At 50.2% G+C, this 45,979-nt stretch carries 46 protein-coding genes, 1 tRNA gene and 3 pseudogenes; 17 read left to right on the forward strand and 33 right to left on the reverse strand.

The genetic code is table 11. From position 1 onward, the window contains the following. Nucleotides 1–75: 75 nt before the first annotated feature. From JMF85_RS22655 to JMF85_RS22670, 4 genes are all read right to left on the reverse strand, one after another. Nucleotides 76–702: a hypothetical protein gene (locus tag JMF85_RS22655; RefSeq protein WP_127610639.1), complete on the reverse strand. Its 627-nt coding sequence runs from the start codon at nt 700–702 to the stop codon at nt 76–78. A gap of 93 nt (nt 703–795) precedes the next feature. Continuing rightward, nucleotides 796–1,539: a glucose 1-dehydrogenase gene (locus JMF85_RS22660; RefSeq protein ID WP_127610637.1), complete on the reverse strand. Its 744-nt coding sequence runs from the start codon at nt 1,537–1,539 to the stop codon at nt 796–798. 35 nt (nt 1,540–1,574) lie between these two features. Further along, complete coding sequence (locus JMF85_RS22665; protein ID WP_201318955.1) at nt 1,575–2,642, reverse strand: 2,3-butanediol dehydrogenase; 1,068 nt, start codon at nt 2,640–2,642, stop codon at nt 1,575–1,577. Between the two features lie 49 nt (nt 2,643–2,691). Then, entirely contained in the window at nt 2,692–3,963 is a 1,272-nt protein-coding gene (locus tag JMF85_RS22670; protein ID WP_201318956.1) for an MFS transporter, read from the reverse strand. Between the two features lie 378 nt (nt 3,964–4,341). Here JMF85_RS22670 and JMF85_RS22675 point away from each other — a divergent pair, with 378 nt between their 5' ends. Then, nucleotides 4,342–5,187 carry a XylR N-terminal domain-containing protein gene (locus JMF85_RS22675; RefSeq protein WP_201318957.1) on the forward strand — a complete coding sequence of 282 codons (846 nt, stop codon included), beginning with the start codon at nt 4,342–4,344 and terminating at the stop codon, nt 5,185–5,187. On the opposite strand, the gene JMF85_RS22680 is transcribed toward JMF85_RS22675, so the two are convergent. Continuing rightward, nucleotides 5,170–6,528 carry an IS4 family transposase gene (locus JMF85_RS22680; RefSeq protein ID WP_201318958.1) on the reverse strand — a complete coding sequence of 453 codons (1,359 nt, stop codon included), beginning with the start codon at nt 6,526–6,528 and terminating at the stop codon, nt 5,170–5,172. The two genes, JMF85_RS22675 and JMF85_RS22680, sit on opposite strands and share 18 nt — an antisense overlap. Nucleotides 6,529–6,884: 356 nt before the next feature. On the opposite strand from JMF85_RS22680, the gene JMF85_RS22685 reads away from it, so the two are divergent. From JMF85_RS22685 to JMF85_RS22695, 3 genes and pseudogenes are all read left to right on the forward strand, one after another. Beyond that, nucleotides 6,885–7,559 carry a PucR family transcriptional regulator gene (locus JMF85_RS22685; RefSeq protein ID WP_201318959.1) on the forward strand — a complete coding sequence of 225 codons (675 nt, stop codon included), beginning with the start codon at nt 6,885–6,887 and terminating at the stop codon, nt 7,557–7,559. A gap of 5 nt (nt 7,560–7,564) precedes the next feature. Continuing rightward, complete coding sequence (locus JMF85_RS28700) at nt 7,565–7,762, forward strand: helix-turn-helix domain-containing protein (protein WP_397376005.1); 198 nt, start codon at nt 7,565–7,567, stop codon at nt 7,760–7,762. Between the two features lie 97 nt (nt 7,763–7,859). Next, nucleotides 7,860–8,612 (forward strand): annotated as a pseudogene (locus tag JMF85_RS22695) (IS3 family transposase); the annotation flags it as partial. A 118-nt stretch (nt 8,613–8,730) separates the two neighbouring features. Here the strand turns inward: JMF85_RS22695 and JMF85_RS22700 are convergent. Beyond that, the gene (locus tag JMF85_RS22700; protein WP_201318961.1) at nt 8,731–9,885 is read right to left on the reverse strand and encodes a sulfite reductase subunit alpha; all 1,155 of its coding nucleotides are present in this window, start codon (nt 9,883–9,885) and stop codon (nt 8,731–8,733) included. Between the two features lie 437 nt (nt 9,886–10,322). Between JMF85_RS22700 and JMF85_RS22705 the strand changes: the two genes are divergently transcribed. After that, nucleotides 10,323–12,068, forward strand: coding sequence for a copper amine oxidase N-terminal domain-containing protein (locus tag JMF85_RS22705; RefSeq protein ID WP_201318962.1), 1,746 nt, complete (start codon nt 10,323–10,325; stop codon nt 12,066–12,068). A 379-nt stretch (nt 12,069–12,447) separates the two neighbouring features. On the opposite strand, the gene JMF85_RS22710 is transcribed toward JMF85_RS22705, so the two are convergent. From JMF85_RS22710 to JMF85_RS22770, 12 genes and pseudogenes are all read right to left on the reverse strand, one after another. Then, nucleotides 12,448–12,819 carry a rhodanese-like domain-containing protein gene (locus JMF85_RS22710; RefSeq protein ID WP_127609564.1) on the reverse strand — a complete coding sequence of 124 codons (372 nt, stop codon included), beginning with the start codon at nt 12,817–12,819 and terminating at the stop codon, nt 12,448–12,450. A gap of 10 nt (nt 12,820–12,829) precedes the next feature. Further along, nucleotides 12,830–13,090 (reverse strand): metal-sensitive transcriptional regulator, encoded by a 261-nt coding sequence (locus JMF85_RS22715; RefSeq protein WP_201318963.1) that lies wholly within the window; start codon nt 13,088–13,090, stop codon nt 12,830–12,832. Between the two features lie 55 nt (nt 13,091–13,145). After that, nucleotides 13,146–13,625, reverse strand: coding sequence for a DsrE/DsrF/DrsH-like family protein (locus JMF85_RS22720; RefSeq protein ID WP_054798143.1), 480 nt, complete (start codon nt 13,623–13,625; stop codon nt 13,146–13,148). 18 nt (nt 13,626–13,643) lie between these two features. Then, nucleotides 13,644–14,033, reverse strand: coding sequence for a rhodanese-like domain-containing protein (locus JMF85_RS22725; protein ID WP_201318964.1), 390 nt, complete (start codon nt 14,031–14,033; stop codon nt 13,644–13,646). 72 nt (nt 14,034–14,105) lie between these two features. Continuing rightward, the gene (locus JMF85_RS22730; RefSeq protein ID WP_127609612.1) at nt 14,106–14,330 is read right to left on the reverse strand and encodes a sulfurtransferase TusA family protein; all 225 of its coding nucleotides are present in this window, start codon (nt 14,328–14,330) and stop codon (nt 14,106–14,108) included. 32 nt (nt 14,331–14,362) lie between these two features. Then, nucleotides 14,363–14,761 carry a DsrE/DsrF/DrsH-like family protein gene (locus JMF85_RS22735; RefSeq protein ID WP_127609570.1) on the reverse strand — a complete coding sequence of 133 codons (399 nt, stop codon included), beginning with the start codon at nt 14,759–14,761 and terminating at the stop codon, nt 14,363–14,365. A gap of 37 nt (nt 14,762–14,798) precedes the next feature. Beyond that, nucleotides 14,799–15,373: pseudogene (locus tag JMF85_RS22740) on the reverse strand (sulfurtransferase TusA family protein). Nucleotides 15,374–15,394: 21 nt separating this feature from the next. Continuing rightward, nucleotides 15,395–15,715 (reverse strand): rhodanese-like domain-containing protein, encoded by a 321-nt coding sequence (locus tag JMF85_RS22745; protein ID WP_127609574.1) that lies wholly within the window; start codon nt 15,713–15,715, stop codon nt 15,395–15,397. Nucleotides 15,716–15,731: 16 nt separating this feature from the next. Then, a complete protein-coding gene (locus tag JMF85_RS22750) occupies nt 15,732–16,517 on the reverse strand; it encodes a sulfite exporter TauE/SafE family protein (RefSeq protein ID WP_201318966.1) in 786 nt (261 codons plus the stop codon). A gap of 236 nt (nt 16,518–16,753) precedes the next feature. Then, nucleotides 16,754–17,899, reverse strand: coding sequence for an MBL fold metallo-hydrolase (locus JMF85_RS22755; RefSeq protein WP_201318967.1), 1,146 nt, complete (start codon nt 17,897–17,899; stop codon nt 16,754–16,756). Nucleotides 17,900–18,344: 445 nt separating this feature from the next. Next, a pseudogene (locus tag JMF85_RS28205) lies at nt 18,345–19,258 on the reverse strand (transposase); the annotation flags it as partial. Between the two features lie 132 nt (nt 19,259–19,390). Next, nucleotides 19,391–21,973, reverse strand: a complete 2,583-nt coding sequence (locus tag JMF85_RS22770; RefSeq protein ID WP_201318970.1) for an adenosylcobalamin-dependent ribonucleoside-diphosphate reductase — start codon at nt 21,971–21,973, stop codon at nt 19,391–19,393. Between the two features lie 455 nt (nt 21,974–22,428). Here JMF85_RS22770 and dat point away from each other — a divergent pair, with 455 nt between their 5' ends. After that, nucleotides 22,429–23,268, forward strand: coding sequence for a D-amino-acid transaminase (gene dat / locus JMF85_RS22775; RefSeq protein WP_054798159.1), 840 nt, complete (start codon nt 22,429–22,431; stop codon nt 23,266–23,268). A 107-nt stretch (nt 23,269–23,375) separates the two neighbouring features. Here the strand turns inward: dat and JMF85_RS22780 are convergent, their stop codons facing one another. Then, nucleotides 23,376–24,221, reverse strand: a complete 846-nt coding sequence (locus JMF85_RS22780; RefSeq protein WP_054798160.1) for a lipoate--protein ligase family protein — start codon at nt 24,219–24,221, stop codon at nt 23,376–23,378. A gap of 212 nt (nt 24,222–24,433) precedes the next feature. Between JMF85_RS22780 and JMF85_RS22785 the strand changes: the two genes are divergently transcribed. From JMF85_RS22785 to JMF85_RS22795, 3 genes are all read left to right on the forward strand, one after another. Beyond that, nucleotides 24,434–26,245 (forward strand): DEAD/DEAH box helicase, encoded by a 1,812-nt coding sequence (locus JMF85_RS22785; RefSeq protein WP_201318971.1) that lies wholly within the window; start codon nt 24,434–24,436, stop codon nt 26,243–26,245. Next, on the forward strand, nt 26,242–27,300 hold the full coding sequence (locus tag JMF85_RS22790; protein ID WP_307720694.1) for a YqhG family protein: 1,059 nt from the start codon (nt 26,242–26,244) through the stop codon (nt 27,298–27,300). The genes JMF85_RS22785 and JMF85_RS22790 overlap by 4 nt, the downstream gene beginning before the upstream one ends. A gap of 160 nt (nt 27,301–27,460) precedes the next feature. Further along, nucleotides 27,461–28,399 (forward strand): hypothetical protein, encoded by a 939-nt coding sequence (locus tag JMF85_RS22795; protein WP_127609588.1) that lies wholly within the window; start codon nt 27,461–27,463, stop codon nt 28,397–28,399. Nucleotides 28,400–28,535: 136 nt separating this feature from the next. Here the strand turns inward: JMF85_RS22795 and JMF85_RS22800 are convergent, their stop codons facing one another. After that, nucleotides 28,536–28,739 carry a YqzE family protein gene (locus JMF85_RS22800; RefSeq protein ID WP_054800490.1) on the reverse strand — a complete coding sequence of 68 codons (204 nt, stop codon included), beginning with the start codon at nt 28,737–28,739 and terminating at the stop codon, nt 28,536–28,538. Between the two features lie 221 nt (nt 28,740–28,960). On the opposite strand from JMF85_RS22800, the gene JMF85_RS22805 reads away from it, so the two are divergent. Continuing rightward, nucleotides 28,961–29,377, forward strand: coding sequence for a YjdF family protein (locus tag JMF85_RS22805; RefSeq protein ID WP_201318972.1), 417 nt, complete (start codon nt 28,961–28,963; stop codon nt 29,375–29,377). Between the two features lie 205 nt (nt 29,378–29,582). On the opposite strand, the gene argS is transcribed toward JMF85_RS22805, so the two are convergent. Then, entirely contained in the window at nt 29,583–31,286 is a 1,704-nt protein-coding gene (gene argS / locus JMF85_RS22810) for an arginine--tRNA ligase (RefSeq protein WP_054800492.1), read from the reverse strand. Nucleotides 31,287–31,497: 211 nt separating this feature from the next. Next, nucleotides 31,498–31,983 (reverse strand): GNAT family N-acetyltransferase, encoded by a 486-nt coding sequence (locus JMF85_RS22815; RefSeq protein WP_201318973.1) that lies wholly within the window; start codon nt 31,981–31,983, stop codon nt 31,498–31,500. Nucleotides 31,984–32,316: 333 nt separating this feature from the next. Between JMF85_RS22815 and JMF85_RS28210 the strand changes: the two genes are divergently transcribed. Together JMF85_RS28210 and JMF85_RS22825 are read left to right on the forward strand one after the other, a co-directional pair. Continuing rightward, a complete protein-coding gene (locus JMF85_RS28210) occupies nt 32,317–32,466 on the forward strand; it encodes a hypothetical protein (protein ID WP_230876321.1) in 150 nt (49 codons plus the stop codon). An 80-nt stretch (nt 32,467–32,546) separates the two neighbouring features. Further along, nucleotides 32,547–33,542 (forward strand): transposase, encoded by a 996-nt coding sequence (locus JMF85_RS22825; RefSeq protein WP_236595958.1) that lies wholly within the window; start codon nt 32,547–32,549, stop codon nt 33,540–33,542. A gap of 645 nt (nt 33,543–34,187) precedes the next feature. Here the strand turns inward: JMF85_RS22825 and JMF85_RS22830 are convergent. From JMF85_RS22830 to JMF85_RS22840, 3 genes are all read right to left on the reverse strand, one after another. Beyond that, nucleotides 34,188–36,311: a heavy metal translocating P-type ATPase gene (locus JMF85_RS22830; protein ID WP_201318974.1), complete on the reverse strand. Its 2,124-nt coding sequence runs from the start codon at nt 36,309–36,311 to the stop codon at nt 34,188–34,190. After that, the gene (locus JMF85_RS22835) at nt 36,301–36,672 is read right to left on the reverse strand and encodes an ArsR/SmtB family transcription factor (protein ID WP_201318975.1); all 372 of its coding nucleotides are present in this window, start codon (nt 36,670–36,672) and stop codon (nt 36,301–36,303) included. The genes JMF85_RS22830 and JMF85_RS22835 overlap by 11 nt, the downstream gene beginning before the upstream one ends. 211 nt (nt 36,673–36,883) lie before the next feature. Then, a tRNA-Leu gene (locus JMF85_RS22840) sits at nt 36,884–36,967 on the reverse strand. A gap of 351 nt (nt 36,968–37,318) precedes the next feature. On the opposite strand from JMF85_RS22840, the gene JMF85_RS22845 reads away from it, so the two are divergent. Further along, entirely contained in the window at nt 37,319–37,543 is a 225-nt protein-coding gene (locus JMF85_RS22845) for a hypothetical protein (protein WP_054798497.1), read from the forward strand. An 18-nt stretch (nt 37,544–37,561) separates the two neighbouring features. On the opposite strand, the gene JMF85_RS22850 is transcribed toward JMF85_RS22845, so the two are convergent. The 4 genes from JMF85_RS22850 to JMF85_RS22865 all read right to left on the reverse strand — a co-directional run bounded on the left by JMF85_RS22850 (nt 37,562) and on the right by JMF85_RS22865 (nt 39,393). After that, the gene (locus JMF85_RS22850; RefSeq protein WP_127609596.1) at nt 37,562–37,771 is read right to left on the reverse strand and encodes a hypothetical protein; all 210 of its coding nucleotides are present in this window, start codon (nt 37,769–37,771) and stop codon (nt 37,562–37,564) included. Nucleotides 37,772–37,951: 180 nt separating this feature from the next. After that, nucleotides 37,952–38,188, reverse strand: a complete 237-nt coding sequence (locus JMF85_RS22855) for a hypothetical protein (RefSeq protein ID WP_054798495.1) — start codon at nt 38,186–38,188, stop codon at nt 37,952–37,954. A 177-nt stretch (nt 38,189–38,365) separates the two neighbouring features. Further along, entirely contained in the window at nt 38,366–38,689 is a 324-nt protein-coding gene (locus JMF85_RS22860; protein ID WP_127609598.1) for a hypothetical protein, read from the reverse strand. A 134-nt stretch (nt 38,690–38,823) separates the two neighbouring features. After that, nucleotides 38,824–39,393, reverse strand: a complete 570-nt coding sequence (locus tag JMF85_RS22865; protein WP_201318976.1) for a xanthine phosphoribosyltransferase — start codon at nt 39,391–39,393, stop codon at nt 38,824–38,826. A 310-nt stretch (nt 39,394–39,703) separates the two neighbouring features. Here JMF85_RS22865 and JMF85_RS22870 point away from each other — a divergent pair, with 310 nt between their 5' ends. Further along, on the forward strand, nt 39,704–40,417 hold the full coding sequence (locus JMF85_RS22870; protein ID WP_054798499.1) for a hypothetical protein: 714 nt from the start codon (nt 39,704–39,706) through the stop codon (nt 40,415–40,417). 58 nt (nt 40,418–40,475) lie between these two features. On the opposite strand, the gene JMF85_RS22875 is transcribed toward JMF85_RS22870, so the two are convergent. After that, entirely contained in the window at nt 40,476–41,096 is a 621-nt protein-coding gene (locus tag JMF85_RS22875; protein ID WP_201318977.1) for a DedA family protein, read from the reverse strand. 174 nt (nt 41,097–41,270) lie between these two features. Here JMF85_RS22875 and JMF85_RS22880 point away from each other — a divergent pair, with 174 nt between their 5' ends. Further along, a complete protein-coding gene (locus JMF85_RS22880) occupies nt 41,271–42,320 on the forward strand; it encodes a YkvI family membrane protein (protein ID WP_127609604.1) in 1,050 nt (349 codons plus the stop codon). Here the strand turns inward: JMF85_RS22880 and JMF85_RS22885 are convergent. Then, on the reverse strand, nt 42,243–42,749 hold the full coding sequence (locus JMF85_RS22885) for a hypothetical protein (protein ID WP_127609606.1): 507 nt from the start codon (nt 42,747–42,749) through the stop codon (nt 42,243–42,245). The genes JMF85_RS22880 and JMF85_RS22885 overlap by 78 nt on opposite strands. A 25-nt stretch (nt 42,750–42,774) precedes the next feature. Beyond that, on the reverse strand, nt 42,775–43,041 hold the full coding sequence (locus JMF85_RS22890) for a hypothetical protein (RefSeq protein ID WP_054798490.1): 267 nt from the start codon (nt 43,039–43,041) through the stop codon (nt 42,775–42,777). A gap of 92 nt (nt 43,042–43,133) precedes the next feature. Here JMF85_RS22890 and JMF85_RS22895 point away from each other — a divergent pair, with 92 nt between their 5' ends. Next, the gene (locus tag JMF85_RS22895) at nt 43,134–43,898 is read left to right on the forward strand and encodes an SDR family NAD(P)-dependent oxidoreductase (RefSeq protein WP_141336278.1); all 765 of its coding nucleotides are present in this window, start codon (nt 43,134–43,136) and stop codon (nt 43,896–43,898) included. A 49-nt stretch (nt 43,899–43,947) separates the two neighbouring features. Beyond that, nucleotides 43,948–44,940 carry an EamA family transporter gene (locus tag JMF85_RS22900; RefSeq protein ID WP_201318978.1) on the forward strand — a complete coding sequence of 331 codons (993 nt, stop codon included), beginning with the start codon at nt 43,948–43,950 and terminating at the stop codon, nt 44,938–44,940. 173 nt (nt 44,941–45,113) lie between these two features. On the opposite strand, the gene JMF85_RS22905 is transcribed toward JMF85_RS22900, so the two are convergent. Further along, the coding region (locus JMF85_RS22905; RefSeq protein WP_397376004.1) for an ATP-binding protein at nt 45,114–45,979 on the reverse strand (866 nt) is incomplete at its 5' end.

A 45,979-nucleotide genomic window follows, 5' to 3' on the forward strand; every position in this document is an offset into this window, starting at 1 on the left:
GGTTTTCGTTATAATCCTATTGTGAATCAGCAGCACCATGATGTAATCCAGGCACCTCTGAAAAAATAGGCTTCTTCATTTGACAACTGTCCCTTCATGATATACCCAGTAATTTTCGCCCTTTTCTTTCTCTAATTGGTCAAGGATCTCTAAATGAATTTCTTTTACTTGTTGTGGAGTAATTAATTCCTCTGGATCCACTTTTTCTATTTGTACGCTGGTTTTGTCTTCATATAGATGCTCACCCTTCAGCCTTCCTTGCTCATCATAGGGCCATAAGAACACTTGTCGGCTGCTTAAATGGTAATAAGCTTCCAAATCATCGACCTGAAAGCCCATATTGGCCAGGTCTTTTCCCTTGGTTATCTGATGAAAGGTTAGCTCATCTGCAATCCCCCAGTCAGCAACAGCAATTCGATCGTCTGAATTCCAGAGTACGGCTTCTTTTACGCTGTTGTAAAAGTCAATCACCCCTTCCTTCTCTTCGATAACAACAGGATTATCACCCCATGTCACTCGATAAACAGGATGGTCTGCCATCATATCGTCCGCGACAATCTTTTCAAATTGACCGGATGCCTCAAGATGTACGTGTCTTCGGTAATTATTAAGAATGGCTCTGTGCAGTGGATTTTCCGTCTTTGTCAACAGCTCCTCCACCGCATCCATACAGTGACGTATTTGATATTCAAATCTGTTCATTCAAGATTCCTCCCATTATTTTTGTTTTACAGCCGTATGTTCTGGTTGAAATGTATGATGAATATCGTACAAGCTGCCGAATCCAATAAATTTCTATTGGGCGCAATACCCGCCATCAATCACTAATTGACTGCCTGTTGTAAACTTGGATTCATCCGATGCCAAGTATAGAATTCCATTTGCGACATCGATTGGCTCACCAAAATGACCCATTGGAAGTAACGACTTGACGTAGTCCACATCTTCAATATTGGACATCATCGGTGTTTGAATATATGCCGGATGAACCGTATTAACTCTGATTCCTGTGCCTGACTTCGCGCAATACAGAGCTGCAGATTTAGATAATAGATCTACGCCTCCCTTGCTTGCGCTGTAAGCCACTAGTCCAGGATCACCAACGATTGAAACGATGGATGAAACGTTAATGATGGATCCTCCGCCCGTCCGTTTCATCGCTTCTATACCATATTTGGTACCTAAAAAAGGGCCGTCGAGATTGACGCTCAGAATTTGATGCCATAGTTCAAATGTTGTATCTTCGATCGCAGCAAATTTTCCAATCCCGGCGGAGTTTACGACGACATCAAGCCGTTCATAGGTTTGCAGGACCGTTTGGATGACAGACTTCCACTCATCCTCCATGGAAACATCATGCTTTATAAAAGTAGCGTGACCGCCGGCTGAATGGATCCATTCAACCGCTTTTAAGCCATTCTCTTGATGAATATCCGTTAATACAACCTTTGCCCCTTCTTTAGCAAATAATAGGGCTGTCTCCTTCCCGATACCCGATGCTGCACCTGTAATCAAGGCAACCTTTTCCAGCAATCTCATTCTTTATTCCTCATTTCAGTGTAAGTTCCATTTAATTAAAGATTTATCTTTTTAGGCGTAACCAGAATCTTTGAATGAGATTTATCGGTCAAAAGGGTCGTAAAACCTTCTTCTACGATTTGATCTAATGAAATTTTTTTGGAAATCAATCCCTTTGCATTTATTTTTCCGTTAGCTATTAACGAAATCACCTCCGGGAAAACATGCCGATAAGCACAGGAAGATCGGATCCTCCGTTCGTTTAACACAAGTAGATTAGGATTAAATGTTACCGCCTTTTCCCATAAACTTACGATCACCATTTCCCCATCCGGCTTAACGCTGTCAAGCGCTTCCAAAAAAGAGGTTTCTACGCCTGCAGCTTCATAACTAACGTCCACACCCTTGGTGCTGGTGATTTTATGAATAGCCTCCACCGTTTTCTCTTTTAGAGGGTTAATGAAATCGGTGGCACCCAATTCTTGAGCTTTAGCCAAACGGCTCTCGGATACTTCCACGGCAATAATTTTACTGGCACCCGCGGCTTTGGCAGCTTGGATCAGAAGCAGCCCAATGGGGCCGGCTCCAAATACGGCACATGCATCCCCCACCTTTAATCCGCTTGAACGAACGGCATAAACAGCCACCGCTGCCGGTTCAATGACCGCACCTTCTTCAAATGAGATGGTATCGGGCAGTTTATGTACCAAGTGAGCCTGAACCGTTGTATATTCCGAAAATCCTCCCCCATTTGACGTAAGTCCATGAAATCCGCGTTTGGGACACAGGTTATAACGACCGCTTTGGCAATGAATACAAGTACCACAAGTTAAAATCGGTTCCACCGTTACACGGTCACCCATCGTTACATTTGTCACGCGATCTCCTATTTCAACCACTCTGCCGGCAAACTCATGACCCAGAATCACCGGAGCTACCTGCCCTGTCAATGGATGAGGCTCCGAAACGGGGATTGTCATAGGTCCCGATACGTATTCATGAAGATCGCTGCCACAAATACCGCACCACTCGACCTCTATTTTAACCATTCCTTCCCCGGTGACGGGTTCTTCCACCTCAACGACCCGGACATCTTCTAATCCGTACCAGATTGCAGCTTTCAACCTTATCCTCTCCTCCGCAGGCAGAACATCAATGTATAGATGAGCCGGGTCAAATGTTTGATACCGTAGAAGATCGCAGCTCTGCTTCTCTTTTCGCCTTAACCTTAATCGGTGACGTTTCGATTAAAAACAACGAGACCAAAGCACTGATAAGGGCAAATGCCGCTGACATCAACAGTGGAACCATGATCCCGTAATGGTCGGCAGCGACACCGCTTAATGTTACGATTCCAACGCCGCCTATCAATTCACCGACGCCCATTGTCAAGCCTACGGCGGCTCCAATATATTTGCGGGGAATGGTTTCAGCCGGAATGATCGACATGAAGAGAGCCATGGGTCCCGGCCCTGCGCATCCGATAATAACAAGTATCATCAACATCCAGAATGGTCCGTTGAAAAACAGGATCGATAAGGGACCTAACATGGAAATGAAGGAGAATGTAATCATTGCCGGCTTTCTTCCCCAGCGATCAGACAGCGCCGGTACAACAAATCCCCATACGGCCGCGCTTATACCGACTGCTGACATGACATAACTCATGATATCGGGCGAAACTCCTTTAGCTTGAACCAGATAAAGAGGAGCAAAAGTAAAAACCAGCGTATACCAAGGGATGAAGAAAATACCGATAATGATGCATAATACGATATTTCTGTATTTAAACAGATCCCGCACACGGACGTTTTCGTCTTTTTTATTACCATCAGCTGAAATCGATTCGGATTCATTAGAAGTTTTCGGTTCCCGGACATATCTCCATATCAAGAAGGCTACAATCAGACCAGGAATTAATGTGAGTAAGAACGTGTTTCTCCAACCGATGGCTATGGCAACCGCTACAAGAACGATCGGTCCTAAAACTCCACCCAGGAAATTAGATGAAAAGTTTTGTAGAAATCCCAGATTGAAGCCGCGCCGTGATTCTGATGATTCCACAGCTAGAATGGATGCACCTGTAGGAAAGAACGGCCCTTCAACCAATCCCATGAGCATGCGTATAAAGAGCAAGAAGAGGAAACCTGTTACCACGCCTGTCATAAACGAACAAAGAGAAAAAAACAAAACCGAAATGGCTAAAAAAACTTTTCTCTTTCCTAAACGATCCGCGAAATAGCCTCCAAAATAGCCTCCGAGTGCCCAAGTTAAAGAAAATCCTGCAACGATCAAACTGATTTGGGTATTGCTCATTGGAACATCCTTAATAATAAACGGCATCAAAAAATTAACTGCCAGTCGATCGAAAAATAAAAATCCCCAGCCCAATGATAGAATAAGTAATAGCTTATTTTCATAAACCCAAAACTTCCTGTTTGCCATGCGCTTCACCCTCTCAAATAGGTAATAGCAAATCGGATGGAAAAGCTCTCATGATAGCGGGGCTGTCCTCACCTCCTTATTTTAGTCTAAGCATCAACTTGGTTTTTTTGTTCCCTTGATTAGCGTTTGGCTTTGGTTTGTCTTGTTCGTAAATGTAAACGGATACAAAATTATACAACATGTACACTTCGTTCAATTCCAATTCCAATTATTACCTAATCGTTGTAATTGATTTTATCAGGAACCTAAAAAAACTCAATATTCATAAAATTCAAAATCAACTGATGAATTTATCAATTTTGTTTAACATTTTTGTATAAAATGATGCTATATTATTTGTACAATTAGTTTATTGTTGCTTAGGAGTGGTGATCATTCATGTTCAATAAATCTGACTTACATTCGTATATTACGTTCGATGCGGCTACCGGAAAAATTCACCTTAAAGATCAGCGGATGATTTTGGTTGGAACGGATGCAATCGGCCTACTGCGTCGGGATCTGATCAGGTCGGTAGGCATGGATCAAGCCAAAAAGATTTTGTTGCGGTACGGCAGAAATTACGGTGTAGAGTTCGCCAAAAATTTGAAAGCGCTTTTTTCGCTTGAATCACCGTTTGAATGGTTCCATGCAGGCCCGCAAATGTCTAAAATTACGGGAGCTTTTTTTTCTCAAAATGCTAAGATTATATACAATCACACTACGGGGGAATATTTTGCCGAGGGGTACTGGCATTACTCTTACGAGGCCGAACAGCATTTGAAGCATTTTGGCGTACATAATGAACCTGTTTGTCATACATTAACCGGGTTTATTGGGGGGTATGCGTCTGAACATTATGGCAGGGATATTATCGTTAAAGAGATAAAATGCGTTGGGAAGGGCGACGAACATTGCCTTATGATCGCCAAGCCTGCAAAGGAATGGGATGAGAAGGATTTGCTTGATCAACTGGATCAGGATAGTCAGGAAATGATAGAAATAAACAGCCCCTTTCTTAAAATAGAAAAACAACGGGATGTTTATAAAAAATTGCTGAAATTTAATGAAAAATTATCCGAAATTTTAATTCAAGGGCAGGAGCTGTCCTCCATCATAAAATTTTTAGGCGAAACCCTTAATCTTGGCGTCACCCTGGAAGACAAAGATTTCAGACTCATAGAATCATTTGGCTTGTTTAAATACAGCATGCTGGATATTATTAACTCAACTTTCGCAGCTTGAAATCGGCAGATACGCCTTGATGTAATTGGGCAAACCCGCGATCCATTGCTGGAGTTGACGTTGAATAAGCAGTGAAACTTTCTTTCCTGCTTTCACGGCAATTTCATTGATCAATTCGACCAATTGTTGCAGGGCGACAGCCCAGTCGATCGTCCCCACTTCATCACAAAGCAAATAGAACAGTCCGCCTATGGAGCGCTGATCCGTGCTTTGCCGATGCTGCCAGGCTAACAGAATATATCGGGAAAAGACGATTGTCGTATGACTTACAAGCATGTCATAGGAACGTCCCTGAAACTCCTTTTGCAAGCGCAGCAAGGACTTTGCGCATTTGAAGAAAACTTCGATCTCCCAGCGCATCCTGTAGATACGAATAATATCTGGAGCGGTCAAGGTCATGTCCGTCGAGAGAATGGCGAGCCATTCGTTCTTCTTGGAACGATGACGGACAAACACGATGGTCACTGGGATGTCGGGGGCAAGCTTCGTCCGAATCAGGCGTAGAATGTTGCGGTTCTTGCCTGCTACACGCGGTGCAATGGCGTACAATTCTTTGAGGTCAAGCCTATCGCCGCCCACGATGTAGCGTTTATTATCATTCTTGACCATGCCAATCACGTGCAATCCACGATTAAGCACCTCGCGAATAAGTGGTGCATGCGTGAACCAACTGTCCATCAGTGCATAAGAAGCCGAAACGCCGGCTCCAATGGCACGGTCGAGCATGCCCGCGATGACGTGAGGCGCGGAGAGAAAGGCTTCCTGGCGGCGTTTGTAACCGTGAGTTCGCTTGTCGATACCATCCATCATCCCGGTGATCCCGGACTTGACGGAACTAAGAAGAGCAAAGTCCATTGGAATAAACGAGTGTCCATCCGACCAGCCCATGGTCAGCATGCGAAAGCCTTTGTAAAACGAACCCGTTGCGTGATCCTTGAACCTTGCCAGCATCTCGACAGCTTTACTGCGGTTACGCTCAAACATGGAATCGTCGAAAATAAGGGCGGTCTCTCTCTCCGCAGAAGTCAGCTTCTCTACACGTTTAATCGTCTCACCGCTAAGCGACAGCAGAAACCGCCGCCAGGCGTATCCACCATGATTCAGGAATCGATAAACGGCATCCTTGCCCGGAAACGATTCGCCCCGGTTGCTTTCGAGCAGACGAAACCAGTTTTTCTGGTGGAAGAGCAGGACAAAGACAACACGGAACAAATAGGCACAGGTAAAACCGAATTTCTTCTTAAAACCCGCACTGTTTAAGTGTTTGCGCACATTCAAATCGCGAAACGCCGGCTTGATTTCTTTTGGCAGTTGATCAAATGGCTGTTGCTGATCTATCATAGAGAGGGCACCTTCTTCTGTATGGTAGTGTAGACTTCGACACTCTCACTTTACCAAACGAAGAGGTGTTTTTCTATTTTCGTCAAGCAGACAATCCAATCAGGTTCATTACTATGCTGTACGTACATTTAACCCGATTTTGACTCTGCGAAAGTTGAGTTATTAAATTTAAAAATCATATTCTTTTTTCCAATCTATTAAAAGATATCAAGCAGCCGGTCCATTATACGTTCGCAGAAGGAAGCGGTTGGACGCATGAACGTCTAATATGCCCCATTCATACCAAAAATGGCCTGTTTGGTTATATTTCCTTAATTAAAGATTCCGGAGAGTTTGATGAAACGGAATTTTCTGCTTTGGAAGCAGCTTCGAAATTTTGTTCCATCCAATTGCTGCATACCATCACTAGAATTGAAGTGGAGCATCGTTTAAAAAACGAGTTGTTCATTGAGCTTTTAAAGAAGAATTGCAATGCAGATGAATTAACCTACAGATCAAAATTAATGGGATATAATTTAGAGCTGCCGCATTATCTCTTTATCGTTCATTTCGCTTCCCTTGATCCGAACGCGGACCCGGCTAAAGATTTACAAGTTCAGGTCATCGACACTCTTCATACTCAAATAAAAAGCTTAGGCTCACATACGCAATGCCTGTTGACAAGTAAATCCGATCATATTATCGCTATAATCCCGCTGGAGTTACTTGAGAAGACAGGCATCGGAGTAAAACCGTTGGCTCAATTGCTATTAAAAACGCTCGAAAGTAAATATAAAGATATGATAATAACGTTTGGAATTAGTTCGATTTGTAAAAAAATAGAAGATTACCGCAGGGGATACGAAGAAGCGCAAAAAGCCGTCCAATTGCTGACGGTTCGGAAGAAACATTCAAGCATTGTTTCTTCTGAGGATCTCAGCACCTTTTCCAAAATTATTAACCCCGAAAATATGGATCAATTAAAAAAATTTGCCGAACTTTTACTTCAAGGCATTAGGCTATATGACGAAAAAATAACAACGAATTGTTAAAAACGTTGTTTTATTATTTAGAGAACCAGGGCAACATCCAAAACACATCGCAGGATCTGCATATTTCTATTGGCGCAACAAGGTATAGACTAAAAAGGATTCAAGAAATAAGTCATCTGGACCTGACGAGTTCCAAAGATTTCTATGAAGCGCATCTCGCCTTGCAAATTCTTATCTTTTTGGATGACATCGATATTTACTGACGGTAGTTCCGTCAGCATCTTCGATATAGAGAAAAGGCATGGTTTGGAGCCAGCAGGCATCTCCTCCTGGACTTCTTTAACAGAAATGAGGGTTCAGAAAGATGAACAGGTAAAAGAAATAATCCTAAAAGCCTTCCATTTCAAAAGACGCAAAAAAGGGGCCCGTTCCATCAAGATGACACTGGAGGGGCAATTTAAGGTTGTCTACAATCTAGAACGCATCCGGAGAATCATGAAGAAATACGGCATTGTGTGTCCGTTCAGGAAAGCCAATCCCTATAAACGGATGATGAAGGCAACTCAGGAGCACAGGGTGGTTCCTAACCTGCTGAACAGGGAATTTAAGCAGGATATCCCCGGCAAGGTATTACTGACGGATATCACCTATTTATATTATGGCTCAGGAAAAAAAGCCTACTTGTCAACGATCAAGGACGGTTCAACCAATGAAATCCTGGCTTATCATGTATCAGACCGAATCACGATGGACCTGGCGATCGACACCCTGCGAAAGCTGAAGACAAATCGAAGGTGCAAAAAAGCAGACGGTGCCTTCATCCATTCTGATCAGGGAACCCATTATACGCATCCGGATTTTCAGAAACTGGTTAAGAAGATGGGATTCAGACAGTCGATGTCCAGACGCGGAAACTGCTGGGATAACGCACCCCAGGAATCCTTTTTTGGCCATTTCAAAGATCAGGCCTCCATCAAACCTTGTGCGACTTTGGATGAGCTAAAACGGGAGATCAAGGAGTACATGACCTATTACAACCATTTTAGATACCAATGGAATTTAAAAAAGATGACCCCTGTTCAATACAGAGATCATCTTCTTCAATCAGCCTAGGCTTTTTTAAAATGTCCTTTACAAGGGGTACAGTTTAAAGAAGGATGGCCTGTTTCTTTATGACCGCTAATTGCGAAATAAAGTCACTCTTTTTTAGTGCTGCTCACTAATATTCATTTTAATACACATCACGTTGGTAACGCCCTTGCTCTTGCATATCATTTAAATACGCTTCGGCTGCTTCACGGGTCATCGAACCTTCTTTTTCAATAACGCTAATTAGAGCATTGTGGACGTCTTTCGCCATATATTGCTTATCTCCACAAACGTAGAAGTATGCTCCATTATTTAGCCACTCAAACAATTCCTTACTGTTTTCAAGCATTTTATGCTGTACATATACTCTTTCCGCCGAATCACGGGAGAACGCAACCTCTAATCTTGTCAATACCCCATCTTTTTGATATTTTTTCAGCTCGTTTTGATACAGGAAATCCGATGCTGAATGCTGATCTCCAAAAAATAGCCATGATCTACCTGATGCTGCATTCACTGCACGTTCCTGGATAAACGAACGGAATGGTGCAATACCTGTCCCAGGACCAACCATAATAATATCTTTATCTGGGGACTCTGGTAGATTAAAGTGTTTGTTTTGTTGAATAAATACTGGAAGCGTATCTCCCTCTTGAAGACGTTCAGCACATAAAACAGAACAAACTCCTTTGCGCTTCCGTCCGTGAGCTGTGTAGCGCACAGCACCGATGGTTAGATGCACTTCCTCAGGATTAGCGGTAATGCTGCTAGCAATTGAATATAGCCGTGGCGGCATTTTTCTTAATAAAGAGACAATCTCTTGGGCAGAAGCTTTCCATGGACCAAAATCTCGTAACAAATCGAGCAAATCACGTCCGTCGATATATTCTTTCAGTTGATTTGGATTTTCATCGGATACCAGCTTTTGTAGCTCTTCATTTTCTGATAATTCCGCTGCCTGCTGGATAATTTTTTTCGTCAATAACGTAATTTCAAAGTGTCTTGCTAACGCTTCTTTTAAGGGAAGTGTATCCCCTTGCTTATTAACTGAAACAGACAGTTCTGCATCCCATTTCATTTCCTCAAGAAGGGAAGCCACTAGTTCCGGATCATTCTCAGGGATAATACCAAGGCAATCACCTGGGACATATGAGAGGTCAGATCCTTTTAACGATAGCTCGAGATGCCTCGTTTCTTTATTAGAACCTGCTCCATTTAAATTTACATTTTTGAGAACTTTCGCTTGAAATGGATTTGTTCTTGAATATGTTGTTGGCACTACAGTAGAAGATTGCATAAATTCACCTCAAAAAGTTGTTTATTATGTAGGATAGCACAAGAAGAGAAAATCAGAAATGTTTTTCTAGTACATTTTTTATTATTGACATTTATTAAGTTAATCGACCAATGTACCCAAAACTATTTTAGTATTTCTTTTAAATGATATCTTATCTCTGTTCATTTTACCATATTCGAATTTCATTAAGCTCTTCCAATTTTTTATTCCCTCAGCTCTCCGTTAGTGTATTTACATACTCAAGTCGATCATTGTTAAGGAACCAGCAGCTACGAAACGCCTTCCTTCGTCATTTCCTAAACAAAGATTCCCCCCTATCGCTTCCATAGTAGACGAGCTGAAATTCATGTCGAGCTCACAGAAGGGAAACGACATTACCTGTCGAATGACATGGGTATCCGGTACTATATGAAAAACCATGAAACAGGAGGGTTCCCGTGATCAAGACTATTTACAAAATTTTTACTGCGATGCTGTGCATCGCAATGCTGCCGCTTACCGTGGGAAGTTCTGCGTCGGCAGCCGCCGCCGACAACTGCCAGACCGAGATTTCAAAAGCAAGGAAGCCGCGCCCCAGTGGTGCTCTGAATCAAGACGGCACGTATACGAAATTCGACTACTCCAATATGCCTGACCCAAAAGAGACGATCTTCGCTTGTGTGAACAATCAATTTCTCGCAACCGATGTTCCAGTACAGACGGAGAACGGCTTCTCCCTCATTCCGATGAGAGCGCTGCTGGAAGCGCTAGGTGCGGACATTGCGTGGGACGGTGACTGCCGTACTGTGACGGTAAAGCTGCAAGGGAAGACGATTGTGCTGCAGGTTGACCGTCCCGATGCATCGGTGAACGGGCGAACCGTGGAGCTAGACGTACCCGCTCGTATGAAGGACGGACGGGTTCTCATTCCGACACGCTTCGTTTCCGAGCAGCTGGGAAGTGCAGTGGTGTGGCAACCGAAGAACAAAGCCATTATGATTTACAAGCCTCTTCAAGCTGAGGTCACCGCACAAGCGGTCCAGACGAAGACACTCGGAACTGACGACTATAAATACGGAAATTATTTTTCTACGGCCAAGAGGTTCTTACTCCATAAGAAGAATCGCGTGGTGCTGGTCGAGGACATGGGGGACAATGGACTTCGCGTGCAGGAATTTACACCGGCCTTCGAAAAGATTGAAGAGAAGATGATTTCCAAAGAGCTGCCCCTATTAGGCGGCATTCATCTTGGGGAAGACGGCTGCTATTATGTCGTGTACGGACAGCCAAATATGGAAGAATCGCCAACGAAGACCGTCTATTTCATTGTAAAATACGACGATTCTTGGACGAAAGCCGGCCAAATAGACATCAGTGATGTGTATGTCACCGATCCGTTCCATGCAGGCAATGTGACGATGGATAGTCATAACGGGAAGCTGGCTGTTTACTCCACACGGCAGCGTTACCTGACACCGAAGGACGGGCTCCGCCACCAATCGAACATTACGTTCTTGGCTGATATGAAGAGCATGACTCTGCTGTACAAAGGTGCTGAATGGCCGCGGAATCACGTAAGCCACTCGTTTGCGGCTTATGTTCGCTTCGATGGCGACAAGATCATATATGCCGACCATGGGGACGCCTATCCGCGCTCGGTCGTGCTCCAAGTCGAGCAGCGGGATCGCATTGTCTCTGAACTTGACATCCTCAAGTTCCCCGGAAAGATCGGCGATAACTACACAGGTGCGCATGTGGGCGGTCTTGAGGTAGCCAAAGACAACTATCTGGTAGCAGGCTCCAGCGTCTCCCTTACGGAGCAGTACGGCGCCTCCAAGACGAAGAATGTGTATCTTGGCGTTGTCCCGAAGGGGGCCAAGGATGCCAGGGAAGTCAACGTCGTCTGGCTGACCGATCATGCCGTCGATTCCGGGGTCGACATCGAGGAGACGCATCTGGTCAAGCTTAACGACGATAAATTCGTCCTGCTGTGGAAGGAATCCGGGAACAACGAAGGTCTCTTCTATGCCGTAGTCGATGGGTCTGGCAAGCAGCTTTACCGGCCGTCAGCCCTGCAAGGCGTACCGTCACCGGGCCACATCGATCCGTTGGTTAGCGGAGACAGCATCATTTGGTATCAATCCGATAGCCGCAGCTCCAATGAGCAGGATACGACCATGCTCTACAAGCTTCAGATCGACTAACGGAAAGTAAGGCAGCTCCCCTGGTCCGTAAAAGTGAACCATCGAAGCTGCCTATTTTTTTTTAGCTTCATCCCTCATTCCGGATACTGCCATCAATCATAAAAGTTCATAATTGCTGAAAAAAAACTTTTCTAAATTATTAATGATTTTGTTTATTATCCGATTACATTTGTTTTAGGTTTACTGTCATCAGTTCATTCAGATACGCTCGAATATCAAACTGCCAAAGGACCCCGAACTGTTCTGATTTCAGAACCTTTTCCAACGTGTTTACAGCATCATGAACGTTAAGTTTCGTTTCCACCGTATAGTGAACCATCGAAAGCCTCCAGTAAGGAACTTTACTTAGCTTTCCTCTCCTTTAGCAGAAACCATTACTTTACTTTTTCGTTGGACCATCCCAGGCCATGATGCCGCCCGTTAGATGGGCGATTTGACCGTAGCCGTTATTGCTGAGTATTTTGCCGGCCTGTTTACTCCGCATACCGCTTTGGCAATACAAATAGACTGGTTTATCTTTGGGAATCTCCCCGAGCCTTTGTTTCAGCTGACTCAGAGGTATATTTACGGCTCCCGGGATATACCCTCTAGTGTATTCACGGCTCTCTCTTACGTCGATCAATTTATTACCCTTGTACTCCTCCTTAAATTCCCGGAGCTGTAAATTCCGCAAACCTTTTACAGGGGTGAATTGCTTGTAAAACATCCATACAACGAATACGGCTAACAGTACATAGAGAGCGTAATCCATACGTCATCACCTACCTGCTTTTAATTAGTAACTCGACAGCCTCATGAACAACTTTCTTTGTATCGTTTCCTGCTTCATTTTCTTCCCGGATACATTGTTCAAGATTAACGGCGACAATAATCGCCATCGCTTTATCTACCGCACTGCGTACAGCTGAAAGTTGACTGACGACTTCTTTACATTCCTTTCCTGCTTCTATCATGTTCAGAATACCGCGAATTTGTCCCTCGACCCTGCGTAAACGCCGTTTTATATCATCATCATAAACCATTGTTATTCCCCCTTTACGTGTACAGGTAGATGATACCCAGACCTGGGGGCTGCTATTAAATAAATAAATTCACTTTAGCTTCGGCTGCATCCCCCAGATAAGCTGCAACACCTGCATACTCGATATCGTCGATTAACTCTTCCTTCTGTAAACCTAGCAAGTCCATTGTCATTGTACATGCAACAAGCTTAACTCCTTGCTCCTGTGCCAACTCAATAAGCTGCGGTAAAGTCAAGGCGTTATGCTTCTTCATGACATGCTTGATCATCTTAGGACCCATTCCTGCAAAGTTCATCTTGGATAGACCTAGCTTATTTGCGCCGCGCGGCATCATACCGCCGAACATCTTCTCCAAAAACCCTTTCTTGACCGGTACCAGTTCTTCTTTACGAAGCGTATTTAAACCCCAAAATGTAAAGAAAATCGTCACATCATGATCATATGCCGCGGCTCCATTCGCAATAATAAACGCCGCTATCGCTTTGTCCAACTCCCCGCTAAATAATACAATCGTTGATTTTTCTCTCTCTGCCATGAAAGCTCATCCTTTCTTTTAACTGCATATTATTCTTTTGTTAATTTTTGGATCATTTATATTCTGATAGAAAGCGGCATAAATGCTCTTAATACCCGCTTTCTTATTCAAAATTCTAGCGGATTTATTAATTGATCTATGGTCCGTGCCGAGCAGGACGATCGTATCTCCATCACGAATATGATTGCTCCAGACGAACGGCAATCTCCCGACATAAATGTTAATCGCATCCGTGCAATGATCTTCATAAAAATCGGAAGCGTCACGCACGTCAATGATTTTTAACGTAGTTGAATTTTTCATTTTACGTAGTTCCATTGCGCTTATATACTGAAGACCTTTCACAGGCCACTGATTTCGAAGTTGAGATAGAAATATAGCAGCAAGAATGATCATCCAGATAAACATAACGGGTCTCTCCTTTTTCCTGAAAAGGTTAAGCGGTGGCCGGCGCCACCGCCCCGTACTCCAGCGTAACCTTTAACCCTTTTTCACCAAGAACGTAAATACTCCATTTTCTTCTTTTGCTTCAATTAATTCATGTTTCGTTTGGTTTACCCAAGCTTGAAAATCATTCATAGAACCTTTATCTGTTGTTTGAAGTTCCATCACTTGTCCGGATTGAATCGAGTCAATCCCTTTTTTTGCCTTCACAATCGGCATTGGGCAAGCAAGCCCTTTCGCATCAATAACAATATCCGCCATCATATAACCTCTCCCCTGATATTTAAATTTTTTTAGAAATTCAATGTAACTTGTGCGTCGAAGGCGAAATCAAGATATGCTGCCGCTCCGCCGAGCTCAATTCCATCAATAAAGTGTTCTTTGTCCAGTCCCATCACATCAACCGTCATTTGGCAGGCGATCATGCGTACTCCGGAATCCTTCGCTATTTCAAGCAATTGAGCTACCGATGGCACGTTTGCTTTTTGGAACCCTTCGGCTAAGCCCGCGTTTTCCGGTTTCAATTGCAGCATTTTCTCCGAGTCTTTATGAATGATGGATAGTCCTTCAAAGGTGAAGAAGATACCCACTTCCGCATCCAAAGCCGCTGCCGCCGTTGCGATGTTCAAAACCTTATATGCGGTTTCGAGTCCTGCAGATGATGCGATAATCGCCACTCTCTTGTTTGCCATGTTATTTTCCTCCTAAAGGTTAATGTTTTTCATATCGTTAATCTTGCTCGGTGCGACCATCCCAGCCCGACATGCCGGGAACTACATTCTTCACCTTTGAGAAGCCTCGTTCGGCCAGCGTTTGACACGCCATGTCGCTCCGGGTTCCCGTTCTGCATACGACATAGTATTCTTCGTCCGGATTCAGGCCGGCAATTTTTTGCTCAAGTTCGCCGAGCGGTACGGAAATGGCCCCTGGGATTCGCTGAAACACATATTCCGCAGGTTCACGCACATCCAGCACCTTTATTTTTTCCCCTGATTCTAATTTTTTGCTGAGTTCTTCATTGCTTACGGTGTGGGGATACTTCACTTCTGGTTTCGTCTCATTCTCCGACGATTTTCGAATAAAATGGCGGAACACGCCAGACTCTTCCCGTAAACCTAAATACTGGTGCCCCGTCCGCTTTGCCCAGCTTTGAAGGTCGGCAACAGATCCTTTATCTGTGGCGCGCACTTCAACGACTTCGCCGGAATTCATGTCCTCAATCGTTTTTTGGTTTTTACTACAGGCAATGGGCACGCTAATCCTTCACACTCTAACACTCGATTCGTTTGAATTACTGCCGCCATATCCGTTACCTCCTAAATTTCTTATTTCCCGTACTTCATTTCTCCGTCCCATTGATTCATTCCGCCCGGCATATTCACCACTTTGTAGCCTAAGGCTTCAAGATGCTCGCATGCGAGCCCGCTTCGGTTTCCGCTTCGACATACGACAATCGTCTCTTGCTTCGGATCGAGTTCCTTATGCCGCTCGCTTAAAGATCCCAAAGGAATGTGCTTTGCTCCCGGAATATGACCGGATTCCCATTCATCCAGCTCACGTACGTCCAGGATGCTCAGCGTTTCTCCCTTGGCGAGCCGCTCCTTCACCTCGCTTGGAAGCATGTCTTTCGAGTATTTTCCTGCCATGAACGAGTCCTCCTCTTTATGCCAAAATGTCGTACCAAATTTTAATCACCGTAGCTGTAACAAGAGTGGCAAGTATCCATTGCAGCACTTTCACGTTCATTCTCTTGCCAACTTTGGCTCCAACCGGCGATCCCAGGATGCTTGCCACAACCATCACAATGGATGGGATGAGAAGCATATGTCCACCCATCATTTTTCCGACTGTAGAACCGATTGAAGAAATAAAGGTAATCGCAAGTGATGATGCAATGGCAACCCGCGTCGGAATTTTTAAAATGACGAGCATAATCGGGACGGTAATAAAAGCGCCTGCGGCTCCTACGATACCTGATAATACCCCGACAATCGCCGCTGTCACGGATGCGATGACTTTATTAAAGGTAATGCCGGAATAATCTTCACGCTCGATGCCTCTTTTCGGGAGGAACATCATGACCGCTGCGATCAAGGCCATCACCGCGTACGTCAGATTAATTGCGGAATCCGGGAGAAATTTAGAACCGAACCCCCCGATAAAGCTGCCAATTACGATGGGTACTCCCATGTAAAGAACCAGTTTTTTATTGATCAAACTGCCTTTGCGATATGCGAACATACCCGCGAGTGTAGCAAAAAACACTTGAATCGCGCTTACCGCGGACACTTCCTGAGCGGTAAAAGCTACAAATCCCATCATCGGAGGTATATACAGCAGCATCGGATATTTGATGATGGAGCCTCCGATGCCGACCATCCCAGATATGAAGGAACCTGTAAAACCGATGCCAAATAAGATAAGAAGCCATCCAATATCTAATTCCATAGCTTCCCCCTTACACCCGTATTATTTGTATTGAGTACCGCCGTTATATACTATAGGGGGTATATTTTTGTTCAAAAAAAATTTGTTCTCCTCTCAACACTCGATGATCGAAATAAACCAATACCCGTATAGGTATATACAGATGATAATAAAATAATAGTGGGTTGTCAATGGTGCATATTCAGAGTGCGATTACTGAACACTATGAAGGGGCTATTCACCCGTAGATCATAGTCTTATTTATCATGAATAGCACAGCGATTTGGTCCCATCTCCATTTCGCGCTGCTCCTCTTCCGTAGGCTTCACTCTACCCATATTCGTTTGCCGGATTTCCTGATAAGAATTTGGATGCGGCGGTAAGTTATCCGTCACCGCAGAACGAAACACTTCTTCGCTTTCAATATTCAGTCCCGGATTGGAGGCATACAGATCACCTAAACGCGCAGCAACTTTACCGCCTTCTCCAAGCTCTGTATGCTGGCCGAAATGTGCCGGCAATACAATTAAGTCCTCAGACAGGCTCTTGTATGTTTTATACAAGCTCGTTCGCAAATCTCCGACCCAATCTTCCGCTTTGCCTGCAAGGTCAGGGCGTCCGATGGATTGTACAAACAAGATGTCTCCACTTAACAAATACTGATCATCAACGATTAGCGACGTACTGCCGATCGTGTGGCCTGGAGAATAAATCGGTTGAATTTTGATTTGCGTATTGCCGACGGTAATCGCGTTATCGTCTTCCAATGGCGTGTACTCGAATACAACTTCTGTTGCATCCTTAGGCGGCAACCAATATTTCGCATTCGTCTTGTCCGCCAGCAATTTACCGCCGGAGATGTGGTCGGCATGTAAGTGAGTATCGATCGTGTGCTTAATGACCGCGCCTTTATCTTTAGCGAACTGCTCAAATACGTTTGTCATGCGCAGTGTATCAACAGTCGCCGCTTCTCCGCCGGAGATGACCATATAAGACAAGCAGCCTTTGCCGATCCGTATAAATTGATACAGCTCCCCCCCGTCTTTCAGATCCCCGACTTTAATCGGCTCAAGATACTCACTCCACGACTTCATTCCGCCTTCTAGGTAATAAACATTATTTCTGCCTGCTTCAACGATTTGCTCTCCTACAAATTTGGAAGAACCCTCTTTTGCGCAAACGACCAAAATCTTCTTTCCATCAGGAATTTTATCCAGTGCAGGATCAACCCCGTCAAGTAAATCGAAATAAGGAACATTCACGACTTCGATTTTTCCACCTTCAATTTTCCAGTTATCAAAATCATCCGTGTTACGCACATCTAAAATAAAAAGCTCCTCATTGTTCAGCAACATTTGAGTTACTTCTTTTGCCGTCATGGCCTGCAGTGTTCGTGCTCCCATGGTTCGTTTCCTCCTAATGTATTGTTTTTGTTTTTCCCTTTAACCCGACTTTAAAATCCCCTCTTCATACCCCAACGGGTATATAACAGTTAAAAAATATATACCCATAGGGGTATGTGTACATGATAATCTTTTGTTTTTATAATGTCAATATGTTCCCAAATAAAAATCTATAAGCAATTAAAGATTTCATCCTGAAATAAGCCACTATACCAAATACCAAAAAAGCAGTATAATTAAAACAAAGTAAACTAGTTGGAAAAAGGTGATTTAATATGCTGCTATGGATAAAAAATATGTTTTCAAATAAGTGTCCTGAATTGTGGACCTCACGGCTTTATTGATACCGGACACTGTTGAAGTTTTGTCCCTTGTATGCCATAAAAAATATACCCCTTTGAATTCATTGGATTAACCTTGCGGGGTTTTCCAATGATATTCTAAGCACCCATTCCTTGCTATCTTCCCAAACATGTCGAGCAATAATCTTCTTATGGTTTTTGGAACGAGTGCATTTTGAGAGGAAGGGACAGGTTTTACAAACCTCCAGGTTTGATGTGTAATGTCTGTAACCTTCTCGATTCGTTGTTTTGTAGGTGAGCTGCTGGTTATTTGGGCACACATAAGAATCGGTACCTACATGGTATTTAAATTCCCATTTATGAAATAAACCCTGTGTGGCTTTACTTGTCGGTTCAGTCGTTCAACGTAAGGTAAGGAATCGTGGACATTGCCTGCAGTGACATGTACATCCATAATGATGTTGTACTTCATATCGACGGTACGATGGTCTAAATAATAAAATCCTTCGGGCTTTCCTTCTCTAACCATATAGCCACTTTCGGGATCTGTCTTGCTCACTTTAATTTCCTTATGCTCGATCACTTCCTCTCTTGGTTTTAGAGCTTTTTTCCATGATTTTTGCGATCCTCCTCCACCGCGGCGTTGAGTTCCTCTATGTAATGCTTCGTGTTTTGCAGCACCTGTTGTTTCGTGAACTTGTGTTTGTTGGCGTTGGCTTTAATATGCGTGGAGTCTGAAATGAGAACCCTACCTCCGACCATTCGATGTTGAACGGCTTGAAGGACGATTTCATCGAACACCTCTTGGAAAATCGCTGTATCCTTGAACCGTTTGCGTCGGTTCCAACTAATGGTTGTGTGGTCTGGAACGCGTCTGTTAGCCCAAATCAATGGCCGGTCTCCCGTTATCTTCACAGTACAAAGGCTTTACTTTTTCTCTAATGAATTCAAAGCTGATGTATTTGTCGATCTTGCGAAGCATGTGATCTTGAGGAACGAGATCTTCGATAGATACAAACTCATAGGCATTTTGTTTACCGTTATTAGAACGAAGCATGCTCTTCACCGTCCAGTTCTTGTGTTACCTATATTATACAACATTAACGCGGTGTCGTGATAAACATTTTTAACATAAAGAAAGCTGTCGAGACTTTCTCGACAGCCTGAAGAGGCCTCACGGCCTCTTTCCTTACGAACATCTGCTGTATCCGCAGTTGGAGCAGTTTTTGCAGCCTTCGCTGTTGATCAGCGAGGCGGAGCCGCAGGACGGGCACAGGTCAAGGGATGTGGCCGCGTTGCGGGTAACCGCGTATTGGGCGGTAGTTTCCATCACGACTTCTTGCGTGGCCGTGATGTAGTCTTCGGCGGTATCGGTGAAATCGCCATGCATTTCAAGCGCTTTGGCCACTGCGTCAGCGATCGATTCAACGCGGTTGGCGCCGAATCCGATGGCGCCGGAACCGCCGATGCCCTTCAGGTGCTTCACGAGCAGCTGTACTTTGTTGCCGTGATCGCCGTAGCGGAGGAACAAGGAGCAGACGCGGCCGAGTGCTTCGGACATCGCGAACACGTCGGAGCCGGCCTTGCCTACGTTCAAGAAAATTTCGCTCGGCGTGCCGTTCATATCATTGATCGTAATGTACGCCATGCCGAAAGGCGTATTGAATTTATAAGTCGCACCGCGCAGCGCTTGCGGACGGCGCTTATACTGCTTGTCGAACACTTCCTCCGTCTTCGCGTCGATGTTCACGGACAGCGATTGCGACAAGCTGGACAACGAGGAATGGTCGTTGGCATTCTCTGCAGACGCGGCCGGAGCCTGCTCGACCTTCTTCTCTTCCTTCTTCTCCGTGCTGAGCACCTGCACATCGCGGCTGCCGTCACGGTAAATCGTTACGCCTTTGCAGCCGAGATCGAAAGCAAGCTCGTACAAGCGTTTCGTTTCTTCGACCGTGAAATCGGACGGGCAGTTCGCTGTTTTCGAAATGGAACTGTCCACCCACTTCTGGATGGCCGCCTGCACACGGATATGATCCTCCGCAGACAAATCCATCGATGTAACGAAATAATCCGGGAGCTCTTCGTTCGGATGCTGATCCTTCCACTGCTGAGCGATCGGAACGTACTGCTTGTCGAATCCGAGTCGGCTTTGGCGGTAATATTCGAAGGCAAAGTACGGTTCGATTCCCGTCGATGTGCCGACCATCGTCCCCGTGCTGCCCGTAGGCGCTTGAGTAATGACCGTCACATTGCGCATGCCCTTCTTCTTCACGGCGGCGCCGACTTCCGGATATACGGAGGTCATCGATTTCATAAAGCCGCTTTGCAGGAATTTATCGGCCTCGAATTGGGTAAACGAGCCCTTCTCCTCGGCGATATCCGCAGAAGCGAGGTAAGCCTCCCGCGCCATAAAGCCATAAATTTTATCCAAAAACTGCAGCGATTCCGGACTGCCGTAACGAATGCCGAGCTTTATCATCAATTCCGCCAGCCCCATTGATCCCAAGCCGATACGGCGTTCATTCTGCTGGTTCAGACGGTTTTCTTCGAAATGGTAAGGCGTCTTGTCGATGACGTTGTCCAAGAACCGTGTCGAGTAACGAACGACTTTGGCCAGTTCATCCCAGTCGACGTCGTGATTCGCCTCATCGTAAAACTTCGACAGATTCACGGCCGACAAGTTGCAGACGCCCCAAGCGGGAAGCCCTTGTTCGCCGCACGGATTCGTGCAAATGATCGGGTTGAAGTACCAGCTGTTGGACATCTGGTTGTAATATTCCATAAAAACGACGCCGGGCTCCGCCGATTTCCAAGCCGACTCGATGATCGTATGCCAAACGTCGCGCGCTTTGACCGTACGGTAGGTAATAACGGCTTTGCCGGTCTTCCGCCACTTCTCCAGATCGCCGTCCCAAATGTCGTTGTACTCGGGGTCGGTCGTATCCGGGTATACGAGCTCCCAGTCCAAATCTTCCTTAACGGCTTTCATGAAGCTGTTGCTCACGCAAACCGACAGGTTGGCGTTCGTAATTTGCCCCATCGTCTGTTTGACGGTGATGAAATCGACCACGTCCGGATGCCAGTCGTTGATCATCAGCATCAGCGCGCCGCGGCGGCTTCCGCCCTGTTCGATCAAGCCGGTCGTATAGCTGAACAGCCCTCCCCATGAAACGGCGCCGCTGGAGGAACCGTTCACGCCTCTGACAACGGAACGCCGCGGACGGAGCGAGGACAGATTGATCCCTACACCTCCGCCGCGCGCCATAATTTCCGTCATTTCCGACAGCGTCGCCATAATGCCGCCGCGGCTGTCATGCGGAGACGGAATGACGTAACAGTTAAACAGCGTAAGCTCGTCGCTGGCGTCCGCTCCTGCGGCGATGCGCCCGCCGGGAACCAGCTTCCAGTCGTCCAATATATAACGGAACTTGTCCGTCCATTCTTCGCGCTTCTCCGGTGTTGCCTCTACTGATGCCATGGCAGCGGCCAAGCGATCCCACATTTGCTGCGGTGTTTTCTCAAGCGTTAAGGTCAGCTTCTCGACCGACGACTCTACGACGTCGCCGCTGCGCAGCTTCACTTTAACTTGTCTGCCCTGACGTTCAATCACTTCACCGACTTCCTTCGCGGGAAATTTCGGATCATCTTTGGTCAATACCAGAACCGTATCGCCCACCTTCGTATGGCTCGTATCGGCGTCCTTCATAGCGTAACGGTCCAGAAATATTTTCTCGCTTAAACCTTCCAATTTGGTCTGCTGCGTAGTTTTCAAAACAACAACCTCCCGGAATAAATGATCAGCCAATTCGTCAAATCACAATATCTGGTATGCGAAATTCATTATACAATACAATATATAGTGTATCGAATGAGATATCCTTGAAATTGCCGAGTTAGTCCGAGCCTCTCCCGAATTCTCTTCAATTTTCTTCGTTTTGCTCTCTTTTTCGTTCACCATAACTATAGTTTATTCGACAAAATCCGTTTCTTCTAACGCGTGGGAAGAGGACTTTCGACACGTTGACGAGCCCTTCACTTCGTCTCGAACCGTCCCTCACTGCGATCTGGACGGGCCTTTTGTAACTGAGCCTATAATCGGCCTTTCAAACTTTTGACAACTCCGTACAACGTTGTTAGTCTAAAATTATCATAACACAAACATCCGCAGAAACGCAAACACACGTTCCTGTTTCCGCGCAACCTGTATAACTTAAGGAGGATCATGCGATGCCGCAGCAAATATGGTTTCAGCAAGGGCTGCTTTCCAAAGAAGAGGTTCGAATTTCACCCGATGACCGCGGGTATTATTTTGGGGACGGCATTTATGAAGTGTTTCGCGTGTATCACGGCCGTCTCTTCGAAGCAGACGCCCATTTCGACCGGTTGGAGCGGACGGCTGCCGCCCTGCGGATCCCGCTTCCGCTCCCCCGCGAAGCGATGGCTGCGAAGCTCCGGGAACTGATTGCGGCGAACGAGCTGCAAACGGGCACCGTTTACATGCAAATCACACGCGGAGAAGCCCCGCGCTCCCACCCGTTCCCGGCCGACGCCGCACCGGTGCTGTTCGCTTCCGCGTCGGAATACGGACGGCCCCTTGCCTCCATGCAGCAAGGGATTAGCGCCGTAACGGCGGAAGATATCCGCTGGCTGCGCTGCGACTTGAAGACGCTCAACTTATTGCCGAACGTGCTTGCGAAGCAGGAGGCGCTTGATCGCGGCGCGGACGAGGTGATCCTGCACCGCAGCGGTACGGTAACCGAGTGCAGCGCGTCCAACGTCATGATCGTCCGGGACGGGGCCGTCTGCACGCACCCGGCCAACCATCTCATTTTGCACGGGATCACAAGGCTGGTGGTACTCCGGCTCGCCCGGGAGCTCGGCATTCCCGTCATCGAAGAGCCGTTCACGATCGACATGCTCCGGGAAGCCGACGAAGCGTTCATTACCGGTACAACGGTGGAGGTGACGCCGATCGTCCGCATCGATGACGCCCCTGTGGCTCAAGGCATCCCCGGTCCGGTCACACGAAGGCTGCAGGCAGCCTTTGAGCTATTAATCGGCCTTTAAATCCGCTTTGCGCTCTGCGCGGTCCCCACAACAAAAACTGTACCGCCGTCCAACGTATCGCGCATGCGCCGTCAGGGGCGGTACAGGGTTTTCCCATTCAAGATCCGTTATCTCCGCAAATTCCATTCGCGGTTATCGTACTTCTCCTTCACCAGCTGCTGCGCCAGCTCGCGCTCGTACAAGGTCAGCTCGCCTTCCACGAGCCGGATGCCAAGCCCTTCGGCGATGCCGGCGGCGAACGCCTCGTCCACAGCCTCAAGCCCGACGGCGTCTCGTCCGGCATCCCGCATCAAATCATTGATGGCCACCGCTTTGCGGAGGAATTGCTGTTTCATCCGATCCTTCACCTTATCGCTGGAGAACAGCAGCAAATCGAACAGCGCATCCGCGTCCAGATCGAGCAGGATCGAGCCGTGCTGCAGCACGACGCCTTTCGCCCGCGTTTGCGCGCTGCCCGCCACTTTCCGGCCCTCCACGACCAGCTCGTACCACGAAGGAGAATCGAAACAAGCCGCCGAGCCCATGGACGCGTACTTCTGCTGGTCGTCCTCGCTTGCCAGCTGCACCATATCGGCTTCCAGCCCCAAACGGCGGAACCCGAGCAGCAGCCCGTGGCTGAGCACCCGGTACGCCTCCGTCACGCTGCCCGGAATGCCCGGATAGTCCTCGGAGACGATGATACTGTAGGTCAGCTCCTGATCATGAAGCACCGCCCGTCCCCCGGTCGCCCGCCGGACGAAGCCGAGCCCCGCACGTTCCACCGCTGCGAAATCGACTTCATCCTTCGCCTTCTGAAAGTATCCGATCGACAGCGTCGCCGGCGACCAGCCGTAGAACCGCACCGTCGGCGGCACCTTCCCTTCGCTGTGCGCCGTCAAAATCGCCTCGTCGACCGCCATATTGTAGGCCGGAGCCCCATGCCCCGACCGAATGAACCGCCACTCTTCAACCATTCCCCATCACCAGCTTATATATAGGATCTGCGCCCCGAAAGTGCGCTTCCCTTCATCATAATGCATTCGAACGCCGTTTGAAAGCCCGCCCTTTCGTGCATACTAAAAATTAACTCTGGCTTGCCTGGTTAAAAAGCTCGGCTACCAGAACCGATGCAGCTTTTTAACCGATCTCTAGCATCGTGCCGATGAAAAAGGAGCGAAAAACCCTCATGCAACCTACCGAACGAAAAGAACACGTGCGGCCGTTGAACGAGCATGTCGAGCTGCATTTTGAACGGGATTGGTTCGAGGAGCTGCATGCCCGGGCGCAGCGTAACGGCCCATGGGACGATTGGACGATGTTCCGGCTGGCAATCGAAGCCGAGCGCTCCGGCTTAATCCGGTCGTTCGACGAGCTTCTGTGCCTGACGCATCTGCCCAATCTCGTGCCGATGGAGCATCAGATCGATACGGCCAGGAAGGTGCTCACCGAAATGCGCGGTCGCGCCATTCTCGCCGACGAGGTCGGTCTCGGGAAGACGATCGAGGCCGGTCTTATTTTGAAGGAATACTTGATTCGGGGTTTGATCAAAAAGGTGCTCATTCTCGTCCCCGCTTCCCTCGTGCTGCAGTGGGTCCGCGAGCTGAATCAGAAGTTCGGCATCCCCGCCGTCGCGCAGAAGAAGGAATATATGTGGGCGCAGAACGACATTATCGTCGCCTCGATGGATACCGCGAAACGCGACCCGCACCGCAGTATCGTGATGGAGCAAGAATACGACATGCTGATCATCGACGAGGCGCATAAGCTGAAAAACAAAAAAACGACCAATTACCAGTTCGTCATCGAGCTGCGCAAAAAACATTGCCTGCTGCTGACCGCCACCCCGGTGCAGAACGATCTCAAGGAGCTGTACAACCTGATCACGCTGCTGAAGCCGGGGCAGCTCGGCGGACAATCGAGCTTTCAAGCGAACTTTGTCGTCGACAAGCGGGTGCCGAAGAACGAAGGTCAGCTGCAGCAGGAGCTTAGTAAAGTGATGATCCGCAACCGGCGCAGCGACGGCAACGTCTCGTTCACGAAGCGCGTGGTGCGCAACATCCCGCTTCAGCTCTCCGCGGAGGAACAGGCGCTGTACGACGGCGTCACCGACTTCGTCAAAGGACGTTATGAGGAGTCCGGCGGCGATCTCAGCAGCATCCTCTCGCTCGTTACACTGCAGCGCGAAGTGTGTTCAAGCCGCGACGCCGTGTTTATTACACTGGTCAATATGTTTAAGAAGACGGAAGAAGACTCGCCGATCCGCCCACGTATCTGGGCGCTGGTCGAGCTCATTCGCAGCATCAAAGCAAACACGAAGGCGGAGAAAGTGCTCGAGCTGATCGAGTCGATTCAGGACAAGGTCATTATTTTCACCGAATACCGCGCTTCGCAGGAGTATCTGCTGCAATATTTGAAGGACCGCAAAATTACCGCCGTCCCGTATCGCGGAGGAATGAACCGGGGCAAGAAGGATTGGATGATGGATCTGTTCCGCAACCGCGCGCAAGTGCTGATTGCGACCGAAGCCGGGGGCGAAGGCATCAACCTGCAGTTTTGCCACCATATGATCAACTTCGATTTGCCGTGGAACCCGATGCGCGTCGAGCAGCGGATCGGCCGGGTACACCGGTTAGGACAGCAGCAGGACGTGAAAATATATAACCTGTCGACAACAGGTACGATCGAGGAGCACATCCTTTCGCTGCTGCACGAGAAGATCAACATGTTCGAGCTCGTCATCGGCGGGCTGGATACGATTCTGGAGCGACTGGAGAAGACCACTTCCCTGGAATCGCATCTGGCGAAAATGATCCTGTCTTCACGCAGCCAAGACGACATCCGCCGGCAAATCGACGACCTCGGCCAATCGTTCACACAGCTGCGCAGCGAAGTGCAGGCCGAGGCGCAGGACGGCGAACGGCTGTCGTCGCTGCTGAACGCAGTCGGCCAAACCATTTCTCCGCATTCCGCCGCAGGCGGCGAGGAGGTGCAGGGATGACGATGAACGCGCAGCAAATTCAATCGTTCGTCCTCCGCTACCTCGAAGCCGAGCAGTGCGAAATTATGGAGAAGCATCCCGCTTACGTCACGGTGAAGCTTTCGCCGTCGGCCGATCGGGATTTAACCCACCGGCCGTATTATTGGAGCTTCGTCGAACGCACCGGGGTCACGCCGGAGACGATGACGTGCACCTTTATTTTCGACCCTGACGCGTACCGCGAGCTCCATCCTCAGGTGCAGCAGCCCGGCATCAGCACCGCCGCGCCGCCGGGGATGGCCGGGGCGGGCGCGCCTGCGGGCGGCACAACCGGTGCAGCCGCAGGCAGCCCAAGCTCTGCCGCCGCGAACGGCCAGGCTGCGCCGCCGCTTCCGCAGCCGCAGGGCGACAGCATTCTCGGCCGTTACTTCGGCTTCGTGCCAACGGCGTTCACCGCACGAGTGCCGCGCGACGAGGTGACGTACGGCAGCCGCCGGCTGGAGCAAATTTTCGCCGCGGTGCGCGCCAAAGGGAAGTTCGTACGGCTGTTCGAGGCCTACGTGCCTCCGGAGCCGCGGCATACGCAAACGATCCCGTACGAAACGTGGCTCGCCGTCAACTACAAGGTCGAGCTGACGAGCGACATGAAGCGCAGCGAAATTCATTCGATCGGCATCCAGCTGCAAACGGGCGAAATCCGCGAGCAGTTCCAGGAATGGATCGCCGCCCGCAAGCTGACGCCGCGTCTCCCCGCTCATGTGTACGTGACGCCGGACAAGATTACGCTGCCGCGCGCCGTCCTGTTCCTGGAGCAGTACATGGAAGCGAAGCTGGCCGCCTACGATCACCGCTGGGCCGAGGAGGCCCGCCTCCGTCTCGCCGAAGAACACGCGCGCGTTCGCGATTACTACGAGCCGATGCTGCCGACGGCGGAGCCCGAAGCGCGCCCGGAGATCGAGGCGCAGTATGCGAATCGCACGCAAGAAGTGGAATGGCAGTATCGGCCGCGCGTCCAAATATCCGCCATCAATTGCGGATTGTTCCACGTCCCCGCTGCGAACGGGAGACTCTCCTGACGAACGCGCGCGAAAGCTAGCGTTTTTGCAGGAAAAGTATTTTGTACGTATCTACAGGTTCTAACAAACTTTTCCCGGCATAACTTGTACAATAAGAGCATATTCGCTCTTGCGGCGCACAGGAACGATGCACCGACTCCACGCGAAGCAGGTGAATGATATGAAGAAGCTAACGTTTCTGCTCTCGGCCTTGCTGATCGGGACAAGCCTGCTGGCCTTCGGGCCGGCGCCCGAAACCGTTTCCGTTCATGCCCGGCAGGACGAATTGCCCGCTGCCGCACTCAAGCAGGCTGTCGGCGCGCGGACCTTGCCGACCGGCGTCCCCGCTCCCGAACTGCGTGAAGCGGTCAACCGCTTTATCTCGCAGCTTGCCGAACAGCCCGGCTTCGATACCTGGCCGCAGGCCGAGTGGACAAGCCAGCCGCTCGGGCCCGGAACGCACGGATGGATCATCCTGGTCCGTTCCGGAGGACAAGAAATCGGCTATCTGGTCGTGCATGCCGACGAATCCGGCCAATACCTTCTGACCGAGTACGGTAAAGGCAGCTTCCCGCTTTTCAGCGCAAACACGCTGTACCAAAGTCTGGTACGGCTTGAACTTATCGAATATCCTTATCATGCCGAGCGTTTATATTGGAATCCGCTGCAGGCCGTTTGGAAGGTGTCCGTCGAGAACGCGGACCGGATTTGGTACCTCGACGCCAAGACGGGCGAGGAGCTGCCAATAGCCGAATCGGATCTGCCCTCCCCCGGAGAAAACATGTCTTCTTCCACCATGAAAACGTTCACGAAACTTGATTCGTCGCATACAATAATAGAAACCGGAGAAACAACGCCTCACGATCCTTACGGTACCTTGCCTTGGGTGCGCGGCGAACAGGCTGCAGACGGCAGTTTCCCCCGGGTCCGCGAGCGGATCGAGGCCGGGCAGCCGCCGGTTTTTGCGGCCGAGCTGTATAACGGCTCCGTCACTGTGCCGCTCGCCGTAGCCGGCTACCAGCTTTGGTCCGGCGGCGATTCGTTCGTACAGGTCGCGCAGGACGGCGACCGGTTCATTCCACTGGATGCGTTAGCGCGTCTGGGCCGTTTTTACCCTTAACCTACGGTTTTTCTCCTCTCTTCCCTATATATCGAAAAGCTTCCTGTGTTGCCGTCGGCAGCAGCCGTTCTTCCAGAACGCGCCCATGCTTTCGGGAACAAGAAGCTTTTCCTTTTTTTTTGCGGATCAAAGCGGCTCACCGTTCCTTTTCTTTACGCCGCCCCCAACGCCCCGACCACATCCGCAGCGCGAGCGGCAGCATGCCGAACCATCGAACCTCCCAATGCTCTTTTAATTCTTTCCGCCCGGCGCGCGCCTGCTTACGCACTTCCTTCGGCGTTTCCATGTACCTCACGACCCGTTCGATCACATATTTCGCGAGCTCGTCGCCCTTGACCATGCGCACCTCTCTCCTTTCCTCATCAGTATGCGCACCGGGGGGTTGCCGCAAACCCGAAAACCGACTTATAATAACGCCAGAAGCGTAAAAACACGGTCCGGTCGGTAGTCCGGATGCACGGAACCCCCGCCCGTCCCGGCCCCGGGAAGCGGCTGTTTCCGTGTCGTAGCCTTCCCCCTCGGGATGTCCCTCGCTCCTGTATTCCAAAGGAGGGGAACGTCATGCAGCTTACGGTTTATCGGGATGGCGAATTTTGGGTAGGTGTAGCGGAGGAAGAAGCGGACGGTCGATACAAAGCGTGCCGACACGTCTTCGGCGCGGAACCGCACGATGCGGAGGTGCTTGAGTTTATTAACGCCACGCTGCCGCGGCTCTTCCGCAGAACCGCCTCCAGTGTGGAGGCGCCAATATTTACGGAGCGCGGACGCATCAATCCGAAACGGCTCACACGCGAGGCGGCGAAAGAGATGGAGCGTCAAGGCATTCGCGATTTGGCCAAAGCAGCGTTAATGGCTGAGCTGGAGCACCGCAAGAAGACACGCAAAGTCGCCTCCCGCGAGCAGAAGGAAGCCGACAAGGCACGCAAGCGCGAGATCGCCGTTCAGAAAGCCAAGGCACCGCGGCCGCTAAATCTTTGACGTCCTGCATGAAACGATGCATGCGGGCAAACACCCGTTCACGTTCGCCGCACCTTATCGTGAAGGCACCCGGTGGACGGGTGTTTGCCGTTTCGTTGACACGGAAGCGCTCCAACAAAAAAAAGCGGAGCTGCGATGCGCCTCCACTCACGCGCACTAGCCCCGCTTTTCCACTCTCACGACGGTCTTTACATTTTCACAATCCTTACATTTTCTCCGGCGCGTCCAAGCCGATCAAAGCGAGCCCGTTCGTCAGAGCCACGGTCGTCGCTTTCGTCAGCGCCAGACGCGCCGCCTGCACGTCCGCGTTCACATCCGCTTTCAGAATCGGACACTCCTTATAGAAACGGTTGAAAACCTGCGCCAGATCGATCAAATACCGGCTGATGATCGAAGGCTCCAGCTTGTCCATCGCCTGAACGACCCGCTCCTTGAACAGGTGCAGCTCGCGAACGAGACCCTGCTCCGCCGGTTCCGTCAACAGCTCCAGCTTCGCCGACGCCGTATCGACCGCACCCGCTCTGCGCAGGATGCTGCAGGCACGGGCATGGGCGTACTGCACGTAGGGCCCGGTTTCGCCTTCAAAGTTAAGCGCCTCGTCCCACGAGAAGACGATGTCCTTGATCCGGTTGTTCGACAAATCGTTGAACACAACCGCGCCGACCCCGACTTGACGCGCAACTTCTTCCTTGTTCTCGAGCTCCGGATTTTTCTCTTCGATGATTTCGCGCGTTTTCTCGATCGCCTTGGTCAACAGCTCTTCCAGGTTGATGACATTGCCCTTGCGCGTCGACAGCTTCGCGCCTTCCAGGCTGACTTTGCCGAACGGCACGTGGACGAGCTGCTTCGCCCAGTCATAACCCATCAGCTCGATCACCTTGAACCATTGCTGGAAGTGCAGGCTTTGCCCGGCATCCGTCACGTATACGGCCTTCTCGAAATCGTACGTGTGCTTGCGATAAATCGCCGCCGTAACGTCGCGCGTATGGTACAGTGTTCCGCCGTCCTTCTTCACCATCAACGCCGGAGGCATATTGTAATCTTCCAGCTTCACGAGCAGCGCGCCATCGTCTTCCTCGAGCAGCTGTTTCGTCTTGAGCTCCTCGAGCACAGCCGCCATCTTGTCGTTATAGAAGCTCTCGCCCGCGTACGAATCGAACTTGACGCCGAGCAGATCGTACATCTTGTGGAATTCCTTCAAGCTGATTTCCACGAACCAGCGCCACAGCTTGTGCGCTTCTTCGTCGCCCTGCTCCAGCTTCACGAACCAGGCGCGCGCTTCGTCCTCCAGCTCCGGCTTCACGTCCGCTTCGTCGTGGAACTTGACGTAGAGGCGCTGCAGCTCGTCGATGCCGCCGGCTTCCACCGCTGCCTCGTCTCCCCACAGCTTGTAAGCCACGATCAGCTTGCCGAACTGCGTCCCCCAGTCGCCCAAGTGGTTGACGCCGACGCTGTTGTAGCCGAGAAATTTGAAAATATTGTACAACGCCCGCCCGATCACCGTCGAACGCAGGTGTCCGATATGAAACGACTTGGCGATATTCGGAGACGAGAAGTCGATGACGACGCTTCGCCCTTCCCCGATATTTTGCGAGCCAAAGCGTTCGCCCTGCGCCAACACCTCGCTCACCACATCCGCTGCGAACGACGCTTTATTCAAGAACACGTTCAAATAACCGGCAACGGCTTCCACCCGTTCTACTGCCGGATGCTCGCCCCAGCCTTGCTGCAGCTCCTCGGCGATCGCCTGCGGCGCTTTGCGCAGCTGCTTGCTCAGCTTGAAGCACGGCAGCGACAAATCCCCCATCTGCGGATTCGGCGGATATTCGATCCATTCCGCCAGCGCCTCCACGCTCACGCCTTCCAGCTTGGAAGCCGTCTGCTCGGCCAGCCATAGTTTGTAATTCATCCGTATAAGCCCCTTTCCCGATTGCGGCACGCTGCCGACAAACGCCCGCATACGACAAAGCACCCCGAGCGGGGTGCCTCCGTACGGGGCGCTGCTTTGTTGCTGTCGTCAAACTTCACATACTTTCCATTATATCGACCCGTGAAAATCGAGTCAAGCCGCTTTCACCGCTACTTTCCCAACCGTTCCAAGGCTCTGGCCGAACAAACATTCACAGCATCTTCTGCATCAGCACGACATTCAGCAGCCGTCCGAATTTCACACCGACCTCGCGCATCGTCCCCACCGTCTCGAAGCCGAACAACCGGTGGAGATGCAGGCTCGACGCGTTGCCTTCCTCGATGCGGGAGAGCACGGTATGCAGTCCCGCCTGCTTGCCTTGGGCGAGAACCGCTTCCAGCAGCGCTTTGCCGATCCCTTGCCCGCGGTACCCGTCCCGGATGTATAAAGACAGCTCGCTCGTTCGCGCATAAGCCAGCCGGTCCGAATACCGGTTCAGCGAGCTCCAGCCCGCCACGATACCGTCCAGCTCCGCCACCAGCACCGGGAATGCGTCCCCGTGCTGCTCGAACCATTGCTCCTGCTGCTCCAGCGTGCGCGGAACCGTATCGAACGTGGCCACGGTGTTCGCGATCGCTTCATTATAGATGTCAAGGATTTGCGGTACATCCCTTAGATGGGCTTGCCGTATGCGCATGAATTTCCCAACCTCGCTCTGCCGTAGAATCTCTTCCTTCAACTTCTATCGTAACAAAAATAGCAGGCAAGCGCACACCGGTGCAAGATTAGTATTGCTTTGATCAATTTAAGGATCTATATAAAGAACTACATGCGATCGCGTATGTGCTTTTTTATTGAACGAACGGGCAGAATTAGCTCAAAATAGAATGTGATATAATGTGTACCAGTTCGTGAAGGGAGATGATGATGTGAAGCAATCCATCCAAATCTGGCCCGGAACAAAAAAAAGATGGCGATAACTCATTTGGTTGATCGCTTTCGAAAATGCTCCGATGAGAAGAATTATACATTGATTCGGTACGATATCATTGTAGGCTTAAAGAAAATGTACGACGAATTAAAAGATGAAGAAATTAAGCAAACAGCTTTGCAATGGATAGAATCTGAAGAAGATATCAAATATCGTAAGAAGTATGCTGCTATATGGTCAAATAAATAAACACTAATCGCACGGAGGTTGCACTAAACATTCCTGTAAGGACTAAGAAATGACCTTTGTCAAAAAAGGAGCGCCTCGGTATGATGGGTTTGTCGACGGGTTCGAAACCCAACACCATCAAAAGAAACAAGGAGAACCGTGATAATAGTCCATCCAAGAGCGATCCGAAAGACGCACTGGTCATCGCAGATGTCGTCAGCCGTGGCTACTACTATGAATACACGCGACAAGCTAACGTCTTCCAAAGGCTTCGCACCGTAATGAGCGATCGGGAGTTCTGGGTGACCCACAGCGTGCGCCTGCAAAACCGGATCATCCGGTGGTTGGATATTCGTTTCCCCGAATACACCTCGGTGTTTAAGGATTGGACTTGCAAACGTTCCATGGCCACCCTAAAAGAGTTCCCATGCCCGCAGGATCTTGAGTCTCGATCAGTAGCGGACATTATCACGAGTTGGAGGGAGCATATGCAGAGAGCCGGCGGCTCCACCGGTACTCAAAAAGCCGCGCAGCTCCTTTCTCAAGCCAAGCGGAGTGTGGGGAACCTTACCGCTGTCCATGAGGCTAAGCAGGATTTAGGGCGGCTAATTGAAGAATACGAGCGCATTGTTGAAATGCTTCAAAAGATGGAAAAGGATGTCATAGCACTGCTTAGTGAAATTCCTATGGTCGAACAACTTCGGTCCATCAAAGGATTAGGTCCCATCTTTATTGCAGCCATTCTGTCAGGTGCTGGTGACCTGAGACAGTATGCCCATGGACGTCAGTTGCTGCGTAAAGCAGGCCTAAACTTGGCTGAAAGTATGTCAGGAAAACGCAAGGGACAGATTGTCCTCTCGAAACGGGGAGATTCTACGTTGCGAAAATATATGTATCTAGCGACGATCGTACTCACTGCAACGAATCCTGTCTTTCGAAAGTTGCATGAGCGTAACATTCGAGCCAAACATATGAAGAAGCAGCAATCTGTGTTGAAACTTCTTGGAAAACTGGCACGAATCCTTATCGGTATCGTTGGGCGAGGGGAAACATTTTCTCCGGAAAAAGCAGGGATTACCTTAACTCAAGCTGCTTAAGATATACTGAAAAAACGTAAATTGACTCATTCGCAGGATTCTAACAAAGAAAGCACGGAGGACCGAGTTCGTTCTCCAAAAGGGCACAGACCCATCCGCTAAACGCTATCGGTCTCCACACCTTGGACAAGTGTAACGATGGAATGTAAGGGCGTTGACCCGTTGAGCCGTGGGATGGTAAACATCCAGGGATGTTGTGGAGTATGCGTGCAGTAGAGAGTTGAATCGAAGAAGCGTTCACACATTTCTTCTATTCCCGCATGCCCAAATAACACACCAACGGTTCTTGTAATTTACTTTCCGAACAATTCCTGTTTTCCGGGGTGATGGAATCCTGCGAATGAGTGAGCATACGTGAGATAAACCCTTAAAACCGAGGGACGGAGAACGATAGTTCAACGAGCAACATTTATTACTTTAGAGAAAGTGCGAATATATATTCGTATCAGTTAACCCCTGAGTCTAATGTGGATCATAAGATTGATGCTAGGATCATGGCCTATATGGGATAGCCCAAGCCTTATACTCATGCCTTAAAAACAATGAAGCGTACGATCCGTTTAAGCATGCGCAGCGGCGGACTAGGACGCGAAAACAAAGTCCCAGACTGCCGCTGTTTTTATTGCGCCATCGTGTCCCGTTAGCTTAGCTTTGTTCACCATCTTTGACTTGTAACAATCGTAAACTATTGAGTGTAACAATTAAGGTTGCCCCCATATCGGCGAAAATCGCCATCCATAGCGTAAGCCATCCCGGAACGATTAATAGCAGTGCCACCACTTTAATTAACAGTGAGAACGCTATGTTCTGCTTGATGATCGCGAGCGTTTTTCTGCTTAGACTCATGGTGTACGGAAGCTTGCTTAAATCATCGCCCATTAAGGCAATATCCGCTGTTTCAAGGGCTGTATCGGTTCCGGCTCCACCCATCGCAATACCGACAGTAGACGCTGCAAGAGCAGGAGCATCGTTTACCCCATCGCCAACCATAGCGACATTAACGTACTGCGAACGAAGCGTTTTAATATACTCTAATTTATCTTGCGGCAAGAGTTCCGCTTTGACTTCGGCAATGCCCAAACGCTTGCCGACAGCATCAGCGGTTGCTTTGTTATCGCCGGTGAGCATGATGGTTTTCTTGATGCCAAGCTCATGCAGCTTTTGAATGACGTTTTTGCTTGATTCCCGTACTTCATCGGCAACCGCGATAAGTGCCAGGATTTTTGCTTCTGTTCCAAGGACCATGACCGTTTTCCCTTGGTTTTGCAGCTCTTCGATTTGGCGTTTTGCTTCTGTTTCCATTGATGTGTGCAGTTCAGCGAAAAGCTTTGGACTGCCCATGTAATAACGCTGTCCATTGATCCTTCCTTTTACCCCTTTACCGGTAATGGAGCTGAATTCTTCCGCATCGGCTTTAAAGTCAACTTGTGCCGCTTCTGCTTTTCTTAAAATCGCGGAAGCTAGAGGATGCTGCGAGCCTTTTTCAAGGATGGCTGAAATTTTTAACATTTCATGTTCATGTTCGCCAAAGGTGATAAATTCCGTTACTTGCGGCACGCCTATTGTCAGCGTTCCTGTTTTATCAAAGGCAACAGCGGAGATCCGTCCTGCTTCCTCCAGGTGAATACCACCTTTGATAAGCACGCCGCGTTTTGCCGCATTACCGATTGCCGTTACAATCGATACTGGAGTGGAGATAACAAGAGCACACGGGCAGCCAACAACAAGAAGTGCTAACGCTCTATAAATCCATTCGCCCCAGCTGCCGCCAAGCAGCGGCGGAACAACTGCGATCACAAGCGCCACCATCATTATTGCTGGCGTGTAGTATTTCGCGAACCGGTCCACGAACGCTTGTGAAGGAGCTCGCTCGGCTTGTGCCTCTTCCACCAGGTGAATGATTTTCGAAATCGTAGTATCTTCAACGGTTTTGGTTACTTTTACTTCCAGTAATCCTTCTTCATTAAGCGTCCCTGCAAACACTTCATCATCGATGGTCTTGGTAACCGGAATCGATTCGCCGGTGATGGCTGCTTGATTGACGCTAGACGAGCCCTTAATGACAATCCCGTCCATGGCAAGCTTTTGCCCAGGTTTTACAATCAGGATATCTCCAACCTGGATATCATCCACGTTTACCATCAGCTCGGTGCTGCCGCGACGAATGAATGCTTCCTTTGGTGCAATGTCCATCAAAGAGCGAATCGATTGACGAGCTTTCTCCATCGAATACCGCTCTAATACTTCGCTGATGGCGAAAAGAATGACTACAGTCGCCCCTTCGCTCCACTGTCCAATGGCTGCAGCACCTAAAATCGCAATGGTCATTAACACGTTCATATCAAACTGAAACCGGAAGAGATTTTGGACACCCTTAATAAATAATTCATAGCCACCAATGACAATCGACGTCGTATAGAAAATAAACGAAAGCGAATGATCTTCACCCAGAATGTAACCGGCAGCAAGCAGCAGAGCAGAGACAACCACGTTCCAGTTTTCTTTCCAAAACGGCCCTTTCTTTTCGACGACATGCTCTTTTTCAGGTGTCACTTTCAGGCTTTCAAATGCCCCTGCCTTCTCTAATTCCGCTACTGTCGCGTTACCAACAACGGTTATTTTGGATGCTCCGAAATTGACTTGTGCATCCTGAACTCCAGGGAGATTTTTTACGTTCTTTTCAAAAATACCGGCACAGTTTGTGCATGTAAACCCTTGAACGCGATACACGTTTTTAGCTTCTGCATGATTTTGCGTATTATTGTCCAACTGGCATCAACTCCTGATTATGCGTCGAGGCAAGCTTGATGAGCTGCCGCACATGTTCATCTTCCAGAGAGTAAAACGCGAGCTTTCCTTCTTTCCGGTATTTGACCAGGTTCAATTTTTTTAACGTTCGCAGATGATGCGATGCCGATGCAAGCGAGGATCCGATGATATTTGCAACATCACAAACGCACAGCTCATCTTCCTGGCACAGAGCAAATGCTACTTTCATTCTCGTTTCATCGGCGAGCACCTTAAACATGTTCGCCATGCCCGAAATATCTTGCTTCTGCAGTGAGTTTTGTACCCTTTGCACCGTTGCTTCATCAAAACAATACCGTTCACATGTATCATTTTCAGTCATGTAAGCACCTCCATCAATCAAACAATAGTTTGAGTATAGTGTTATGATAATCCCGATTTTATATTCCGTCAAACGTTGATTTGAATGAAATTAAAAACAGCGTGCGAATTAGATGAGACTAAATCACACGCTGTTATTCGCACTTCCACTTTAGTGAACGCAAAAAAAAGCAAGACCCCCAACCATCGGTTAAGGGCCTTGCTTTGCTTAATGCGCTCGAGAGGACTCGAACCTCCACGGCTGTTACCCCACTAGAACCTGAATCTAGCGCGTCTGCCAATTCCGCCACGAACGCTCAATCATTACTGTCCCCTTGGGGACAAGAAGTATAATAACATCTTCAGACATAGAAGTCAACAGGTTTATCTATATTTTTTGTGATGCCGTCCACACCCATTCAAGAAACCCAAAGTTTTCGAACCAGCCAGAAAATGAACGCCCATATCGGAAGTGTAAACAAGATGCCGAATACGATTCCGCGGATTGCCGAGCCTTGTTTCATCGTACAGCCCCTCCCTACCGTTCGTTTCCTTAGATCCTGTAGGTACCAGATGTATTCGCTTTATTCGGAAATCATGACTTGTCCGCCGATAGAAGGCATCTTTTTCGTGTACGTCCATATAATGGCTTCAAAGGAGGGATCTCCATGCTCATACTGCTGCAACTGGCGGGCGGGGTCTTGCTGGCGGTTCTGCTGTGGACCGTCTTGAAGTGGACGCTGCAAGCGTTGCTCTGGGGTCTCGGTACAGTCCTGGCGATTACGCTTATTTTCCCGGGCGTGTTGATCATGATCGGCAGTCTGCTGTTTGTCGCTATAGGTCTTCTGGCGGCGTTAGGGCTGCTGCTGCTGGCTTCCGCTTTCCGTTCCTGACGCTCGCTTCAGGGAGAATTATCCTTCCCGGTAAGCCTGCAGCGCCTTGTGCGACCAAGCCACCAGCTCCTGCACGTCCCCTTGCTCCGGAGTATTGAATACATGCGTTCCCCGATGCGGGTTCGAACGGTCCACCAGCACCACTTCCCCCTGTACCCCTTGCTCCTTCTTCTGCACGCGCAGTACATAGTTGTTATCCAATTGAATGAGAGACGCATTCCGTTCCATGCTATCGCCGCCCCCTTTCCGCATGAGCTTTGCTCATTTCCCCTAAGTTACCCGGAAAAGAAGACGCTCATACGAACGAATCGCGCAACCGCTGCGATCCGGGTTTAGGCTGCGTCCTCCCATGAGGACGGTTCGTGCAATACGCATAACGTGCCCGCCTCGCAGCTTCTGCGAACCAGGTCATCGCGTCTCTTCTTCCTCGTCTCCGAACAGCTTCGTTCTCGGTTCGCTGTAAGGCTCGTAATGATACGCCCGATCCAGCTTGACGACGCGCCGGGTGCGCTTTCGAATCATGACGGTCGAATCGTCCCAGGCTACGACGAAGCCTCTCACATCGTTGGCTGGGTCGGCATCTCTAACGATCCTCAGCAACGTTCCTTCGATGCGGTAGCGGTCCAACTGCTCATCGGAAATCAAAGCAACCCCTCCTTCCGTATCTGCATAGTCCGTATAATTGAATGGTTCGAAACATAATAAATATACACCAATCGGGGGATACAATAAAAGTAAGAATCGATTGCCCTTGTAAAAAGAAAGAACCTGTCTGCGCTCCAAGAAGCGGCATACAGGTTCTATATTAGCGAATGTCCTACTTTAGCCGACATGCTCCCGAGAATCGTTCGTTTCGAACCAATAATCAAGCACTTTACTCGACATCACACGCTTGTTAATATAATCGACTTGCTGCTCGGTGAATTGCTCTTCCCAAGCCATATTGAGCTCCTTGCAAAGCTTAACGACCGTCAACAGTTCAGACCAAGCTACGTAACGTTTGTACCAAAAAAATTGAGGATGCTCTATCATATAGGGATACAGATCATCAAAATCCGTATGTTTACAATCAAGGGCACGTTCGAAATGCACCTTCGCCTCATTCAATTTGGTCTCGAAAAAATCATTCGGAATTTCTTTCCCCATGCAAGTAGCACCTCCCCAAGTAGTCAGTCAGATACAACTGCCATTCGCGTTACTCATGGTCGCTTACCCTCATTATAAAGGAAAAACTACCGGGATGGAAGGCTTTTAGTTCGAAACAGGCGATGCAAATGTTGTTATTCGAACTCGATCTTCCCGTCTGCGAGCGAGGCAATGCGGACGAGCGAATCGACCCTGACGCCGGATTCGCGAATCGTCCGGCCCCCCGCCTGGAACGATTTCTCAACCGCGATACCGACGCCGACAAGCGTCGCGCCCGACCGGCGAATGATGCGAATGAGTCCGCGCGCCGCATCGCCGTTAGCGATGAAGTCGTCGATCAGCAGCACACGGTCGTTCTCGTTCAAAAATTCTTTGGAAACCATAATGTCCGTGACAAAGCCTTTCGTGAAAGAAGGCACCCGTTCGCAGTACGTTTCCGTATCGGTGTTCAACGTCTTCTTGCGGCGTGCGAAGACCAAGGGCACGTTCAGCTCCTGCGCAGCCGCGAAGGCGATCGGAATACCCGAGGACTCGATCGTCAGCACTTTCGAAACTTGCTCTTCCCGGAACAATCGGGCGAATTCCTTGCCCATCGCCGTTGTCAGCACCGGATCCACCGCATGATTCAAGATCGCGTCCAGCTTAATGACTTCATCGGAGAGGACGATGCCGACCTCCCGAATTTTTTGCTTCAATAACTCCATGCGCTCCACGCCCTTCGAATATACAATCTTTTTTCGTAAACTTATCATAACGGCAAAGCAGGTTTCAAGTGCCACTTGATGAGCAAATGAAAATTTCTTGCAACTTTCTGCTTCTTAATTCGTCTAAATGAGTAATAAGAGGAAGAAATAACGTTCCTTAGCACGAGAATATCCATATGAAAATGATAATTGTTCGTTTTCAAAATTTTTAGCGTTTATTTGAACGAATTTCGTCTTTGTTAACGGAGGCGCGAAAGAGTATGATTAGTAAGGTTATCAACCCATACGTTACACGGAAAGGGAGTTCATGATGAAACGAAAGAAAGCCTTCATCGGGTTCTTGTCCGTTGTTATATGTTTGGCCGCCTTGGCAGCCGGATGTCAGTCCAAACCGGTCGCGGTCGAACCCCAGAAGCAGCCGTCCGTGCAGGAACAGCCGCCGGTTTCCCCTGCGCCCGCGCCGGAAGCCGAGTCAGGCACACCAGATAACGCCGTCCCCGCCCCGGCAACGCCGCTGCCATCCAATGAGAAAGTATCTTTGGCCAGCGCGGAAGACAAGACGGAACAACCTTCGGCAAACCCCGGCAGCGGGAATAACGGCGCCGCCGGCACGAAGCCGAAAATTGAAATTGAACGCCCCTATACGCAAGCGAAACCGACGCTGCTCGGTTTGACGCTCAAAACGAACGCTTCGGCCATTGTGAACAAATTCGGCAAGCCGAAGAACGAATTCGTGATGGATGAAGACTCGGACCCGATGACGGTGTACGATTACGGCGATTTCCTGATCGGCTTTAACGCCAAGCAGGAATTGCATTTCATCGACGTCCGCAGCAGCGATGTTGATCCAGGCTTGAACGGTCTGAAGCTTGGCGATCCGGCGGCCGACATCAGCAAAGCGCTCGGCAAACCGACGGCCAGCTCCAACTATGTCATGACGTATAAAGCGAGCGGCGCGACCTTGAAGCTCGATATCGATCCGAAGACGCAAAAGATCAATTCTATCAAACTGTTTGCCGAATAAAGCAGCGGCAAGGCCCAAAAAAGCCTTCGAGACCGGGATTACCGGGTCGAAGGCTTTTTCATTTAACTTTGGAGCTGACCGGCGAACGCTTGCGGTATCTCCGGTAAACGAAATAACCGGAGAGCGCGATGACGACAACAACCGCCGCCGTAACCCCCATATAATGGTGCGTCGCATGCAGCAACCGGGGCGCGTTCCTTCCAATCACATGCCCCAGCGTAAGAAACGATGTGCACCAGACGAGCGCTCCGGAACCGGCGAACAGCAAATACCGCCAAATGTTCACGTTGCTGACCCCGGATAAATAACAAGTGAAATGCCGAATGCCCGGTATGTAATAACCGAAGGCGACCGCCCACAGCCCATACCTGGAAAACCAACGCTCGGCGACCGTCAATCGTTCCGGCGTAAGCTTCACCCATTTGCCGTAGCGGTACAGAAACGGCTTGCCGACTTTCTTGCCGAGCGCATAACTGACAAGCATGCCCGTCATGGCTCCGCCGAAGCTTACGATAAGCGACGGTCCGAACGATAGCAGCGGGTCACTGCCAATTGTAAGCGTCCCCACAGTCGTCATGAGGATTTCGTCCGGAACCGGAATTCCAACAATCCCCAACGCCAATAACCCGTACAGAGCGATATACCCGTATTGTTCAATTAATTGCAGCAGATGCTCCAAGATGACACGCTCCAGCGTCGAATTTCGGCGGCGATCCTTTTTCAAAGGAGTCAAGCCATTAAATATTGTATCAGAAACTTGTCCAATTCCCAATAGACAATTCAGTCATCAGGACCCATCTGTTTTCATAAGTTATAGTAAACAAGCCTTACCTAAGGAGGTTATGCGTACCCTATGAAAAAATGGGGAAGCATCTTGCAGGTCAGCTTCACCTATATCGGCACCGTCGTCGGTGCCGGATTCGCCTCCGGCCAAGAAATCTTACAGTTTTTCACCCGATACGGTTGGATGGCAACGATCACGATCGGGATTGCCACCCTGCTGTTCACATGGCTCGGCATCAAGCTGATGCTGATGGCCGGCGCGATGAACGCCAAATCGTACGAAGATTTGAATCGTGTGCTCTTCGGCAAACGGATCGGCAACGCCGTCAGCTTGTTGACGATGGTGTCGTTATTGGGAGTCAGTACGGTCATGCTGGCCGGCGCGGGCTCCGTATTCTCGGAGCAGCTCGACCTGCCTTATCAGTTCGGACTCATCTTCACGCTGACCGCCGCCTACGTGCTGCTGGTCCGGGGAATGGACGCCATTATGGCAGTCAATTCCGTTGTCGTGCCCCTGATGGCCGTATTCAGCATCCTGGTCGTATGGAATGCCCTGGATACCCCCGGTGCCGCCAACTGGCTGCGGCTCGAATCGGATTATTCGACGCTACGCATCTGGATGGCGCCGTTTCTGTACGCGGCCTTTAACTTGACCATGTCTCAGGCGGTGCTCGTTCCGCTCGGGGTGAAAGTAAAGGATCGTCAGGCGCTCATTTGGGGCGGCGTGCTCGGAGGCGTGACGATCGGGTTCATGCTGATGGCGGCGCATTTCGCATTGTCTTCGCAAATGCCGGGCATTCTGCAGTTCGACATTCCGATGGGACAACTTATTCAACGTGTAGGAGGACTCCTTCAGTGGCTGTTTTTGTTCGTCATTTACGGAGAAATATTCACGACCTTATTAGCCGATGTATACGGCCTTTGTCTGCAGATCGAGCAGCGCTTCCGCTGGTCCTACCAAATTGTGCTGCCCGGCGTGCTTGTCTTCAGCTATGCCATTAGCCAAATCGGCTTCAAAACGCTGATCTCGTCGCTTTATCCGTTATTTGGCATGCTCAGCATGGTTTGGCTCGTGCTGATGATGATCCGCCCCAGCGAGCCGCTGCGCCCCCCGAGCTAGCGCCAGGACGAGCGCCAGCCGAAGCAGCATCATCAAGGCGGCGGCGAACGTAAAGACGAAGCCGCACAGCAAATAGCCGTAATGATACGGCGGGTATGATGCCGAATCGCGCAGCACGGCAACCAAATCCGTGAATAGAAACAAGCTGCCGATCAGGAACAGCGCAAGCAGCACATAATCGAAAAACGTCCATTGCAGCAGCTGCGGCGCCGCCTGTCTGAACAGCGAAGCAGCGGTACGAGGCTTCGCGTCTCCAACCGCCTCCGGGGATAGCGCCCCTTCGGCTTGAACAGCAGCCTCGGGCTGAGGGTCAAGGCCGGCCCCCGACTTGTCGGCCGGCTTGCTGTAAATCATCCAAATGAAAAGAAACGCCGAACCGGTCGCGGCAAGCCCTAGCACGCCGCCGATTACGGCAAGTAACGTCATCATGCGTTCCACCCCCTATGCGGATCATTTATGAATATCGGGCAAGCTCATAAACCGCCCATACAAATAAAGCAAACAAAGCGGCCGGCAGCGCGAACAAACCGCCAAGCAGCAGCCCGCTGCCGCCCGGTACACGGGCTTTGCGCCATAAGACGGCCTGGTTCCAGCGCTGAAGGGGGGGACCGGGGACGAGCGGCGCGTCCGACGTTCCGCATTCCGGCGAATGCTTGATTTTTCCGCGCTTCCAGCCGACCTGATAGGTCATTTCACGCGGGGTTCGGTTCTCCGTCTCCATATGAGGAAGCACCTCCGGTTCATTTGTGCTATTGTAATAGTAGTCGATATGTTGGGAAAAATGCAATGGTATGCGAACTGGAGGGAATGATCATGTCGAAAAAAGCCGCAATAACCGGGGGTGCGCAAGGTATCGGGAAAGCGATCGCGCTGGCGTTCGCAGACAAGGGTTATGAAGTGTGCATCGCCGATGTCGACCCGGAGGCCGGCGCGGAAGCGATTCAGGAGCTGCGCGAGCGAGGACATGAAGGCTACTTCATGCAGGTCGACGTGGGTAAAGAAAGCGATGTCGAGCGATGGTTTTCATGGATAGAGTCGGAGCTTGGCCATATCGACGTACTGATCAACAATGCGGGCATTGCACGGAACGCGCCTATGCTGGAGCTGCCGCTCGCCTCGTTCGACGAGGTGCTCGGCGTTAATTTGCGCGGCGCTTTCGCCTGCTCGCAGCTTGCCGCAAAGCTGATGAAACGCCAGGGCTCGGGCGCGATCATCCATATGGCTTCGACGCGCGGCTTGATGTCCGAGCCGAACACCGAGGCTTACGCCGCTTCCAAGGGCGGCTTGCTCGCGCTCACTCACGCGATGGCGGTCAGCTTGGGCCCTTACGGCATTCGCGTCAACGCGATCAGCCCCGGCTGGATCGAAACAGCCGACTGGCAGAAGACGTCCGAGCGCCGTACGCCGGTTCATTCCGAGCGGGACCGCTTGCAGCACCCGGTCGGGCGTGTCGGCAAGCCCGAGGACGTCGCCGCTGCATGCTTGTATTTGGCGGGCGACAGCGCAGGCTTCATTACCGGGCAAAACCTCGTGATCGACGGCGGCATGACCGTAAAGATGATCTACGAGGAAGAGTAGGGACTCAAGGTTCCCGAGCAGAGACAATTTCGGAGGAGATTGGAGCATCATGTGGTTTGTACTAGCGGCGGCTGCGGCCGCCTGCTTCGGTTTAAGAGGCATTTTATATCAATGGACGTCCAAGCGTCCGCTCGACCGCAACCTGATGTTGTTCGGAGTGTATTTATCGGGCACATGGATTACGCTCGCAGCGGCGCTTGCGCTGCGGGCGCCCTGGACCCCGGCCGTAGGGCTGGGAGCGTTAATGGGGCTGTTCTCGTTCATCTCGAACGCGGCCATGTATAAAGGGTTTGCCGTCGGCAAAATGTCGCTCATGGCCATGTTTACCGGCCTTCCGCCGGTTGTCGTCGCGCTGTTGGCGTTCGCCGTCTGGGGAGAACGCCTGAGTGTATGGCAGCTCCTGGCCTTTGTCGTTATTATGTCGGGCCTCCTGATGGTCCGTTACTCGAATGACCTGTCGCTGCGCAACCTGCAGGGCGCGCAATGGGGTGTGCTGACGATGCTCTTCTTCGGCTTGACGGATTTTTTCACCAAGCAGGCGACGCTGCTGGGCGCTGCGACCTTCCCGACCCTGGTCGTCATGTATGCCACCGGTGGCATTCTGTTCTGCTTCATCTGGCTGCGGCAGCGGGGCCAAGCGTTACATGCAGCGGATATGGTCCGGCAGGCGCGGAACGAGACAGCGGCGGATGCGCAGGGAAATGCGTCTACGGACGCGAAGGACGGCGGCGAGCCGGTCAACCGGACCGATGGGTCCGCCGCTTCAAGCGGATCCGGCCCGGCTGCGGCCAAGCCGTGGACTTGGCGCCGGACGCTGCTCTGGGGCATGACTGTCGGCATCACGAACGCCAGCGGCATGATGCTCGCCATGCCTGCCTTCAAGCTCGGGACGACCGGGCTCGTGTCGGCCGTGATGGCCGCCAATGTCGTGCTGGTCATGCTGTACGCGCGCTTTGTGCTGAAGGAAAAATTCACCCGGCTCGAATCGGCCGGTTTGATGATCGGGTTAACGGGGATTGTGCTCCTTAAACTTCTTTCCTAGCTTCAAACCGAACTCATTCAGAGCTTCAAACCGAATCCATTCAGAAGCTTCTAACCGAGCCAACGAACCGTAGCGGAACTTTGATCTTCCTTGCTGCCTCCCCGTCACGGACGGATAGCCGCAATCGTTCATCATCGTTCCGCTATTTCTATAGGATCGCCTTACAGCTTGCGTTATCGGTTTAGTCGGACGACCGAATCGGCTGTAAAGCGCGCGGTATAAGCGTCAACCACATGCCGATGGCACGTGAACAGCAGAAGCTGCCCCCGTTCCGAGACGCGCTGCAGCAGGTCCAAGCTTCGCGCGAGCCGGTCGTCGTCGAAATTGACGAACAAATCGTCCATAACGAGCGGCATGCGTACGCCATTCGCCGCATATTCGTCGGCGAGCGCGAAGCGAATGCACACGTACATTTGCTCGGCCGTCCCCCGGCTGAGGCGCGACGTCTCGACGAGCTGTCCGTCCTGCCGCTGGGCTATGACACGCTGCTCGCCGATCGGAGCAAGCATGCGTTCAAACCGGCCTTCGGTTATAAAAGCAAAATCCTGCGAAGCCCTTTGCATCACGAAGGGCTGTTTGTCGTGCTCGAACAAACGTTTCGTCTGCACGATCAATTGGCTGCACAGCGCATGGACCGCCCAGCGCTTGGTCAGCTGCGCCAGTTCGGCGCGGCGCTCCTCCGCAAGCTGAAGCAGGTCCGCATGCGCGCGGCCGTCGGCCAGCCGCTCCTGCTCGAAGCGTGCGCGGCTCCGCGCTTCGCGCGTTTCCTCCAGGCGACGGCGCAGGTCGCCGATCGCTTCCCCGAGCGCGGCCGCCTCCGCCTCGAGCTCGTGCTCGCTGCGGTTCCGCAGCGGCTCCAGCGCCGGCTCCCACGCCTCGCCGAGCAGCGTGCGCAGCGCGGTCGCCTCCTGCCGCCGCTCGCCCAGCAGCTCACGGCGGCGCAGCGCCTGACGCACCAGCCGGCGCAGCGCTTCGCCGCTATCGGCGCCGGCGGCGCGGTACAGCTCGCGGCGGCGCTCCCTGACGCGCGCCTGCTGCT

The organism is Paenibacillus sp. EPM92 (genome assembly GCF_016586185.1).
Classification (GTDB): domain Bacteria; phylum Bacillota; class Bacilli; order Paenibacillales; family NBRC-103111; genus Paenibacillus_G; species Paenibacillus_G validus.

Bases quoted from the DNA above. Each gene is read 5' to 3' on its own strand.
- JMF85_RS22655 (WP_127610639.1), bottom strand. From the start codon at position 702: ATGAACAGATTTGAATATCAAATACGTCACTGTATGGATGCGGTGGAG.
- JMF85_RS22660 (WP_127610637.1), bottom strand. From the start codon at position 1,539: ATGAGATTGCTGGAAAAGGTTGCCTTGATTACAGGTGCAGCATCGGGT.
- JMF85_RS22670 (WP_201318956.1), bottom strand. From the start codon at position 3,963: ATGGCAAACAGGAAGTTTTGGGTTTATGAAAATAAGCTATTACTTATT.
- JMF85_RS22675 (WP_201318957.1), top strand. From the start codon at position 4,342: ATGTTCAATAAATCTGACTTACATTCGTATATTACGTTCGATGCGGCT.
- JMF85_RS22680 (WP_201318958.1), bottom strand. From the start codon at position 6,528: ATGATAGATCAGCAACAGCCATTTGATCAACTGCCAAAAGAAATCAAG.
- JMF85_RS22700 (WP_201318961.1), bottom strand. From the start codon at position 9,885: ATGCAATCTTCTACTGTAGTGCCAACAACATATTCAAGAACAAATCCA.
- JMF85_RS22710 (WP_127609564.1), bottom strand. From the start codon at position 12,819: ATGGATTACGCTCTCTATGTACTGTTAGCCGTATTCGTTGTATGGATG.
- JMF85_RS22715 (WP_201318963.1), bottom strand. From the start codon at position 13,090: ATGGTTTATGATGATGATATAAAACGGCGTTTACGCAGGGTCGAGGGA.
- JMF85_RS22720 (WP_054798143.1), bottom strand. From the start codon at position 13,625: ATGGCAGAGAGAGAAAAATCAACGATTGTATTATTTAGCGGGGAGTTG.
- JMF85_RS22725 (WP_201318964.1), bottom strand. From the start codon at position 14,033: ATGTTTATCTGGATGATCATTCTTGCTGCTATATTTCTATCTCAACTT.
- JMF85_RS22730 (WP_127609612.1), bottom strand. From the start codon at position 14,330: ATGGCGGATATTGTTATTGATGCGAAAGGGCTTGCTTGCCCAATGCCG.
- JMF85_RS22735 (WP_127609570.1), bottom strand. From the start codon at position 14,761: ATGGCAAACAAGAGAGTGGCGATTATCGCATCATCTGCAGGACTCGAA.
- JMF85_RS22745 (WP_127609574.1), bottom strand. From the start codon at position 15,715: ATGGCAGGAAAATACTCGAAAGACATGCTTCCAAGCGAGGTGAAGGAG.
- JMF85_RS22750 (WP_201318966.1), bottom strand. From the start codon at position 16,517: ATGGAATTAGATATTGGATGGCTTCTTATCTTATTTGGCATCGGTTTT.
- JMF85_RS22755 (WP_201318967.1), bottom strand. From the start codon at position 17,899: ATGGGAGCACGAACACTGCAGGCCATGACGGCAAAAGAAGTAACTCAA.
- dat (WP_054798159.1), top strand. From the start codon at position 22,429: ATGCCGCAGCAAATATGGTTTCAGCAAGGGCTGCTTTCCAAAGAAGAG.
- JMF85_RS22780 (WP_054798160.1), bottom strand. From the start codon at position 24,221: ATGGTTGAAGAGTGGCGGTTCATTCGGTCGGGGCATGGGGCTCCGGCC.
- JMF85_RS22785 (WP_201318971.1), top strand. From the start codon at position 24,434: ATGCAACCTACCGAACGAAAAGAACACGTGCGGCCGTTGAACGAGCAT.
- JMF85_RS22790 (WP_307720694.1), top strand. From the start codon at position 26,242: ATGACGATGAACGCGCAGCAAATTCAATCGTTCGTCCTCCGCTACCTC.
- JMF85_RS22795 (WP_127609588.1), top strand. From the start codon at position 27,461: ATGAAGAAGCTAACGTTTCTGCTCTCGGCCTTGCTGATCGGGACAAGC.
- JMF85_RS22800 (WP_054800490.1), bottom strand. From the start codon at position 28,739: ATGGTCAAGGGCGACGAGCTCGCGAAATATGTGATCGAACGGGTCGTG.
- JMF85_RS22805 (WP_201318972.1), top strand. From the start codon at position 28,961: ATGCAGCTTACGGTTTATCGGGATGGCGAATTTTGGGTAGGTGTAGCG.
- argS (WP_054800492.1), bottom strand. From the start codon at position 31,286: ATGAATTACAAACTATGGCTGGCCGAGCAGACGGCTTCCAAGCTGGAA.
- JMF85_RS22815 (WP_201318973.1), bottom strand. From the start codon at position 31,983: ATGCGCATACGGCAAGCCCATCTAAGGGATGTACCGCAAATCCTTGAC.
- JMF85_RS22825 (WP_236595958.1), top strand. From the start codon at position 32,547: ATGATGGGTTTGTCGACGGGTTCGAAACCCAACACCATCAAAAGAAAC.
- JMF85_RS22835 (WP_201318975.1), bottom strand. From the start codon at position 36,672: ATGACTGAAAATGATACATGTGAACGGTATTGTTTTGATGAAGCAACG.
- JMF85_RS22845 (WP_054798497.1), top strand. From the start codon at position 37,319: ATGCTCATACTGCTGCAACTGGCGGGCGGGGTCTTGCTGGCGGTTCTG.
- JMF85_RS22850 (WP_127609596.1), bottom strand. From the start codon at position 37,771: ATGGAACGGAATGCGTCTCTCATTCAATTGGATAACAACTATGTACTG.
- JMF85_RS22860 (WP_127609598.1), bottom strand. From the start codon at position 38,689: ATGGGGAAAGAAATTCCGAATGATTTTTTCGAGACCAAATTGAATGAG.
- JMF85_RS22865 (WP_201318976.1), bottom strand. From the start codon at position 39,393: ATGGAGTTATTGAAGCAAAAAATTCGGGAGGTCGGCATCGTCCTCTCC.
- JMF85_RS22870 (WP_054798499.1), top strand. From the start codon at position 39,704: ATGAAACGAAAGAAAGCCTTCATCGGGTTCTTGTCCGTTGTTATATGT.
- JMF85_RS22880 (WP_127609604.1), top strand. From the start codon at position 41,271: ATGAAAAAATGGGGAAGCATCTTGCAGGTCAGCTTCACCTATATCGGC.
- JMF85_RS22885 (WP_127609606.1), bottom strand. From the start codon at position 42,749: ATGATGACGTTACTTGCCGTAATCGGCGGCGTGCTAGGGCTTGCCGCG.
- JMF85_RS22890 (WP_054798490.1), bottom strand. From the start codon at position 43,041: ATGGAGACGGAGAACCGAACCCCGCGTGAAATGACCTATCAGGTCGGC.
- JMF85_RS22895 (WP_141336278.1), top strand. From the start codon at position 43,134: ATGTCGAAAAAAGCCGCAATAACCGGGGGTGCGCAAGGTATCGGGAAA.
- JMF85_RS22900 (WP_201318978.1), top strand. From the start codon at position 43,948: ATGTGGTTTGTACTAGCGGCGGCTGCGGCCGCCTGCTTCGGTTTAAGA.